Source organism: Clostridium sp. AF32-7AC (genome assembly GCF_003477925.1).
GTDB classification, from domain to species: domain Bacteria; phylum Bacillota; class Clostridia; order Lachnospirales; family Lachnospiraceae; genus Otoolea; species Otoolea fessa.
The window spans coordinates 136,247-193,917 of record NZ_QUEG01000005.1; the positions used below are offsets into that span (position 1 = coordinate 136,247).

At 50.0% G+C, this 57,671-nt stretch carries 41 protein-coding genes, 1 tRNA gene and 1 other RNA gene (1 of these 43 cut by a window edge); 6 read left to right on the forward strand and 37 right to left on the reverse strand.

What is annotated here, in order from left to right:
* Positions 1-179: 179 nt before the first annotated feature.
* From cmk to DWZ45_RS09205, 9 genes are all read right to left on the reverse strand, one after another.
* Positions 180-857 (reverse strand): (d)CMP kinase, encoded by a 678-nt coding sequence (cmk, locus tag DWZ45_RS09165; protein ID WP_118468709.1) that lies wholly within the window; start codon positions 855-857, stop codon positions 180-182.
* 23 nt (positions 858-880) lie between these two features.
* A complete protein-coding gene (locus DWZ45_RS09170) occupies positions 881-2,146 on the reverse strand; it encodes an NAD(P)/FAD-dependent oxidoreductase (protein ID WP_117795619.1) in 1,266 nt (421 codons plus the stop codon).
* A 37-nt stretch (positions 2,147-2,183) separates the two neighbouring features.
* Entirely contained in the window at positions 2,184-2,600 is a 417-nt protein-coding gene (locus DWZ45_RS09175; RefSeq protein WP_227589675.1) for a VOC family protein, read from the reverse strand.
* A gap of 177 nt (positions 2,601-2,777) precedes the next feature.
* Positions 2,778-4,286 carry a polyphosphate:AMP phosphotransferase gene (pap, locus tag DWZ45_RS09180; RefSeq protein ID WP_118468711.1) on the reverse strand — a complete coding sequence of 503 codons (1,509 nt, stop codon included), beginning with the start codon at positions 4,284-4,286 and terminating at the stop codon, positions 2,778-2,780.
* Positions 4,287-4,338: 52 nt separating this feature from the next.
* Positions 4,339-4,839 (reverse strand): DUF3783 domain-containing protein, encoded by a 501-nt coding sequence (locus tag DWZ45_RS09185; protein ID WP_118468713.1) that lies wholly within the window; start codon positions 4,837-4,839, stop codon positions 4,339-4,341.
* A 235-nt stretch (positions 4,840-5,074) separates the two neighbouring features.
* Positions 5,075-6,178, reverse strand: coding sequence for a hypothetical protein (locus tag DWZ45_RS09190; protein WP_118468715.1), 1,104 nt, complete (start codon positions 6,176-6,178; stop codon positions 5,075-5,077).
* A 378-nt stretch (positions 6,179-6,556) separates the two neighbouring features.
* Positions 6,557-10,321 carry a phosphoribosylformylglycinamidine synthase gene (locus DWZ45_RS09195; RefSeq protein ID WP_118468717.1) on the reverse strand — a complete coding sequence of 1,255 codons (3,765 nt, stop codon included), beginning with the start codon at positions 10,319-10,321 and terminating at the stop codon, positions 6,557-6,559.
* A 139-nt stretch (positions 10,322-10,460) separates the two neighbouring features.
* A complete protein-coding gene (locus DWZ45_RS09200) occupies positions 10,461-11,117 on the reverse strand; it encodes a histidine phosphatase family protein (RefSeq protein ID WP_118468719.1) in 657 nt (218 codons plus the stop codon).
* A 6-nt stretch (positions 11,118-11,123) separates the two neighbouring features.
* Positions 11,124-11,678, reverse strand: a complete 555-nt coding sequence (locus tag DWZ45_RS09205; RefSeq protein WP_107000006.1) for a sigma-70 domain-containing protein — start codon at positions 11,676-11,678, stop codon at positions 11,124-11,126.
* A gap of 139 nt (positions 11,679-11,817) precedes the next feature.
* On the opposite strand from DWZ45_RS09205, the gene DWZ45_RS09210 reads away from it, so the two are divergent.
* Positions 11,818-12,741, forward strand: a complete 924-nt coding sequence (locus DWZ45_RS09210; RefSeq protein WP_118468721.1) for a LysR family transcriptional regulator — start codon at positions 11,818-11,820, stop codon at positions 12,739-12,741.
* Here the strand turns inward: DWZ45_RS09210 and DWZ45_RS09215 are convergent.
* Both DWZ45_RS09215 and DWZ45_RS09220 read right to left on the reverse strand, forming a co-directional pair.
* Positions 12,677-15,115 (reverse strand): ATP-dependent DNA helicase, encoded by a 2,439-nt coding sequence (locus DWZ45_RS09215; protein ID WP_118468723.1) that lies wholly within the window; start codon positions 15,113-15,115, stop codon positions 12,677-12,679. The two genes, DWZ45_RS09210 and DWZ45_RS09215, sit on opposite strands and share 65 nt — an antisense overlap.
* A gap of 355 nt (positions 15,116-15,470) precedes the next feature.
* A complete protein-coding gene (locus DWZ45_RS09220; protein WP_107000009.1) occupies positions 15,471-15,713 on the reverse strand; it encodes an HPr family phosphocarrier protein in 243 nt (80 codons plus the stop codon).
* Positions 15,714-16,206: 493 nt separating this feature from the next.
* Here DWZ45_RS09220 and DWZ45_RS09225 point away from each other — a divergent pair.
* A tRNA-Trp gene (locus DWZ45_RS09225) sits at positions 16,207-16,277 on the forward strand.
* A 249-nt stretch (positions 16,278-16,526) separates the two neighbouring features.
* Here DWZ45_RS09225 and radA read toward each other — a convergent pair.
* From radA to thrS, 14 genes are all read right to left on the reverse strand, one after another.
* Positions 16,527-17,930, reverse strand: a complete 1,404-nt coding sequence (radA, locus tag DWZ45_RS09230) for a DNA repair protein RadA (protein ID WP_118468823.1) — start codon at positions 17,928-17,930, stop codon at positions 16,527-16,529.
* Between the two features lie 161 nt (positions 17,931-18,091).
* A complete protein-coding gene (locus tag DWZ45_RS09235) occupies positions 18,092-18,505 on the reverse strand; it encodes a hypothetical protein (protein ID WP_022359635.1) in 414 nt (137 codons plus the stop codon).
* Between the two features lie 124 nt (positions 18,506-18,629).
* Positions 18,630-21,077 carry an ATP-dependent Clp protease ATP-binding subunit gene (locus DWZ45_RS09240; protein ID WP_118468725.1) on the reverse strand — a complete coding sequence of 816 codons (2,448 nt, stop codon included), beginning with the start codon at positions 21,075-21,077 and terminating at the stop codon, positions 18,630-18,632.
* A gap of 28 nt (positions 21,078-21,105) precedes the next feature.
* Positions 21,106-22,140, reverse strand: coding sequence for an ATP--guanido phosphotransferase (locus DWZ45_RS09245; RefSeq protein WP_117795639.1), 1,035 nt, complete (start codon positions 22,138-22,140; stop codon positions 21,106-21,108).
* Positions 22,124-22,690 carry a UvrB/UvrC motif-containing protein gene (locus tag DWZ45_RS09250; RefSeq protein ID WP_107000012.1) on the reverse strand — a complete coding sequence of 189 codons (567 nt, stop codon included), beginning with the start codon at positions 22,688-22,690 and terminating at the stop codon, positions 22,124-22,126. The genes DWZ45_RS09245 and DWZ45_RS09250 overlap by 17 nt, the downstream gene beginning before the upstream one ends.
* Positions 22,691-22,763: 73 nt before the next feature.
* Positions 22,764-23,138 (reverse strand): GntR family transcriptional regulator, encoded by a 375-nt coding sequence (locus tag DWZ45_RS09255; protein ID WP_022359631.1) that lies wholly within the window; start codon positions 23,136-23,138, stop codon positions 22,764-22,766.
* A gap of 359 nt (positions 23,139-23,497) precedes the next feature.
* The gene (locus DWZ45_RS09260; protein WP_118468727.1) at positions 23,498-25,882 is read right to left on the reverse strand and encodes a cadherin-like beta sandwich domain-containing protein; all 2,385 of its coding nucleotides are present in this window, start codon (positions 25,880-25,882) and stop codon (positions 23,498-23,500) included.
* Positions 25,883-26,006: 124 nt separating this feature from the next.
* Positions 26,007-28,541 carry an SH3 domain-containing protein gene (locus DWZ45_RS09265; protein WP_118468728.1) on the reverse strand — a complete coding sequence of 845 codons (2,535 nt, stop codon included), beginning with the start codon at positions 28,539-28,541 and terminating at the stop codon, positions 26,007-26,009.
* 501 nt (positions 28,542-29,042) lie between these two features.
* Positions 29,043-30,536 carry an oxaloacetate decarboxylase subunit alpha gene (locus DWZ45_RS09275; protein ID WP_118468732.1) on the reverse strand — a complete coding sequence of 498 codons (1,494 nt, stop codon included), beginning with the start codon at positions 30,534-30,536 and terminating at the stop codon, positions 29,043-29,045.
* Positions 30,537-30,935: 399 nt separating this feature from the next.
* Positions 30,936-31,292 carry a 50S ribosomal protein L20 gene (gene rplT / locus DWZ45_RS09280; RefSeq protein WP_022358436.1) on the reverse strand — a complete coding sequence of 119 codons (357 nt, stop codon included), beginning with the start codon at positions 31,290-31,292 and terminating at the stop codon, positions 30,936-30,938.
* A 31-nt stretch (positions 31,293-31,323) separates the two neighbouring features.
* Entirely contained in the window at positions 31,324-31,521 is a 198-nt protein-coding gene (gene rpmI, locus DWZ45_RS09285; protein ID WP_022358435.1) for a 50S ribosomal protein L35, read from the reverse strand.
* Positions 31,522-31,558: 37 nt separating this feature from the next.
* Positions 31,559-32,053 carry a translation initiation factor IF-3 gene (gene infC, locus DWZ45_RS09290; RefSeq protein WP_107000016.1) on the reverse strand — a complete coding sequence of 165 codons (495 nt, stop codon included), beginning with the start codon at positions 32,051-32,053 and terminating at the stop codon, positions 31,559-31,561.
* Positions 32,054-32,544: 491 nt separating this feature from the next.
* On the reverse strand, positions 32,545-32,859 hold the full coding sequence (locus DWZ45_RS09295) for a DUF1540 domain-containing protein (RefSeq protein WP_107000017.1): 315 nt from the start codon (positions 32,857-32,859) through the stop codon (positions 32,545-32,547).
* A gap of 355 nt (positions 32,860-33,214) precedes the next feature.
* On the reverse strand, positions 33,215-35,152 hold the full coding sequence (thrS, locus tag DWZ45_RS09300; RefSeq protein WP_118468734.1) for a threonine--tRNA ligase: 1,938 nt from the start codon (positions 35,150-35,152) through the stop codon (positions 33,215-33,217).
* Between the two features lie 593 nt (positions 35,153-35,745).
* On the opposite strand from thrS, the gene ssrA reads away from it, so the two are divergent.
* Positions 35,746-36,086: a transfer-messenger RNA gene (gene ssrA / locus DWZ45_RS09305) on the forward strand.
* Positions 36,087-36,160: 74 nt separating this feature from the next.
* On the opposite strand, the gene DWZ45_RS09310 is transcribed toward ssrA, so the two are convergent.
* Genes DWZ45_RS09310 through DWZ45_RS09325 form a run of 4 tightly spaced genes read right to left on the reverse strand, consistent with a single transcriptional unit; the run spans position 36,161 to position 42,878 of the window.
* On the reverse strand, positions 36,161-38,791 hold the full coding sequence (locus tag DWZ45_RS09310; protein WP_118468736.1) for a hypothetical protein: 2,631 nt from the start codon (positions 38,789-38,791) through the stop codon (positions 36,161-36,163).
* Positions 38,775-41,216, reverse strand: a complete 2,442-nt coding sequence (locus DWZ45_RS09315) for an MMPL family transporter (RefSeq protein ID WP_107000020.1) — start codon at positions 41,214-41,216, stop codon at positions 38,775-38,777. Before DWZ45_RS09315 ends, DWZ45_RS09310 begins: the two co-directional genes overlap by 17 nt.
* A gap of 35 nt (positions 41,217-41,251) precedes the next feature.
* Complete coding sequence (locus DWZ45_RS09320) at positions 41,252-42,220, reverse strand: cell surface protein (protein ID WP_243023469.1); 969 nt, start codon at positions 42,218-42,220, stop codon at positions 41,252-41,254.
* Between the two features lie 25 nt (positions 42,221-42,245).
* The gene (locus tag DWZ45_RS09325; protein WP_118468738.1) at positions 42,246-42,878 is read right to left on the reverse strand and encodes a cytidylate kinase-like family protein; all 633 of its coding nucleotides are present in this window, start codon (positions 42,876-42,878) and stop codon (positions 42,246-42,248) included.
* Positions 42,879-43,288: 410 nt separating this feature from the next.
* On the opposite strand from DWZ45_RS09325, the gene DWZ45_RS09330 reads away from it, so the two are divergent.
* The 3 genes from DWZ45_RS09330 to mgtE all read left to right on the forward strand — a co-directional run bounded on the left by DWZ45_RS09330 (position 43,289) and on the right by mgtE (position 45,743).
* Complete coding sequence (locus DWZ45_RS09330) at positions 43,289-43,873, forward strand: TetR/AcrR family transcriptional regulator (RefSeq protein WP_107000022.1); 585 nt, start codon at positions 43,289-43,291, stop codon at positions 43,871-43,873.
* Positions 43,874-43,936: 63 nt separating this feature from the next.
* Positions 43,937-44,086, forward strand: coding sequence for a hypothetical protein (locus DWZ45_RS14510; protein ID WP_022358426.1), 150 nt, complete (start codon positions 43,937-43,939; stop codon positions 44,084-44,086).
* A gap of 205 nt (positions 44,087-44,291) precedes the next feature.
* Complete coding sequence (gene mgtE, locus DWZ45_RS09335; protein WP_233430158.1) at positions 44,292-45,743, forward strand: magnesium transporter; 1,452 nt, start codon at positions 44,292-44,294, stop codon at positions 45,741-45,743.
* 23 nt (positions 45,744-45,766) lie between these two features.
* Here the strand turns inward: mgtE and DWZ45_RS09340 are convergent, their stop codons facing one another.
* The 8 genes from DWZ45_RS09340 to DWZ45_RS09375 form a co-directional block, all read right to left on the reverse strand.
* Entirely contained in the window at positions 45,767-46,444 is a 678-nt protein-coding gene (locus DWZ45_RS09340) for a UDP-N-acetylglucosamine pyrophosphorylase (protein WP_118468827.1), read from the reverse strand.
* 48 nt (positions 46,445-46,492) lie between these two features.
* Positions 46,493-48,751: a DNA topoisomerase gene (locus DWZ45_RS09345; RefSeq protein ID WP_107000023.1), complete on the reverse strand. Its 2,259-nt coding sequence runs from the start codon at positions 48,749-48,751 to the stop codon at positions 46,493-46,495.
* 171 nt (positions 48,752-48,922) lie between these two features.
* Positions 48,923-49,813: a DMT family transporter gene (locus DWZ45_RS09350; protein ID WP_118468740.1), complete on the reverse strand. Its 891-nt coding sequence runs from the start codon at positions 49,811-49,813 to the stop codon at positions 48,923-48,925.
* 46 nt (positions 49,814-49,859) lie between these two features.
* Positions 49,860-50,909 (reverse strand): aldose epimerase family protein, encoded by a 1,050-nt coding sequence (locus tag DWZ45_RS09355; protein ID WP_118468742.1) that lies wholly within the window; start codon positions 50,907-50,909, stop codon positions 49,860-49,862.
* A gap of 699 nt (positions 50,910-51,608) precedes the next feature.
* A complete protein-coding gene (asd, locus tag DWZ45_RS09360; protein ID WP_118468829.1) occupies positions 51,609-52,694 on the reverse strand; it encodes an aspartate-semialdehyde dehydrogenase in 1,086 nt (361 codons plus the stop codon).
* Between the two features lie 254 nt (positions 52,695-52,948).
* Positions 52,949-54,520 (reverse strand): nitrite/sulfite reductase, encoded by a 1,572-nt coding sequence (locus tag DWZ45_RS09365; protein WP_118468744.1) that lies wholly within the window; start codon positions 54,518-54,520, stop codon positions 52,949-52,951.
* Between the two features lie 189 nt (positions 54,521-54,709).
* Positions 54,710-55,432 carry a purine-nucleoside phosphorylase gene (gene deoD / locus DWZ45_RS09370; RefSeq protein ID WP_118468746.1) on the reverse strand — a complete coding sequence of 241 codons (723 nt, stop codon included), beginning with the start codon at positions 55,430-55,432 and terminating at the stop codon, positions 54,710-54,712.
* A gap of 53 nt (positions 55,433-55,485) precedes the next feature.
* Positions 55,486-57,671: the 3' portion of a DNA topoisomerase (ATP-hydrolyzing) gene (locus tag DWZ45_RS09375; protein ID WP_118468748.1), read on the reverse strand. 58 nt of this gene lie beyond the right edge of the window; the window shows 2,186 of its 2,244 coding nt (coding positions 59-2,244); the start codon falls outside the window, past its right edge; it ends in the stop codon at positions 55,486-55,488.

Here is a 57,671-nt window from a genome sequence, read left to right on the forward strand (position 1 = left end):
GACCTACTGAACTGTTACACATTTTCGTAACTGTTCAGTACCTTCACAGTCACGCGCAAAAATCCCTCAAAAATTGCCTACGGCAATGGGATTTTTGCCTGCTGGCCCATGTTTTCGTACGGTCAGCGCAGTAAATGCGCAGACCTACTGAACTGTTACACATTTTCTAAATTAAAGTCTTACGCCTGCTTTTTCTTTGCCGCCTCAACCAGCTTCTCCATCTCCCGCATTACCTCTTCAAAATTCAACGCAGAAGTATCCAGTAAAATGGCGTCCTCAGCCTGCTTGAGAGGCGACAATTCCCGGTGCATATCGCGGTAATCGCGCTCGATGATATCCTGCTCGATCGCCTCCAGGGAACAGCTTTCCCCGCGTTCGGTCAGCTCTTTATAACGGCGTTCAGCTCTCACATGACTGCTCGCGGTCAGATATACTTTCAGGGTCGCATCCGGCAGAACCGCCGTTCCGATATCCCGGCCATCCATCACGACATCCCGGCGTCCGGCTAATTCACGCTGCAGCTCCACCAGTTTTTTGCGAACCGGCGCATAGACAGAGGTATTCGAAGCCATATTTCCAACCGCCTCCGTCCGAAGCTCGCTGCTGACATTCTCCCCATTTAAATAAACCTGCTGGATCCCATTTTCATATTCCAGTGAAATGGAAACCGTCTCACAGGCGCGTCCGATCGCCGCCTCATCATGGCTGTCGATGCCCTGGCGCAGAAAATACAATGCCATCGCCCGGTACATCGCCCCCGTATCTACATAAATATATCCATAATCTTCCGCCAGCTTCTTTGCCACTGTGCTCTTCCCAGCCCCGGCTGGTCCATCAATCGCTATATTAATCGGCATTTCGTTTCCCCTTTTTCATATCGTTATAATTCATGATTTTCCGCTGCGCTCCGTCCTGCCAGCACACCGGTCGACCACGCAATTTGTAAGTTGTAGCCGCCCGTGACTGCATCGAGATCCAGCACTTCCCCGGCAAAATAAAGCCCTGGAAGCTTCTTCGACTCCATCGTGGATGGATTAACTTCTTTTACCGTCACACCGCCCTGGGTAATGATCGCCTCATTGAAGCCTCGCAGCCCTGTCAGCGTCAGTGTAAAATGCTTTGTCACCTCCGCCAGCCGTCTCCGCTCTTCCTTCGTCACGGCGTTGACCTGCTTGTCCGGCTCAATGCCGCTGCGGCGAATTATGACCGGTATCAGTTTTGATGGGTACAGATGGTTCAGCGCATTTTTAAACTGTTTATTCTTCTCCACCTCAAAATCGCGCAGAATCCGCGCATCGAGCTGTTCCATGGAAAGCGCCGGTTTCAGATCGAGCATCAGAGTCAGCGGACCCTTTTTCAGTTTTTTCGCTGCATAACTGCTGGCACTCAAGAGTACCGGACCCGAAACGCCGTAATGGGTAAACAGCATCTCACCAAATTCACGGTAAACCTCTTTCTTTCCATTTAAAATAGCAGCTTCCACGTTCCGCAGGGAGAGTCCCTGCAGCTCCTTCACATCTTCCTTCGTCTCAAACGGAACAAGCGCCGGCGAAAGTTCCGTCACCTTGTGCCCTGCAGCCTCCGCAAACCGGTAACCATCGCCGGTTGAGCCGGTCGTCGGGTAGGACAAACCGCCCGTCGCCACGATCACTGCATCCGCAGCTATGTAGGAGCCCTTTTTCCCACGCTCATTACCGCCCTGCGCCAGAATCACACCTTTTAATACACCATCCTCCAGCCACAGTTCCCGGACTCCCTGATTCAATTCTACTTTCACGCGCAGTTCCCGCAGCCGTCTTGCAAACGCCGATGTCACATCCGATGCCCGGTCAGACACCGGAAAGACACGGTTGCCGCGCTCCACCTTAACATGACAGCCGTTCGCCTCCAGAAAATTCTTCATATCCTGGTTACTAAAACCGTAAAATGCACTGTATAAAAAGCGGCTGTTTGTCACAACACTGTCAAACAGGCCTTCCATATCACAGTCATTCGTCACATTGCAGCGCCCTTTTCCCGTGATATAGATCTTTTTTCCCAGTTTCTCATTCTTTTCATAGATCGTTGCCGCGCAGCCATTTTCCGCCGCCGCAATCGCAGCCGCCATGCCGGCTGCCCCGCCGCCGATCACGATTATTTTTTTCATATTGCTATCCTTTTCGTTTTTATATCGCCTGATGCTATCAATCCTGTACCAGGTGGATCGCAAATCCGCCGACTTCTTCTTTAAAATAGGCGAAAATACAGCGCCCCTGCTCATCAAAGCGCTTCGTCTCTTCCCGAAGCGTCATACCGCGGTTCACAAAGTATCGGATCGCCGCCTCGCAATCATTTACGCCAAAGCCAATATGGCCGTAGGTTCCGTGGCTCTCCACCTTCATATTTTCCGTCAGGTCACCGCTGAACACAGCTTTCTCCGTCTCGCGCGGCATCAGCCCCATCAGGCGCGCCAGTGTCTCAGCAACCTCCCAGGCCTCGTCTTCCGATTTTGTATTGATTCCCACGTGTTTTACGTGCATATGAAATAATTCCATCGGGGTTGGATCCCCCGCATGCTCTGCCATAAATGCTAGTGTGCGCTCTTTTGCTGTCTGCTCCATTTTGTCCGCTTCCTTTCTATCGCTACACTTAACACAAAGTTACACAAATGTTTGTGTTTTTCAAAATTGCCGTCTTTTTCTTTAAATATTGATTTTACTGTATCTTACGAAGAATTGCAACCGCGCTTCTTCATATTTCCACACATGATTACCAAATCGGCCGTCCGCTTCTTTCTATCACTTACGCAGCTTTTTTACCTCACGGATCTTCTCCTCCATCGCCTCCACAACCGTTTCCAGCACCTTGACGCGCGCGTAATATTTGGAATTTCCTTCTACGATCGTCCACGGGGCATAGGTGGTAGAGGTCCGCACCAGCATCTCATTGACTGCCTGCTCGTATGCGTCCCATTTTTCACGGTTGCGCCAGTCTTCGTCCGTGATTTTCCACTGTTTTGCCGGATCCTCCATGCGCTCCTTAAAGCGGCGTTCCTGCTCATCTTTATCAATATGAATCCAGAATTTCACGATCACCGCGCCAAAATTCGCCATGTGCTCTTCCATCTCGTTGATTTCCTGATATGCCCGTTTCCAGTCCGCCTCACTGCAGAAGCCCTCGATCCGCTCCACCATCACGCGCCCGTACCAGGTGCGGTCGAAGATCGCAATATGCCCCGCTTTCGGCATCTCCCGCCAGAAACGCCACAGATAATGGTGTACCTTCTCCACATCATTCGGTGCCGCCGTCGGATTGACCTTGTAGCCGCGTGGATCCAGGTGGCTTGTCAGGCGCCGGATCGCACCGCCTTTTCCCGCCGCATCCCAGCCTTCAAAGCCGATCACCACCGGAATCCGCATCCGGTACAGCTCGCCGTGCAGCACCTCCAGCTTTTTCTGCAGCTTATCCAGACGTTCCTTATATTCCTCGCGTGTCAGCGTTTTCGTCAGATCCACGCCGGAAAGCACGCCATTTTTAAACCGCTCATCTGGAAGTTTGACCGGCGGATGCACCGCCCCTTCCTCGCGTTCCATTCGGCGACGGTTCAGCTCATACTCCAGCCGGTCTGTGACGGTGGATAAAATCTTGACTGCCGCATAATTTTTATCAGTCGCTTCCACAATCGTCCACGGCGCGTACCCGGTATCCGTCCGCTGCAGCATTTCCTCATTCATCTCCAGAAATGTATCGTAATCCTTGTTGCGCTTCCAGTCCGCCTCCGTCACACGCCACGCAGTCTCTTTGCTTTCTTCCAGCCGTTTAAAGCGCTTTTTCTGCTCGTCCCTGGAAATATACAGAAACAATTTGATCAGAATCATGCCGGAATCTGCCAGCTGCTTTTCAAATGAAAGGATATCCCGGAACGCCCCGTTTAGCTCCTGCCGCTTCGTCTCTTTGTCAAACCGGTCAACGGTAACCTTATCGTACCAACTCTTGTCAAAGATCATCATTCGTCCATCTTCCGGTGTCTTCGTCCAATACCGCCATAGAAATGGACGCATCCGTTCCTCTTCCCCCGTCTCCCGGCTCGCATAAACATCAAAGCCGCGCGGATCCAGCGGCTGGATCAGGCGGTTGATCTGCGTTCCCTTACCGCCTGCCCCGAAGCCGTCAAATACGATGACAACCGGGATCTTTTCCGCCTTACAGGCGCGCTGCAATTCTCCCAGCTTCACATCCATCTCTTCCCGAAGCTTCTTGTAGTTTTCCTTATCCACTGATTTATTCAAATCTACTTTTTCCAGCATCTTTCCACCTCCACATCAAGCAGTAAAATGACCTTTCACCAATCCCATGGCATCACAATGCTTCGTCTTTACCTTTCCCCGTCATCATCTCATGCTCTTTTTTGATCTCTTCATATAATTGTACCGAATCCCACTTCATATTATACGGTGTCAGGACTGCTTTATAATCAATCCGTCCGACTCCCTTTTTTCGGAGTGCATGGATAAATGCATCGATCTGGGCGGAAGAAAAGCCTGCCATGATCGCCATCTCATCTGAGAAATCCATTTCCCTGGAAGAATCGTTCTCCGGCACTTCTCGCTGCAGCCTCCCGCCTGCCTGTTTCTGAGCGGACTCTTCTTTTTGCGTTTCCTCCCCAGCCTCTATTGCTTGTCTGGCTTCCTTGAGGACATCCTCATTCAGTCCTTTCACACCAGCCAGCACGCCCACCGGCAGCCCGTACTCCTCCTTTGTCACTGCCCTTAAGCGAAATCCCAGCGGCATAAGCGCCTGCTGCACCTTCATTTTTCTTTTGGAATCAGTAAAATTATACAATAATACAGTTGGTTTCATCGTAATTTATCGATTCTCCTCTCTGTTTCTTATTCCCGCCTCATCAATTCTCCGGCTTCTCAATATGATTCTCTATTATATCCTTTTTCTCCCCTTCTGTGCAAGAAAAACAAAAAAACAGCGGCATCAGCCACTTGCTTTCGCTCGTCCGCTGTCTGCCGCTGTCTGATTTTTGTTTCATTTATGTATGTTTCCGCATTTCAGATCCTCTTCCGGTCTGCTGCCAGATAGCTCCTTAGTGAAGAACACCATTTGCATCCGCTACCATACCGTTCGGAGTTACCATGTTCGTCCAGAGTGCTCCGCTATTCAGGTCAAACAGATACCATGCGCCATCGATGAACTGATAGCCTGTCTTTCTTGCACCACGGGTACCGTCGGATACCGGATTCAGATAATACTTGTACGGCCCTATCTGCTGCCAACCGGTCAGCATCTTGCCTCTCGTACCATCGGATACCGGGTTTAAATAGAACCAGTTATTATCAGTATAGATCCAGTCTGTATCCATGAAGCCGTTTGCATTCAGATGATACCACTCATTATCAACATATACCCAGTTATTCTTAACCGGTACACCATTGATGTAGTAAGACCAGCCGTAAATGCTGTTTACCCACTGACCATTCGCATTTGCCGGAGTGGAACCACCAGAAGAATTATCGGTCGGAGGTGTACCTGTATACACATCTGAAGAATTCATATAATATTCATCGGACTCGTCACTCCACTCACCCTTATCGCTTCCGTCAACCGCGCGCACCTTAAAGGTATAATCGCCGGATTTCGTCATGTATGGGTAGAAATTGTAGCTTGTGCCTGTAGTTGTAACAGTCGTTACGGTAGAGCTGTTGCGGTACAGCTTAACTTCATACTTGCCTGCATCCGATACACTGTCCCAGGTTGCGGTACGATTGCTCCAGCTAAGATCCTCGACCGTATCCAAATCGCCGTCAACAGCTGACATCGTAATCTTAACTTTCCACTCGCTCTTATCGCCAGATCGCTTCGTAACTTTGTAAGCCGACTTGGTTGCAGAAAGCTTTGTGCCGGATAACTGATAACCGTCCTTTGCCTCGATCGTCAGGTAGATGACCGGCTTATCACCTCTCTCCCACTCGCTGTCGTCATTGTCAAACTCCTGCTCGGTAATCTCAACATTACCCTTCGTAACTTGTACATCCGGATCCCCGATGCTGTCGCCCGCTTCCGGTTTCGCATTGACACGGAACTTAACTTCCGAGATCTTTTTGTCAGCCGCGTATGCCGGAATACTCATAGCCAGTGCCGCCATGATAGCAAGAGCGGAAACCGCCGCTGCCTTCAGATTATGTCTCATATCCCATCCTCCTTTTTTAATGTACTCTCGCGTACAAAATCTTGTTTTCATTATAACAAACATATCTGCCTGCGTCAAAATAAACTGTCGGTATTTTCAAAATTTTCCCCTTGTTTTTTTGAAGTAGATGTCTGCTTTCTGTTATTGACAGGATAGCACACTTTTATTACCTGAGAATAACTTTTTGTTTAAGGTTTTCTGACATTTTCGTCAATGGTAGAATTTATATCATAATTGATATTTCCTGTGACATAAAAAAGAATGTACCTTTTTGTGTGATGGGGAATTCCAAGGAATTTTCTATCACACAAAAAATAGACCGGGGCAGATTTCTGCGGTCCGGTCTATTTCTACCTTACTTAAAAGCAGGTGTTCATTTTATTTGAAATACTCCACACCTGAAGCAAACAGCTGCATATCCTGATTTCCATAGATATTCATGCCTGTATCGCTCCAGCAGCGCTCGTTGTGACCCATCTTACCAAGAATACGTCCATCCGGGCTTGTGATACCCTCGATGCACTGGTAGGAACCGTTCGGGTTCCACTCCTCGCTGACGGATAAGTTTCCGTTCGGATCGCTGTACTGGATCGCGATCTGACCATTTGCGCGAAGTTTTGCAAGCCACTCCTCGTTGGCTACGAAACGTCCTTCACCATGGGACATCGGGTTGCAGTATACGCCTCCCAGCTCTGCTTTTCTGAGCCACGGGGACAGGTTAGATACAACCTTTAAGTATGCCATGCGGGAAATGTGGCGTCCAATGTTGTTGGTTGTCAGAGTCGGGGAATCTGCTTTCTGAGGCTCAATCTTGCCTCCGGTTAAAAGTCCCAGTTTGATTAATGTCTGGAAGCCATTGCAGATACCCAGTACCAGGCCATCCCGGTCATGAAGCAGTTTGTCGATCTCCTCCATCATCGCCTCGTTGCGGAATACCGTAGCGAAGAATTTAGCCGAACCATCCGGCTCATCACCTGCGGAGAATCCACCCGGGAACATGATGATCTGGGATTTCTTGATATCCTCTTTGTACTGCTCGATGGAAGAACGGATATCGGATGCATTCTGGTTGCGGAATACACGCACAATCGTCTCCGCTCCGGCTGCCTCAAAGGCTTTCGCACTGTCTAACTCGCAGTTGGTACCCGGCATTGCCGGAATAAATACGGTTGGCTTTGCCACCTTATGTTTGCATACATATACCTTATCGGTATTGTAAAGTGTTTCTTCTGCTGCCTTCATCGGCGCGCCGGAAGCAGTCGGGAATACCTTCTCCAGGGTTTTGGTCCATGCTTTCAGAGCCTCTTCCATGGAGATCACGGTACTGCCATACTCGAAGGTTCCCTTGTCGGTTACCTCACCGATCACGGTGTACGGAATGGACAGCTCGCCTACCTTGCCGTCCGGAACCTCGCAGACAATATTGCCCCAGCCAGCGGCGAAGAAGTCTCTCGGATCTACATTGTGCTCAATCTTTACGCCCAGGCGGTTACCAAATGCCATCTTGCTGACAGCCTCTGCTACACCAGCACCCTCAACCGCATATGCGGAAATAATCTTTCCAGACTCCATATCGCGGTAGATTTTCTCGTAACCATCCATGATCTGGCTGTAAACCGGCAGGTCATGTGCATCTTTCTCGATGGTAAAGAGAACAATCTTGCTGCCCGCTTTCTTAAATTCCGGAGATACCACGTGTTTGGTATCGGAAATATCAACTGCAAAGGAAACCAGTGTCGGCGGTACGTCGATTTCGCCGTGCTCTTCATCATAGAAGCTGCCGGACATACTGTCCTTGCCGCCGATGGACGGAAGTCCAAATCCGAGCTGCGCACTGTAAGCACCGAGCAGAGCGGAGAACGGTGTGCCCCATCTCTTCGGATCTTCCGTCATACGTTTGAAGTACTCCTGGAAGGTAAAGCGGATCTTGTGGAAATCACCGCCGTTTGCCACGATCTTAGCAACAGAATCCAGCACTGCGTAAGTAGCGCCGTGGTACGGGCTCCAGCTGGACAGGTACGGATCATAGCCGTAGCTCATCATGGTAACGGTATCGCATTTGCCCTTGCTCATCGGCAGTTTTGCCACCATCGCCTGTGTCTCGGTCATCTGGTGGACACCGCCGTATGGCAGGAATACACTGCTTGCGCCCACGGTGCTGTCGAACATCTCAACCAGACCCTTCTGGGAGCATACATTTAAGGAAGAAAGCATGGACAGCCATTTTTCTTTGACATCCTTTACTTCCTGTTTATCAAATACATTGCCTTCCCTGGTCGGAACCTCAACGGTAACGGTTGTCTCCTGATGAGCACCGTTGGTATCCAGGAATGCACGGCTTAAATCTACGATCGTCTTGCCTCTCCAGTTCAGAACCAGGCGCGGGGACTCAGTAACAACGGCAACCGGAACTGCCTCCAGGTTCTCTTCTGCTGCATAAGCAAGCATCTTATCAACATCTTTCGGGTCTACCACCAGAGCCATACGCTCCTGTGACTCGGAAATCGCAATCTCCGTTCCGTCCAGACCTGCATATTTCTTCGGAACCTTGTCAAGGTCAATCTGAAGTCCGTCAGCTAACTCACCGATCGCTACCGACACGCCGCCGGCGCCAAAGTCGTTACACTTCTTGATCAGACGGCTGACCTCTGGGCGGCGGAACAGTCTCTGTAATTTACGCTCGGTCGGTGCATTGCCCTTCTGAACCTCTGCGCCGCAGACCTCGATGGACTCCTCGGTATGTACCTTGGAAGAACCGGTTGCGCCGCCGATACCATCACGGCCGGTACGTCCACCCATCAGGATGATTACATCGCCCGGATCGGAAGTCTCACGGATGACATTTTTGCGCGGAGCTGCTGCCATAACAGCACCGATCTCCATACGTTTTGCCACATAATTTGGATGATAAATCTCTTTTACATAGCCGGTAGCAAGACCGATCTGGTTACCGTAGGAGCTGTAGCCATGTGCTGCATCCTTTACGATGCGCTTCTGCGGAAGTTTGCCGTGCAGTGTCTCCGACATCGGACGGGTCGGATCAGCCGCACCGGTCACACGCATAGCCTGATATACATAGGTACGTCCGGAAAGCGGGTCACGGATAGCACCGCCTAAGCAGGTGGCAGCGCCGCCAAACGGCTCAATCTCGGTCGGATGGTTGTGGGTCTCATTCTTAAAGTTTCCCAGCCACTCTTCTTCCTTGCCGTCGATGGTAACCGGAACTACGATACTGCACGCATTAATCTCCTCAGACTCCTCCAGATCCTCCAGCTTGCCCTCACGGCGAAGCTTCTTCATAGCGAGAACAGCCAGATCCATCAGGCAGACAAACTTGTCATCGCGATCTTTGTAGAGAACCTCGCGATCTGCCAGATACTGTTTGTAGGAAGCTTCCATCGGCTCATTGTAATCGCCCTTTGTAAAGGTAACGTCCTTTAACTCAGTCTGGAAGGTCGTATGACGGCAGTGATCGGACCAATATGTATCCAGCACGCGGATCTCGGTCACAGACGGATCTCTCTTCTCTTCGTTCTTAAAGTAGTTGTGGATATGCTCGAAATCCTTGAACGTCATCGCAAGGTTCAGGGAATCGTAGAGTTCTTTTAACTCTGCCTCGCCATAACCGCAGAAACCATCGAAAATCTTGACATCCTCCGGCTGCTCAAATACCGTTACCAGCGTTTCCGGCTTTGCGTTGTTATTCTCACGGGAATCCACCGGGTTAATGCACAGGGACTTGATGCCCTCGATCTGCTCCGCGGTCAGTGTTCCGGAAATAACATAAGTTGTCGCGGAACGGATCACCGGATTTTCCTCTTCATTCAGAAGTTTCACACACTGTTCTGCGGAATCGGCTCTCTGATCGAACTGTCCCGGCAGGAACTCAACGGAAAAGATCGTATCGCCTTCCTTGGACGGGAATGCCTCCTCATAGACAAAATCAACCGGCGGCTCAGAGAAGATAGTAATCAGCGCTTTCTGATATGCATCCTCCGATACATCCTCAATATCATAGCGGATCAGTACGCGGACATCGGTGATCGTGTCGATCCCCAGATAGCTTGCGATCTCCTCTTTCAGATCGTGAGCCAATACGGCAAATTCCGGTTTTTTCTCAACGAAAATACGTCTTACGCTCATGTTTTCCTCCTGTTTTTTCGTATTTTAATGTTTCATGTTCTGTAAAATACATTCATTTTTTAGCATAAAAGGCAAATGCCTTCTTCTAGCATCTGCCTTTATCATACACAATTTTTATAGATTAGTAAAATTAATATATTTAATATTTTTTATTAACGCATCTTATTGGTTGCTGTTCCAACGTCCCTGTCTCATTCAGTGCAAGCAGCTTTCCCATCCCCGTCGAACGGTCATACGAAACAACCGACAGACTGGCATTCGCCACAATGATCTCCTGCGGCTCCCGATGGAAACGGAGCAGATAATTCATCAAAAAGACGAGGATCCCACCGTGCGCCACGATCACCGCATCCCCGGCTGTCTCCTCCAAAATCTGTCGGATCGCCCGTTCACTCCGCGCCTCGCAGGATTTTCTTGATTCTCCGCCGGACGGGATACCGACCATCGGCTGTTCCCTCCACAGATGAAATTCGTCCGGGTACTCTGCTTCCACCTGCTGCCAGCTTTTGCCTTCCCAGCATCCAAAATCGCGCTCCCGCAGCCCCGTCAGGCGGCGGAGCGGTAATTTTCCTTCCTTTGCCAGGATCTCCGCCGTCTGGAATGCCCGCGCAAGCGGGCTGGTATAAACCGCATCGATCCGCGTTCCCGCCGGATAGCCACTCCTCTCTTTTAGAACAGCGGCTAGCTGCTCCGCCTGCTGCCGTCCTGTCTCATTCAGCGGAATATCCGTCGTTCCCTGTATCTTTCCCGCCCGGTTCCAGTCAGTCTGACCGTGGCGCACCAAATAAAACAGCATTTTCTATTACTCCTGTTCATCTATCTCTTTCTGAGCCATCTCTGCCGCCTGACCGCTGACCTTCATCGCATCCATCGTCAGCTTCATGATGTCACGGATCTCATCCTCGCTCATCTTCATGCGCTCTGCCAATTCCGCAAGGGTCGCCTCGCGTCCCAGCTCCCGCGCCATGCTCGCAGAAATATCCTTGAGGACATTAACGCGCGCCGCCATCTCCTCCTCAATCTTCGTCTCGCGGTTCTGAATCTGCAGCGCATCCTCGATCGCCGCGCGCACCTTTTTCTCCATCTGCGCGTCGAAATCACCGTTTTCGTACTCGCTTGCGAACAGAAACAGCGCCATATTTGCCTCCTGCACCAGATCGCCCGCCGGAAGTCCCCGATCGTGATACTCCTCCGCGATCTGAACCGCCTTCGTCAGTTTTAACTCCGTCAGACGGGAAACCGCTGTCTTGTCCCCCTCCGTCAGTTTTTTCAGAAGCGCCGTTTCCTCCTCCGGCGTGCCCTGCGGGAGATTTTTCAGTTCCTCTAAGTAAATATCATAAAATGTATTAGATTCCATGTGGTATTCCCTCCTAAAAAATACATACTTCTAAGATGATTCCGTCATTTTATCACAAACAAGACACAGATACAATCATTATTGACTCCGCCCTCCAATCATGTTACACTGAATACAGTTCTATAAGGAGGACTAATAAATGGATATCAACTATGAATTATATAAAGTATTTTACCACGTAGCCTCGACGTTAAGTTTCTCCGAGGCATCTAAGCAGCTTTTCATCTCCCAGTCGGCGGTCAGCCAGTCGATCAAGGTACTGGAGAAGAAACTGAACCAGACTCTTTTCATCCGCAGCACAAAAAAAGTACAGCTTACCCCGGAAGGCGAGATCCTACTCAAGCACGTGGAACCGGCGATGAACCTGATCCGTCAGGGCGAAAACCAGCTGCTCGACTCTAACAGCTTAAACGGCGGTCAGCTCCGCATTGGCGCAAGCGATACGATCTGCCGCTATTATCTGGTGCCATTTTTAAGCGAATTTCACAAGCGCTACCCGAATATCCACATCAAGGTTACCAACCGTACCTCCATCGAATGTGCGCGGCTTCTGGACAACGGTCAGGTCGATTTTATTCTGACGAACTATCCAAACTCCGGGCTCGGTGGAACGCAGAATATCCATGTGCTGCGCGAATTCAACGATATATTCGTCGCCAATGAGACCTATTTTCCGATGAAAGACCACCCGGTTACACTGCACGAGCTGCAGGCGCTCCCAATCCTCATGCTGGATCGCAAGAGTACCACCAGCGAATTTCTGCACAACATGTTCCAGAAGCACCAGCTCGACCTCGTACCGGAGATTGAATTAAGCAGCAACGATCTGCTCATCGATCTGGCACGCATCGGTCTCGGCATCGCATTTGTCCCGGATTTCTGTCTCCCGGCTGGCGAAAAAGAACTTTATGCCCTGACCCTGACTGAAGCCCTGCCGCCGCGCCAGCTCGTCGTCGTCCACAATGAGACAATGCCGATCTCACAGGCATCGCGTGAATTTATTGAACTTCTGGAAAACGGCTCCAAAATGCCTGAAGCTCCTGCTCCAGAGACGAAAGACTGACCCGTTTGACATCGCTCCATTCCCTTGGAAATAATTCCCGATACTCCCGACGCCAGAACCGGTCATCCAGTAAAAGGATGACGCCCTGATCGGACGCGGTCCGGATGACCCGCCCTGCCGCCTGGAGTACCTTATTCATGCCCGGATACTGGTAGGCATATGCAAATCCATCTTTTCCCTCTTCTTCAAAATATCCCTGCAAAATTTTCTGCTCCGTGCATACCATCGGGAGCCCGGTTCCGACCACGATCACGCCGATCAGCCGATCGCCTGTCAAATCGATTCCCTCCGAAAACAGACCGCCCATCACGCAGAACGCCACCAGGGAGGTATCACGTTCAGCTGTTCGTTCGGGAGAAAATTTCTGTAAAAATGCTTCCCGTTCCTCCTCGGTCATGTGAGAATCCTGGACCAGGATTTCCATGCTTTTTCCGTTTTTCCCGGAATGATTTTTCATTTTTTCATTATCATCCAATTTAACATTCTGATACGCATATTCCCCTTCACACACCTCACGTACCCGGTTCATATACTGATACGACGGAAAAAACACAATATAATTGCCCTTTTTCACACTTGCCATCGTCTGGATGTACCGCAGCACCCGCCGGTATTCCGTCTCATTGCGCCGCGTATACCGGCTCGTCACATCCGTCGCCGCCAGCAGAAGACGCCGCTCCTGCGGAAACGGGGACGGCACATAGACCGTATAGTCCTCCTCCTGATCCGACAGAAGCATCCGGTAATACCGGAGCGGCAGAAGCGTTGCCGAGAAAAAGACCGCCGCTTTCCCCTGCGACAGGCACTGCGCCAGATTTTCAATCGGATTGACACAATAAAGCCGGATGACAAATTCGCCGGACGGCAGAAGTTCCGTGTAAATCCTGTAATGCTCATCGACCCGCTCATACATATTTAAAAAATGTCGCACCGAAAAATAAAAATCCAGAATCGTGTCCCGTCCGTCTTCCCCGCCCGGCTTTTCCAGATACTTTTCCATTTCTCCAAAAACACCGTTTAACACTGAAACCAGATGTCCGGCATCCTTGAGCAGCTGGTAGCCGCCGCACTCCCGCTTCATCTCCAGAAGCGCCTTATTTAACCTTGTAAGCTGCCGCCCCAGCGCCGGCGCACGATGTCCCAGTACCTTTTTCGTCAAAAGTACTTCTTCCTTTATAATAGAAGCACTGTACATTTCCCGCGCGCGCGATACCAGATTGTGGGCTTCATCCATCAGGAAGAAATAGTCCCCCTCCGCCCCATCCGCAAAATAACGTTTCAAGCGCACGTCCGGGTCAAAGACATAATTATAATCGCAGATGATCCCATCCACAAACGAAGAAATATCGAGGCAGAACTCAAACGGGCAGACCTGAAATTTTTCCGCATACTCTAAAATTACCGAACGCGTGATTCCAAATTCCTGATGCAAAATTTCATACACCGCATCGTTGACACGGTCAAAATGCCCTTTCGCACGCGGGCACATTTCCGGATTACACACCGGTTTTTCCAAAATACACAACTTTTCCTTTGCCGTGATCGTGACCGAACGAAAATACAGCCCGCGTTCCCGCAAAATCGCCAGCGCCTCTTCCGCCACCGTCCGCGTGATCGTCTTCGCCGTCAGGTAAAAGAGTTTCTGCCCATGCCCTTCCCCGATCGCTTTAAGTGCCGGAAATACCGTCGAAAGAGTCTTTCCAATCCCGGTCGGGGCCTGGACAAACAGCCTGCGCCCGCGCTCCAGCGTCCGGTAAACCGCCACCGCCAGATCCCGCTGTCCCGCCCGGTACGGATAGGGAAATTCGAGCGCTTTGATTGATTCATCACGTCGCAGCCCGTTGTGATAGAGGTAACGCGCCCATTTGACATATTCATGGATCAGACCAGCAAACCATTCAGAAAGTTCGTCCATCGTCTGGATCTCCTGAAAGCGGCGGATCTCCTCCGTCTCCAGATTACAGTAGGTGAGCTGCAGTGTCACTTCGTCCAGCGCTTCCTGTAATCCATAGATATAGCCATAACAGCACGCCTGCGCCATATGCACGCCAACCGCTTCTTCCAGACAGTTTACATCCTGGTAAACACACTTGATCTCATCGATCGTGACATCTTTTCCATCCCGGATGATTCCATCCGCACGCCCCTCGACCACGATCTGGAATCCGTCCTCCTCCACCGAATGGCGCAGCGACACCTCCGCCTGATACCCTGATCCCATCCGCCGCTGTATCTTCCGGTGCATCCGTCCTCCAGCTAACATCGCCTCTTTCTGTGCACCCGCCGTGCGCCGGTTATCAATATCCCCCGAACGCAGAACGAACTCAACCAGATTGCGGACGGAGATCCGTATCTGCCTGCCGGTCAGCTCCATGTGTGGTTCCTCCCTTCCCCATACATGTACTCTCGGAATCTTTCTGTGCTTGATTTTGTGAAATGATTTTTTGTCAGTTGTGCCCAAATTTCTTAGGCGTACGCGGTGCGTACGTTGATGAAATTCGGGTGCGGCTGGCGGAAAATCAGCCACAAAAGCACGTGCAGAAAGACTCCGAGAGTACATATATATGTCTATCAAAAAGACTGCAGACACCATCTTCTCTCCGGCACCCGCAGTCTTTCTTTATTTTCGTACTATCAACTTTTCTTTCATCATGCCGATTCGAGCCATACATATCCTTCCAAAATATCTATGATATCTATGTTCCACTTGAACCAGCCCTCCAGCCCTTTTATGCCGCTGTCACATTGTCCGCTTCCATCGTGTCAAGGAACGCCTCATACTCTGCATCCTCGCCCGTGTACTCAACGGTCAGAATCTGTGTCAGATCCAAACTCATAACTCCCAGAATCGACTTGGCGTCAATGACAACACGGTTATAAAAAACATCAATATCAAAATCGCATTTCATAGAAGCATTGACAAATTTCTTTGCATCTTCTATCGTTTTCAGCATAATTTTTCTCTGTTTCATAATAAACAACTCCTTTTTCCTGAATGTACCAACAGAATTTTTCCCTCCGTTTTTTAGGCACATTTAAAACCATAACGATTTATTCAGTGTTTATAGCATGATTTTTGTCGAATGTCAATTTGATTTCTTTTATACCGCATATTTTTAATACATGATTTTTACCAAAAAAGCAGAGTGTTTCTTAGTAAAATATTCCGACGTCTAGAACTATCGTCGTATTCATTTCATGATATATTGTCATTATTTATATACATCAAATGGTTTAACGGATTGTTTTTGGGCAGTTGAACTAAATATTCATTGTGATTTTCCACCCAGCATGAGCACACAAATTCTCTTTTACCAAATTATCCTGATCTCTAGTTTCCATATAAAATGATGAATGATACTTAATAAATGGAAAAAAATATATTAAATCAAAAAAAATGAAAAATTATAAAAAAATTGTTGACTTTTCGTTATGGCTATGATATCATAACTGAGTCAGCAGCGAAGGGGAATAGTTCAATGGCAGAGCAACGGTCTCCAAAACCGTTAATGGGGGTTCGAATCCCTCTTCCCCTGCTTCTAAAGGCGTCAGTGATTCAGAGATGAGTCATTGGCGTTTTTGTTTTTTAAACATTCAAGTCGAACGTTCGTGAGACTTGGCGCGTGATTCTGGTCAGAGAAGCTGACATATTCCTATCAGAATCACTGCGCATCCTCGCGGAGCGTTTATCTCAGTCGGAGACCTAACTCCCACTGAGACAAATTTGCTGTTACTCACATTACGCTAATATTATTTTTCTTAAATTTTCCCGAAATTCAAGCAACCTACAGCAGCCCAATCGCCTCCCGCACATTTGCCACCCCTTCCAGCCGGATATCCGACCTTGGTTTCAATTTACTGACATTGACCATCGGAAGAATGCATCTTGTAAATCCCATCTTGACTGCCTCATGGACTCTCTGCTCTGCCATCGAGACGGCGCGCACCTCTCCGGAGAGTCCGACCTCGCCAAATACGATCGTTTTCTCATCCAGCGGACGGTCTTTATAGCTGGAAATCAGCGCCATCACGATCGCAAGGTCAAGCGCCGGCTCGTTCATCTTCATGCCGCCTGCAATGTTGACATACGCATCGTACCCGGACAGGGCATAACGGCATCGTTTTTCCAACACTGCCATGAGCAGGTTCACACGGTTGTAATCGACGCCCGCTGCCGTCCGCCGCGGCAGTCCGAAATTCGTCTTTGACACCAGCGCCTGCACTTCCAGAAGAATCGGGCGGGTTCCCTCCATCGAGCAGGCAGTCACCGCACCGGATGCCTCCGCCGGGCGCCCTTCCAGCATAAATTCGGATGGATTCGGCACCTCCGCCAGTCCTTCCTCCCGCATCTCAAACACGCCGATCTCATTGGTCGAACCGAAACGGTTCTTCACTCCCCGCAGAATCCGGTAGGACGCATGGCGATCGCCCTCAAAATATAGCACTGTATCGACCATATGTTCCAGCATACGCGGTCCCGCCACAACGCCCTCTTTCGTCACATGACCGACGATAAAGACTGTCACGCCCAGTCCTTTTGCGAGCTGCATCAGGACGCCGGTGCACTCTCTTACCTGGCTGACACTGCCCGGTGCAGAACCTGCCGCCTCGATAAACATGGTCTGGATCGAATCGATCACGACCACATCCGGGCGTACCTCCCGGATCACCTCCGCGATCGTATCCAGGTTCGTCTCGCTCAAGAACGAAAGTGGTCCGCGCACCATCCCGATCCGGCTTGCCCGCAGTTTGATCTGTTTTAATGACTCCTCGCCGGAGACGTATAAAACCTTTTGTTCCTGTCCTGCCAGGTTCCGGCAGACCTGCAGAAGCAGGGTTGATTTTCCGATTCCCGGATCTCCGCCGACCAGCACCAGGGAGCCACGCACCACGCCGCTTCCAAGCACCCGGTCAAGTTCTGCAAATCCGGTTCTCGTCCGATCCGTATCGGAAAGCTCAATTTCATCTAAGCTGACCGGCTTTGCCTGCGCGCCAGCTCGTTTCCCCGGTGCCGCCGTCAGCGAAGCCGCTGCCGCATACCGCCCTGCTGCCGTACCGGATGATGCCGGTGCGGACGGCGCTTCCACCATCGTATTCCACGCCTTGCACGCCGGGCACTGCCCCATCCATTTGGAAGATTCATAACCGCATTCCCTGCAGAAAAATCCCGTTGATTTTGCCTTTGCCATGCTGATTCCTTTCCAAACACTTCTTCTCATATTTCTTATTACACAAAAAGCTGCTACATGGCGGAAACCGGCTTCCGGCGCACACGCCCGCCATTCCTGCCATGCAGCAGCTTTCATCTCACGCATTGTAACTTGTACGTAACGCTTTGTTTTTCTTTTCCTTATCTGGCTTCAATCCGGATTGCGGTTGCCTTGCCCGGGTTCAGCTCCACGCTCAGTACCAGTTTGCCGCTGACGTTGGTCTTCATGCCACCGACCGATACGCCGTCTACATATACCTCATACTCACGCTCATCCTCTAACTGAATGGTAATCTGAGCATCCTTCTCGCCCTCAACCGAAAACTGTACGGAAGTATCTCCCGCCTGGAAATGATTGACTGCCGTGCCCGGTACCGACTCATATACGAACATTCCGTTGCGCTCCAGCTTGGTAATCTCGCCGAATGTTTTTACCTTATAAAGATCGCCCTGAAATTCAAAATCCTGCAGCTTGGACTTTGCTGCTAACATATAATTGCCAAAACTGATGGTTCCGTCATCCTCGATGCGGATTAACTCGCTAACTACTGGCATAATGCTTTATCCTCCTAGTATCCTTTTAATCAATATCGCAACTGCTCCGCACTTACACAGTTACTCAGTAGTATCATTTTAACACACTTCGACCGGGTTTACCAGTCTTTTCGCTTCCAGCCCTTTAGACCGTCTCAAATTTCAGCTGATCGCCATCTTTTTCAATCCGAACCTCTGTTTTTTTCCGGATCGTGCCTTCCAGGATCTTCTCAGAAAGCTGATCCTCGATCTGCGTCTGGATCGTCCGGCGCAACGGTCTTGCACCATATTTGGAATCATATCCCTTGTCTGCCAGAAAATCGATCGCATCATCTGTGATCGTGAGCGTCATTCCAAGCTGATCCTCCGTCCTTTTCTTGATGCCGCGCAGCAGAATGCCCGCGATCGTCTTGATATTCTCCTTCGTCAGAGGATGGAATACTAAAATCTCATCGATTCGGTTTAAAAACTCTGGCTTAAACATCCGGCGCACTTCCTCCATCACGCGTTCTTTCATAAACGCATAATCCGCTTTCTCACCGCTCTCCGACGAGAATCCAAGCCGCTTCGGGGAAATAATATTTTCAGCGCCCGCATTGGAGGTCATAATCAGAATCGTGTTCTTGAAATCCACCTTCCGTCCCTGTGCGTCCGTAATGTGCCCGTCATCGAGGATCTGCAGCAGAATGTTAAATACATCCGGATGCGCTTTTTCAATCTCATCAAAGAGAATAACCGAATATGGATTGCGACGCACCTTCTCGCTGAGCTGTCCGCCCTCCTCGTAGCCAACATATCCTGGCGGCGAACCGATCATCTTGGAAACGCTGTGTTTCTCCATGTACTCCGACATATCAACGCGGATCATCGCATTTTCCGTGCCAAACATCGCCTCCGAGAGTGCCTTGGAAAGCTCTGTTTTTCCGACACCCGTCGGCCCCAGGAACAGAAACGAACCGATTGGCCGCTTCGGATCCTTGAGTCCCACACGACCACGGCGGATCGCACGCGCCACGGCGGATACAGCTTCCTCCTGTCCGACCACGCGCTCATGCAGAATGGACTCCAGTTTCAACAGCCGCTCTGACTCTTCTTCTGCCAGCTTGCGAACCGGGATCTTCGTCCAGTCAGAAACAATGTCCGCAATCTCATTTTCACCGACCACTAACTTGCGTGAATTTTTCTCTTTTTCCCATTTTTCACGAATCTTTTCAATCTTTTCCTGCTTTTTCTGCTGCTTCTTCTTGATCTCACCGGCTTTCTCATAGGCTTCAGCCTTGATCGCCTCTTCCTTCTGGCCTTCGAGTTTTTTGATCTCCGCTTCGAGCTTTTTGATCTCCTCCGGCTCCGTATATACAGTCAGACGCAGCTTCGAGGATGCTTCATCGATCAGATCGATCGCTTTGTCCGGCAGGAAACGGTCATTGATATATCGGGCAGACAGGCGCACCGCTGCCACCAGTGCCTCATCCTGGATCGTCACCTTGTGATGTTCCTCATAGCGGCTGCGAAGCCCCTTCAAAATCTCGATGGATTCCGCCTCCGTCGGCTCATCCACCATAACCGGCTGAAACCGGCGTTCCAAGGCCGCATCTTTTTCGATGTATTTGCGGTATTCTTCCAGCGTCGTCGCACCAATGAGCTGAATCTCGCCTCTCGCCAGCGACGGTTTCAGGATATTGGAGGCATCGATCGCGCCCTCCGCGCCGCCTGCGCCGATGATCGTGTGAATCTCGTCAATAAACAAGAGCACATTTCCACTCTCCCGCACCTCGGCAAGTACCTTCTTAATCCGCTCTTCGAACTCACCGCGGTACTTGGATCCTGCGACCATGCCGGACAAATCGAGGCTGACAACCCGCTTTTTCGCGATCGTCTCCGGTACATTGCCGGAAACAATGAACTGCGCCAGACCTTCCACAACCGCCGTTTTTCCGACGCCTGGTTCCCCGATCAGGCACGGATTATTCTTCGTCCGGCGGCTTAAAATCTGAATAACACGTTTCATTTCCCGTTCCCTGCCGATGACTGGATCGAGCTTTCCGTCCCGCGCCATCTGAGTCAGATCCCGGCTGAAATTGTCCAGATTCGGTGTATTGCCTTTCTCCGGGCGCACCCGTCCTGCTGCCGCATCTTCCGCCGCCTCGGACGGCGCATCATCGCCCATAGCCCCCATCAGATCCACATATAATTTCTGAATATTAACATTCATTGTATTGAGTAAACGGCACGCAGTTGATTTTCCATCCTTGATGATGGCAATCAGGATGTGCTCCGTTCCAATCAGAGGCGCTTTGAAAAAAACCGCCTCATCATAACTCGCCTGCAGCACGGCGCGCGCCCCCGGCGTATATTCAATCTGTCCCTCTACCTGAGTCGCCACTGCCGGGCTTATCAGACGCTCCATCAGTTCCATGACACGCTCTTCTGTCACATCATGTTCTGCCAGAACCGCTGCCGCCACGCCAGTTCCCTCTTTTATCAGTCCTAAAAGCAGATGCTCCGTCCCCACATAGCCGTGTTCCAGCTCCTGCGCTGTCTCGACTGCCAGACGGATCGCTTCTCTGGCTTTCTGAGTAAAACGATCGATCATTTTACTGTTCCTCCTGTTTCTTTTTACTTTACACCAGCTTCGGCAGTTCCTCACGCAGATACCGCGCCCGCTCTGCCTCCAATTCCTCACGTCCCAGCGGCTTGCTCGAACGTTTCTGTAAGTTTGCCGGCTGGATGCCGATCATCAGGCGGTAAATGCTCACAAATTCTGCCGGTTTTAACAGCCCGTCCGCGATGCCCGCCCAGACATGAGATAGAAATGTCATCGCTTCCTTGAGCGTCATCCGGCGCGCATATTTCAGAACGCCGTAGGACTTGTACGCCTCGTCCTCCCGCTCCAGGCGGTGCCTCGACAGAGAAACCTCGCGGAACTGATTTTCCTGCGCCGAGAGCTGCCCCGCCACGTTGGCTACCAGCTCCAGAATCTCTTGTTCGGTGATTCCGAGTGTCTTCTGATTGACTACCTCGTACAGATCGCCATAGTTTTCATTGCCTCTGCCATAAACGCCGCGCACGGTCGTGCCGAAACGTCCCATATCGCCCAGAAGTTCCTGAAATTTCTTATTCATTGTCAGAGACGGCAGATGCACGACCACGGACGCCTTCATTGCTGTTCCGACATTCGTCGGATAGGACGTCAGATACCCATATTTCTCATTAAATGCATACGGAATCTTCTCGTTGATATAATCATCCAGCTCATCCGCTTTTGCATAACATTCTTGCAGATCGAGTCCCGATGCCAGCACCTGTAAACGGATATGATCGTCCGCATTTAATACCATGCTGACCCGCTCATCCTCCGAACAGAGGATCCCACCCGGCGTCGTCTTCTCCGCCAGCGTGCGGTTTAAAAGCCGCCGTTCCCGCAATGCGGTGCGGTCAAGCTTCTCCATCAATTCCAGATCTTCATATTCATAAAACTGACCGTCCCGGTCACCCAGATCGCGGAAATTCTGTTTTAAACGGGCAATCATCGTCCGCGCCTCATCCGGCTCCAGACGGCTCGGAAATTTATATTCCTCCCAGTTCCGAGACAGACGCACCCGGCTGGAAACGATATTGGACGCATCATTCGCCACTTCCTCAAACCATTTCGTCATGTCTCATCTCTCCTTCCAGACTGTGTATCTTATCCCGGCAGGCAGCAGCCGTCTCATAGTCTTCTTCCTGCAACGCCGCTTCCAGCCTGCGTTTCAGCTGCTTAATCTGCTCTTCCGGGCTGAATTCCAGTTCTCCTTTCTTCGTCACCTCTGCAGCCGCCTGACTGCGCGGCTGGATCTTCGGATGTTTGCCGGTATGGCTCGAATTTTCCTGCAATTTCTTAATTTTCTCTCCAAGCAACGGATCAAACACATGATAACAGTCCGCGCATCCGAAACGGCTGTTCTTGATAAATTCTTCATACGTCGTGCCGCAGGTCGGGCATACCACATCCTCTTTCGGTGCCTGGCTGGCAGATGCATCCGTCAGTCCCAAAAGGCTCGAAAGCAGTTTTCCAAGCGGAAATTCTCCCTCAATCAGTGCCGAGTACGGTCCCAGATCCATCTCTTTCGCGCACTGGGCGCAGAGATTATGCTCTGTCTTGACGCCGTTAAACACTTCTGTATATTTAATATTCGCTTCGCGAATCCCACATTTCTCACACAGCATAATTTATCCTCCCAACATACACATCCCGCAACGGTTCCAATACACAAAAACCATCGCCCGCAGCCGGAACCTGCTATTCCGCTGTAAATGCGTCATAAATGGAATCCACCAGATTGTGAACCTCCTCGCGGCTCACATTTTTACAGACACCTCTTGCCAGAATCACACTGAGATCCCGGCGCATCTCCGAGATCGTCCGCATCTTATCCGTGTCAAGTGCAATCACTGCCCCGCGGCGGCGGTCCACACGCAGAAAGCCTTCCTGTTTCAGTACAGAATATGCCTTGTTGACCGTGTGCATGTTAATTCCGATGTTATCCGCTAACTGGCGCACGGATGGCAGCGTATCGCCCTCCCGGATCTGGTCGGTCGCAATCCCGATGATGATCTGGTTTATGAGCTGAATATAAAGCGCTTCCTCACTGTTAAAATCAATCTCTACAATCATACTCCACCATCTTTCATTCTGACGGCAGACCCCGTTTCTAAATACAGTCAGCCGCCTGTTTTATCATTTGTTATATAGATTGTATAACAAACAGGTGTTTTCGTCAACTGTAAAACTGTGTTAATTGTGTGAACTTGTTACTGATCACGGATAGGCACTTTTGGAACTGAAAGTGCCGTAAGAAAACGTGGTAGCAGCAGGAATTTGCCGTATTTAAATGCGAAGCCACGGCAAATTCCGTTACTGGGCACGTATGCGTGAACAGTAACGTGAACTTGTTACAAAAAAAGCGATATAAAAGAAAAGACAGATACCCGCCAGAAATCTCCTGGACAGATATCCATCTTTTCCTCTTTTATTTACTGCGGATCGTCGATATACTCAAATCCATCCTCATCACGCCGATCCCGCTCTAACCGGGCTTTTGCCTCGCGGGCGCGTCTGGATCGCTCTGATTCCGACTCATATCTCGTTGGGCGATCACCGTATTCCTCCCGTTCCAGCGTGTAGTAAAGCTCCGAGCGGGATGCCGGACGCACATGAATCGCCGGGCGCGCATTCCGGCGGTCTCCCGATGCTGCAGACTCTTTCGCCGCACGATGCGCCGATGCAGGCGTGTAATCGCGCTGCAGGCGGCTTTCTTTTGCTGAAACGGCACGTTCCCGTTCTGTGCGTCGGCTTTCTGCCACTGCCTGGCGTTCCCGCTCTGCACGGCTTCCGTCTGCCGAAGTTCTGCGAGGACGCTCAGTACGGCTTTCCTCTGCCGCATCTCTGCGGGTGCGCTGCAGACGTTCTTCTTCTGATGCCTCTCTGCGGACACAAGCCGGACTGCTTTCTTCTGGCATTTCTCTACGGACGCGTTCGGAACGATTTTCGCTTCCTGCTTCCCGGCGGCGTCTTTCCTCCGGCATCCGTTTTGCGCGGTCTGCCGATGCTGCTGCCTCCATACTCCGCTCCCGGCGAACCGGCTGGGACGCGTGCCCCTCATCCCTTGTCCGGCGGACCGGCGGCGTCTCGCGCTCCTCTTCCCGCTCCCGGCGGACCGGTCTTGTCTCCAGCGTCTCTTGGGTTCGGCGCGCACTCCGACGCCCTTCCTCCATCCGCTCTGCGGACGGGCGGCGTCTGTCATCCGCTGCCATGCGCTCCTTCTCACTCCGCGCTGCCGGTCTTGCCGGCGTCATTTCCCCATCTTCTCTCTTGTCGCGCCCAGTGCCTCGTTTCACCCGTGCGTCTGCCGCCGGTCGTGCATTCGGCGATGACGGACGGCGCTTGGACCTCTGTCTGCCTCCGGCTGCCTGCGCTTCCTCTCTCCACTCTTTCCGCTTGAGCAGAAGATTGATCACGATAAAGAACAAGATTACACACGCTACGCCCAGAACCGCAAGCATGACAAAGCGGATATTATAATCCCTGCAAAGTGCGTTGTACTTATCTACAATCTCTTCCACTTGTGCATCATCGTATTTAGTTGCCAGAGACGGGTCTTCAAAATACCGCTGGAAGGTCTTTTCTGCAATATCATACCGGTACAGCGACTTCTCGCCGCTCTCATTCATACCATATACGACACAATACTTCTGCTGTTCATCGCTCTTCCACACCCAGCCCTGCACTTTATACGTGCCGTTTAACTGAATGGTCGTCTCCATAAATCCATCCGGAATCTGAACCGACTCATCCGGTGGAAGCACCAGAATCGACTTTGCTGTCACATCGATCGTCACATACGGCGATAACACACCGGATTCCGGTATATAAATATAAAACGCACCATTTCCATCGGCACCCTGCAAATACAGAAGCGTCAGGTCATTGCCATTTCCACACTGGACCTCTGAACCGCCATAAGTACAGGTAGACTGCGTATATCCTTCCGGAAGCAGGGAGGCATCAAATTCCGTCGCCACCGTATAGGAAACGCCGTCTATTTCCACATCCAGCCCGTTTGTCACAACCGGCGTTGTCCCAACTGCCTCTGTTTCAGCCCCTGTCTCCGCCTCTGACGGCACATCGACCGTATCCAGCTTATTGACTGTGATCGTGTAGCTCTTAGTTGTCTGTCCATCCTCCGCCGTCACCTTGCAGACAACGGTATTAGCACCTACCTTTAAGCTGGAATCACCGCTGACAAGGACTTTCGCCTTGCTGTCCTTCGCACTCGCGCTGACCGCCAGCTTATCGACGCTGGCTCCTACCTGCGCTGTATAGGAAGTCACATTTGGCGAAAATGCAGGAGAAAGTGTTCCTGGAGAAATCTTCAAGGACGAAAGCGCCGCTTCCGCCGAGGAGGTTGCCGGTGCTTTTACTTTGACGCTCGCCGTCCCCGTTTTAGAAACTGTGACTGCCTGTGCATCTGAGTCATAGACTTCATAACTTCCCACAGAGATCGAAGTATTTCCCGCCTGCACTGCCTTGAATTTCAGCGTATAGGAAAATGCCTTCGTCGAATTGGAATCCATCGTTCCAACCAGGCGGACGGAACCTGCACCGCCGCTTGCGTTATTTCCGCTCACAAACTCAATGACCGACGGATCATAGGAAAGTACCACGTCGGATGCCCCTAGATTTCCATCCTGAGAGGAGATCTTCACATTGACGCTGAACTCCTGCCCCACCGTCGCACTCGGATCGGAAAATGAAATTTTTGCGCTGGATGCATAGGCGCTGATCCCGCCAACCGGCGCCGCCACCGTCAGCATACCTGCCGCAAGTATACCTAATATGATATTTTTAAACCTTTTCATTCAACTGCCCTGTCCTATATTCTTTATTGGTAACGGTCCCATATCTGCACCGTTCCCTTTCTTTACAAATTTTCACGTACCCGCTGCCATCTCTCAAGACCAGCCGCAGGTACGTGAAATATCCCTACAGTCCCAAAATCTTCTTCTGCATCAAAAGAACATCCAAAATATCTACTTTTCCATTTCCATTGAGGTCGGCGCGCGCGATTTCTTCCGCTCTTAACTTTCCAAGTCCCAGTATCGACCGCTGTGCCAGCAGGATATCCATGATGTTCAGCTTACCGTCGCCGTTGACATCCCCGCGCACCGACGATGCCGCATGCGTTCCCGATGTGGACTGGGATGGTGCCGTCGCGCTGGTCGGCGACTGACTCCCCTGCGGACTGCCGGCGCTCCCGACAGACTCCCCATTTGGCGCAATCAGGGTTCCGGAACTGCCGCTCCCAAATCCATTCACATTCGATCCCGGTGCGAACTGCCCGGAAGGAGAGCTTCCTGAACTGCTTCCCGAAGAGGTCGGACCGACAATCTGCACATCCGAACCGCCGGAGGAAGAATTTCCTGAACTGCTTCCTGAAGACATGCCCGGTCCCGTCGCCGGACCGCTAGAGCTGCTTCCAGAGGAAACGCCGCTTCCAATCGAGCTTGAGTAGGTCGGACCGCCCGACTGGCGCACTACGTGAAGGACGTAATTTCGCAGATTTCCATTTGCCGCTTTGACCGTCACGGTGATCTCATTGACACCGCTCTGCAAATCGACCGTTCCCGTTCCGGCAATCGTTGCCTTGGAATCAATCGCGCTCGCTGCTACCGTCACACTTGCCACCGATGGATCCACGATCAGATCGTAGGACTCTGTATCTCGGTTAAAGGTCGGTGTCAGTGCAAATCCATCGACACCCAGCGCCGACAGCTTGTTGTTCGGGCTGCCGTCCAGCGTCGGTTTGACGCAGGCGCCCGCCGGCATGTTTTTATACACCGGAATCGAGAACTCAAGTGTTGTATTTGCCAATGCCGTGATCTTCGAAAGCGTCAGTCCTTCGGCAGCTGCCGCCTGCACGTTCGTCATGTACTGGTGTTTATAAAGGTTGCTGCCCTGCACATTAAATTTCTTTAAGTACAGCGTATCCTGTCCTTTTTTTACATAATTCTCGCCGTAATAAACCGAACCGCCACGGATCGATTTCTCGATGCTGTTCCACGGGCGCAGATAGGTTCCCGACTGGGATGCCCACCAGAGTCCGCGTTCTACCGCACTCATCGAGCCGGACTGATATGCCTCTATATTAAAGAAGTTATAATATCCCTGATAGCCGGACACCGTTCCGGAAATACTGCGTCCGGTTCCCTGGCTGCCCTGTTCCTGCAGAATCATCGACGCCAGAATATATGGATTGACTCCCGATTCGGATGCCGCATTCATGATGATATCTACATAGGAAGTACCGATTTCAGACTGCTGCGCCACTCCCGTGGAAGTTCCCGAACTGCTGGAAGTGCCACTTCCCGGTGCACTTGTTCTTCCGCTGCTGGTTGAACCAGAAGTTGTTCCAGTTGTGCTGCTTTCCGGTGCGCTTGTACTGCCACTGGTGGTTCCAGCCGTGCTACTGGTTGTCCCCGATGACTTATTCGATGTGCCGCTGCTGACCGGCGCCGTCTCCCCGTCTGCATTGTTGGAAGAAAATCCATCTCCCGCCATGCCCGGTCCATTGGTCGCTGCCACCCGCTCCGTCTTATGATCGCTGATCGAAGCGATCGGAGACGACAGACCGGCGCTGCTTCCGCTCGAACCTGACGAACTTCCCGGTCCCGTCGCTGAACCGGAAGAAGAGCTTCCTGAACTACTTCCCGTACCGGCCGATACCGACGAGCCGCCCGACACCGTGCCGGAAAGGAAGGTTCCGCTCACCATGTTCTGCAGCCCCGTCTTCGTGTGAAGCGAACTGTCATACGACTGTTTCATGAACTGGTAAATATATTTATCATTTAAGAAATTCCGCGGATCCATATAATAGGCGATAATATCCGAAGACGCCTGTACCCAGGAGCTTCCGTCAAAACCCGGCCAGGTTCCGGTTCCCCAGTCATACGCACCTGTCTCGGTCGATTTCCAGGACGAAATGCTGCTGCTCGCAACCAGGTTCCGCCCGATCACGCTTTCATTTTTCAACGCTGTGTTCCAATCCAGATTCGTCTGGAACGCCGTGAACGTCCAATTCGGATATTGTGCATGCAATTCCCGGAGCCCCTGTTTATAGCTCTCCGGAAATCCCTGCTTTGTCAGATAGATTTCAAAATCCGAATCCGATTTGATCGCCGTCGGAAACTTTATGTATTTGCTCGAAACATACCCCGTCTGCTCACCGCTGCTTCCGCTATATCGTATCTGATACCATACGACGCCATCCGTTCCCGTCTGCTCACCAAGTACTGTAACCGGTGCGCCCTTGGACAGCTTCGCTAGTGCCTGATACGAAGTGCCCGGTCCACTCCGGACATTCAGGTTTGTCGCATTGACCGACGCGGTTCTCTCTTCCGCATAGCTGACGATCCCCAGCAAAGACTCTGCTGCAGTACCTGCCAGCCCTGGGTTGACCGCCATCACAGCGCCCAGCAGAAACGCCGCCGCCCGTTTCCCCAATAACTTCCATTTTTTCATCCGTCTATCTCCTCATTCTGCTGCGGTTTCTGCAATTCATCCCCCGCAGCGGAATTCTTATTCTGTCTGCCGCCGCATTTCCAGACAGCCGCTCGACTGTTTTCCATCTTTTTCACGTTTTTACAATCGTATCTATTATAATGAAAAAAGACCATATGTGTCAACCTTACCGAAAAAACTTCGCAAAATTTGGGGTCTTTGCGTGAAATTGTAAGATTTTCTTAATTTTTAGAAGCAGTATAGGTTGGCTTCGAAATGTTTTCCGGATACATGATTTTTGAATGCATGACCGCATGAAAAAGAATGTGCCTTGGCACATTCTCGCGCCGAGCGCGGTCGCTTGCGACATGTTTCTGCTTCGCGCGAGTGCGCATCCTCGCGGAGCGTTTTTTTGTTTCATAGGACATAATTTCCTATGAAATAAAAAAGGGAGTGCCAACCCGGTACACTCTACCGATTCTGGCACTCCTTTTGGCTCAAAATCCTTAAATTCTTTTTAGCTTAGATCTGGTAAGACTCGCTTTTTCTTCCAGCCCAGGTATTGATTCCGTTTCCATCCATCTCCTCAGTGGACACCGGTGCTTTCTTTACTTCCGGTGCAGCCGCTTTCAGGATTTCGCGTTTCTCAACCGGCGGTTTCTTTGCCGGACGGGACTCGAAGAACTCTTTTGCTACCTGTGGGAACAGTGCATAAGTCAGGACATCCTCATCCTGCTGCTTCCACTGCTTCATCTCCGCCTCAATCTTCTCAAGCTGCGGCTCGATCAGATCTGCCGGACGACAGGTGATCGGTTTTGCATCGCCGATTGCTTTCTTCTGAACTTCTTTGTCGAACGGCTTTACAGTCTGTCCGAACTCGCCCATCAGAAGTTTCTTGGATTCCTTTGTGAACATCTTGTAGCGCTCGCCCATCAGGACATTTAATACAGCCTGCGTACCAACGATCTGGGAAGACGGAGTAACTAACGGCGGCTCACCGAAGTCTTTGCGGACTCTCGGGATCTCTTTCAGAACATCGTAGTATTTATCCTCTGCGCGCGCTTCTTTCAGCTGGGAAACCAGGTTGGAAAGCATACCGCCCGGAACCTGATAACGCAGGGTATTGATGTCAACGCCCAGAACCTTGGTATTCATCAGACCACTCTTTAACGCTTCCTCACGCATCGGGCGGAAGTAATCTGCGATCTCCGCCAGTTTTTCCTGATCCAGTCCGGTATCATACGGAGTACCTTTGAAGGTCTCAACCATAACCTCGGTCGCCGGCTGGCTCGTTCCCATCGAGAATGGGGACATCGCGGTATCGATCATGTCAGCGCCCGCTTCCACTGCCTTTAAGTAAGTCATGGCTGCAACGCCGGAGGTGTAATGCGTATGGATATCAATCGGAAGATCAACTGCCTCTTTCAGTGCTTTTACAAGGATCTCTGCATTATACGGAGTCAGAAGACCTGCCATATCCTTGATACACAGGGAATCAGCGCCCATATCCTCGATTCTCTTTGCAATGTCTTTCCAATAATCCAGTGTATATGCATCACCCAGTGTATAGCTCAGCGCTATCTGTGCGTGTGCTTTTTCTTTGTTGGCTGCCTTTACCGCTGTCTCCAGGTTGCGGATATCATTTAAACAATCAAAAATACGGATAATATCAATACCATTGGCAACTGATTTCTGTACGAAATATTCTACCACATCATCTGCATAGTGGTTATAACCCAGAATATTCTGTCCACGGAACAGCATCTGAAGTTTTGTCTTCTTAAAACCATCTCTCAGCTTTCTAAGGCGCTCCCACGGATCCTCCTTCAGGAAACGAAGGCTGGCATCGAATGTCGCTCCGCCCCAGCATTCTACTGCATGGTATCCAACCTCATCCATCTTTCCGATGATCGGAAGCATCTGCTCCGTTGTCATTCTGGTTGCAATCAGAGACTGGTGCGCGTCACGAAGGACAGTTTCCACGATCTTAACCGGCTTTTTCTTTTCATTTGCCATTCTAAAGATACCTCCCAATACACTTTTATTATGAGTCAACTATCTGCGACCTGGCTGATTAAATAATTCACAGCCATATTTTTATCTATTATACCACAAGTTTTCCGATTTCTGGATAGTTTTTTTAATATAATTTCATAAGTAAATTCTATATCGTGGAAATGTGGGTTGTGATTTTTGCTGATGTCAGGGAGCTTTCCTCTGCGCCGCGTGGGGGCGGCTGGAGAAAAAAAATTTCTTGGTCACGTCTTTCTAGTCCGCAGTGCGGCAGCTCGAAAAAACTTCGTTTTTCCTCGCTGTCGGGCATTCGCCCTATGAAAAAAAGAAGCCACACACAGCTGCTTTTGTGTAAACACAACGCTTCTGTGTGTGGCCTCTTTTTTTCGCACTGCTCTTTGCTTACGCAAGTTTGGACTTAGCCAGCTCTGCCAGTTTTGCGAAACCTTCTGCATCGTTGATAGCCATGTCAGAAAGGATCTTGCGGTTCATCTCAACACCAGCCTGCTTTAAGCCGTACATGAACTTGCTGTAGGACAGACCATTGATACGTGCTGCTGCGTTGATACGAGCGATCCACAGCTGTCTGAACTGTCTCTTTCTCTCTTTACGACCAGCGTAGGAGCTTGTAAGAGCTCTCATTACGGACTGCTTAGCTACACGGTACTGTTTGGAACGTGCGCCTCTGTAACCCTTTGCCAGCTTTAATACTCTATTGTGTTTCTTTTTAGCGTTTAATCCGCCTTTTACTCTTGCCATCGGTTATTTCCTCCTTCTTAATCCTCGAATCTTATAAGTACGGTAAAATCTTCTTCATTACCTTGCTGTTTGTAGCATCAGTAACGATGTCTTTTCTAAGATTTCTTTTTCTCTTTGTAGATTTCTTAGTTAAGATGTGGGATTTGTAAGCTTTATTTCTTACTAACTTTCCGGTTCCGGTTGTTTTAAAACGTTTAGCAGCTGCTCTGCTTGTTTTCATTTTAGGCATGGTGTAGTCCTCCTTAATAATAGTTATGTCCTTATATCTAGCGTTTCGCAGAAAGGAACAGTACAATACTTCTTCCTTCTACTTTTGCCGGTTTATCAACGGCTGCGATATCGGCAAGCTTCTCTGCAAAATCGTCAAGGATATACTTTGTCTTTGACATATGTGCCATCTCACGACCTCTGAAACGAAGTGTAACCTTTACTTTATTGCCTTTTTCCAGGAATTTTCTCGCATTGTTCATCTTGGTATTCAGGTCATTTTCATCGATATTCGGGGAAAGACGAACTTCCTTGATCTCGATTACCTTCTGTTTCTTCTTAGCTTCTTTTTCTTTTCTTGCAAGCTCGTATCTGTATTTACCGTAATCGATAATCTTGCAGACCGGCGGCTTCGCAGTCGGAGCAATCTTTACTAAATCCAGTTCCGCTTCTTTCGCTAACTTGTAAGCATCCTTTGCGGACATGATTCCAAGCTGCTCTCCATTTTCGCCAATCAAACGAACCTCTCTGTCTCTAATCTGTTCGTTAATCATTAACTCGCTAATAGTCGTGCACCCCCATGATATGTGATGATTTTGGTTGATTCAGTGTCAAAAAAAATAAGTGAACAGTACAGACCATCCACTTACTCATAATAGGAAATCCAATATAGGAAATTTCTCAAATTTATGAACCCACAGTCACTTGCTCGTGCTGAGGTGAGGTAGATAACCTGCTTTCCTGTCTTCGTAAAGTTGTTTCCTCACAACTTTTGTTAGTATACTATGGTTTCTTTGGAATGTCAACCGGTTTTTTCGAGATTTTTGAGAAGATTTACAAATGATTTTTAAATATGGTTCACGTGTTGCGCAAATGACGGCAACGTACGCAAATACATTTACGGACATACTAAAAACTACCGCCGGATATCATTACCTCTGCCCAGTTTTGCTTCGTTTCTGACAGAATTTTCCATATCCGGCGGCATTTTTTATTTCGAATACTTATGCAGGCTTTCTTCTATTAAAAAAGAAAACCGCACCAGTCACCGTTTCTGGAAACTCGAACATTCCGTCTGCATAGAAACCGTCGCATTGCCTCCGGTGATTCCGATGTGTTCCGCGCTGCACCGGCGGTCTGTATTATAAACACAGTTCGTTGCCTCGCACTCTACTTCGAGACGGCTCTCCGGTGTTTTAAAAAGGTTGCGGAATGTGCCGCCTTTCTTCTCGTCGAAGCTGCCGCAGCAGGTATCGCATTTATCCTGCGCCGTCTTTCCTTCTACCAGAATGGTATTTTTACAGCAGCAGTTTTCCGCATTGTGCATACATCCGGTTACACTACAATCCAGTTTTGTCATGATTTTTCCTCCTGTTTTCTGACATGCATCACCGAAAGTCTCCTCCGGCATCCAGCCGTCAAACTTTTCAGCGATACACTTTTCAATGTGTCATGGTTTTCGTTGCTGTTCACACATGTATGACCAGTAACGGGATTTTACCGATACTTCGCATTCCAAATCGGCAAAATCGGCAACCAGAACTGTATCGTACGGAATTTTCAGTTCAGAAAATTCCTGCCTGTGAACAGTTACTGGTTTTTAGATTCAGGAGTAGTATCTGCTTCTTTTTTGGATTTATTCGTGTAAACTAAAACAAACGCATCCATGATTTTATCTCACAGATGCGTCTGCCGGATTTTTTAATTTTTCAAAATTATTTAGCTTCGTCTGCTTTCACAGTCTCACGCAGGTTTTTCTCTTCGATCTCCTTCTGGATGGACTCGATGAAGCTCTCTACACTGCTTGCGCCCTCGTCACCCGCAAAACGACTGCGGACGGAAACGGTCTTCTCTTCTTCCTCTTTCTGTCCAACAACCAGCATGTACGGGATCTTCTGGGTCTGTGCCTCGCGGATCTTGTAGCCGATCTTCTCGGAACGTGTATCCATCTCTGCACGGATGCCAGCCTCGGTCAGCTTGTCCAGAACTTCCTTGCTGTAATCTGCGTATTTGTCAGAGATTGGAAGAATCTTTACCTGTACCGGTGCCAGCCAGGTTGGGAATGCACCTGCGAAGTGCTCGATCAGGATACCGATGAAACGCTCGATGGAACCAAATACAACACGGTGAATCATGATCGGACGATGTTTCTCGCCGTCTGCTCCGGTGTACTCTAATTCAAATCGCTGTGGAAGCTGGAAGTCAAGCTGGATGGTACCACACTGCCAGGTTCTTCCGATAGAATCTTCCAGATGGAAGTCGATCTTCGGTCCATAGAATGCGCCATCGCCCTCGTTTACCACATACGGCAGTCCCAGCTCTTCCAGAGCGGAACGCAAGCCTTCGGTTGCCATCTCCCAATCTTCATCACTTCCCATGCTGTCTTCCGGACGGGTGGACAGCTCTACGTGATATTTGAACCCAAACAGGGAATATACCTGGTTGATCAGGTGTACAACGCCCTTGATCTCGTCCTTGATCTGCTCCGGTGTCATGAAGATATGTGCATCATCCTGTGTGAAACAGCGTACACGCATCAGACCATGAAGCTGACCAGATTTCTCATGACGATGAACGATACCAAGCTCACCCATACGCAACGGCAGATCACGGTAGGAACGTGGCTCAGAAGCGTATACTAAAACGCCGCCCGGACAGTTCATTGGTTTAATTGCGTAATCCTCTTCATCGATCACAGTTGTATACATGTTGTTTTTGTAATGATCCCAGTGTCCGGAAGTCTCCCAGAGCTTGCGATTCAGGATGATCGGAGTGGAAATCTCTACATAACCAGCTTTTTTATGGATTTCTCTCCAGTAATCAAGCAGGGTATTTTTCAGTACCATGCCCTTCGGCAGGAAGAACGGGAAACCCGGACCTGCATCGTGCATCATGAACAGGCCAAGTTCTTTGCCCAGTTTACGATGGTCACGTTTCTTTGCCTCTTCCATCATTGTGATGTATGCTTCCAGATCCTCTTTGGTTGCAAATGCGGTCGCATAGATACGGGTCAGCATTTTGTTCTTCTCGCTGCCTCTCCAGTATGCGCCTGCCAGATTCATCAGCTTAAATGCCTTACCAACACCCTTGGTGTTCATCATGTGAGGTCCTGCACATAAGTCAGTAAAATCACCCTGACGGTAGAAGCTAATCTCTGCATCCTCCGGCAGATCCTCGATTAATTCTACCTTGTACGGCTCCTCTTTCTCCTTCATGAACTCGATCGCTTCATTTCTCGGCAGAGTAAAGCGCTCCAGTGGAAGTGCTTCTTTGATGATTTTCTTCATCTCTGCCTCGATCTTTGGCAGATCCTCTGCAGTCAGAGGGGTAGCCGGATCGACATCATAGTAGAAACCGTCTGCGATGGACGGTCCAATCGCAAGTTTTGTCTCCGGGTAAAGGCGTTTTACAGCCTGTGCCATTACATGGCTGGCGGTATGGCGCAGAGCTGCCAGACCTTTCTCATCCTTTGCAGTCAGGATATTTAACTGACAGTCATGGTCGATCACGGTACGAAGATCTTCTTCCTCACCGTCAACCTCACCCAGACATGCCACTCTCGCCAGGCCTTCGCTGATGTCTTTTGCAATGTCGATGATGGACATCGGGCTCGCATATTCTTTGACAGAGCCATCTTTTAATGTGATCTTCATCTTTTTTCTCCTTTTCGTTCTGAAATAATAAAAGCTTCCTGACCAGAAGAACCAAAAAAGAATGTGTCTTGGCACATTCTCGCGCCGAGCACGGTCGCTTGCGACATGTTGCTTCTTCGCGCGAGTGCGCATCCCGCGGAGCGTTTTTTGTTTCATAGGACGCAATTTCCTATGAAACAAAAAATCCCTTAGCCAGATGTTTCTGACTAAGGGACGATAAATCGCGGTTCCACCCTTATTGAATCGATCGTTCGGATCGACTCCACTTCATTCTGATGATAACGGAATCACCGTTCCCGATTAAGGGACATTCAAAGCTGGTATTCAGATTTGTTTTCCTGTCCGGCGCTTCCACCCACAGCCACCTGCCTCTGTTATTTCAGGCTTTTCCTGCGACGCCGTTCTCTGTCCAGTTCCACAATCCTACTGGTCTTCTCAACACTTTCTTTATATAGATAAACCCGTTTCTGGTTCATCATTACAGTCTCGATTATATCAGCTGTTTCTATTTTGTCAAGATATTTTTCTCTTGAGTTTTCACTGCATTGACAGACCGCCTCTTTCATGGTATGATAATAAGGATCTAAATATAAGGGCCAGTACCGGTTTCGACAGGGATCATGAAGCTGGTGAAGCTATCCGCATGCGATGCGTTAAATGGCAAACTTAAAATTAAACGCTAACAACAAATTAGCATACGCTGCCTAATTTGGCAGTTGTCAGCCTTAGAGCACTCACACTTTAAGAATCTGGCATCGAATATGTGAGAAACGATGACAGGCGGGTTCCGGACTGTCAGGCGTATCAGGAACTACTGAAGTTCTGAGGATGTTCGTTTCCGCAGGATAGAGGGAATGTCAAAGAACGGACTATGATAGTAGAAGAACAGGGAATTGGTTTTTGGACACGGGTTCAACTCCCGTCTGGTCCACTAAAAAGAACTGCCGCCCAGCAAATCATTTGCTGATGCGGCAGTTCTTTTTCTTATCTATTTTTATTCTGCATCTTTTACCGATTCTGGAATATCTCAATAATCGCCTTCACGATCGCCACCAGCACATTCCACATCCGTTTTAACGGACCTTCTTCACTGCTGCCGTCTGCCTCCTGATCGGAGATATCGGTTGATTCATCATCATCGCTGATCTCATCGGTCCGCAGGACGATCTGCACGCTGTTCGGGGACGGATTTTTCGAGGAGGTAAAGGAAATCTTCTCCGCCTCCGGATCTATGTTCAGGAAGTTGTTCTCATCCTCAAACTTATCGATCTGCTCATCGAGCGTACTCTTCATGTTTTCCCCCGCTTCCCGAACCGCCGCAAGCTGATCGATCATGGTCAGGTTCTTATCAAGAATCTTCTCCATGCCCTGCAGCGTTGCCTTGGTTCCGGCATCCAGCGAATCACCTGCCGAAATCAGCGTGTCATTCAAAAGACTGAGCATATCATGTGTGGTATAAAGCGCCCTGGTCAGCCGGTTCATCAGTTCTTCAGCATCAGACAGGGAATCCAGCATCGTCGGCACATATTTATCCGTTGTGTCAATCAGGACCCGCATATCATCCAGCAAATTAATCAGTTCATCGGTCGAACTTCTGAGCGCCGATAAAGTCGAACCCGTCTTGCCAGTAATATCTCCCGCCGTCTTGAACGCACCATTCACTTTATTCACAATCGTTTTCGCAGTTTTCTGCGCCTGCTCCACTTTCTGGAAAATGCCCTTCGTCTCTTCCACCAGACTTGCAGCATCCGCAGAATAAGTAGTCGCTGACAGAGACTCCAGCGCCTCCTCTACATCATCTTCTGCATTGCCAATCTCATCTTCCCAGCTCGCATCATTGACACCGCCGCTTCCCGGCTCGCCGGACGGTCCGGCTGTCAGGGCTCCCGCAGAAACCTCGGTTCCAAATGCATTCACCTCTGCATCCTGACCCGAGGAGTTGTCTTCCGAAGCGGAACCCGAATTCTTAGCAGAATCCGTCTCTGCCTTGTCTGCCGTCGAAGCAGGATTCTTCTCTTCCGTCTTTGTCGCTGATTCAGCCGCTTTTTCCGCCTGGTTACCAGCTGCACCAGACGCTATGCCTGCGCCCGCTGCTTCCTGTTCAGCCGAATCTTTACTTTCTGTTCCTGCTGAGCCAGAGGCCGAAGTGCCTGCTGCCATTTCCGCGTCATCCGTGGTATTTGCAGAACCCGTAGTTTTTGCATGATCGGCGGCACCTGCAGAATCCGTGATATCTGCGCTGCCAGCCGCCCCCGCTGTCTGACCATTTCCGTTTCCAGATGCCGCCTCCGACGATACAGATGTCTCTTCCTTCTCCGCACTCTTCATCTTGCGGATCCGTTTCAGCTTCATGCCGTCTAACGTGGCTAAACTCTGATTCAGGCTTCCAATCCCCTGTTCTGTCACCGCCAGGGAGGTATTTCCCTGTCCCAGAAGTTTATCGAGTTCTTCCAAAATTTTCTGGACTTCCGCCGTCTTCTGAGCAAGCTCTTTCTCGATCTCCTCCTGCGACTGCTGGCTGAGCAGTCCCTTGTTCAGCTCATCGGCTGCCGAACGCAGCGATTTACTCAAACCTCCCAGACGATCATACAGGCGATCTAGTTCATCCTGCATATCTTCCATCGTATTGGAAAGCGCCTGTGTGTTGCTGTTAATATCCGTCACCGCATCGCGCGCCGTCTGTAAATACGGAATCATGACCGTCGTCTGATCCGTGACCGCCTGCAGATCGGCAAGCGCCTGTGTCGAGAGCGCCTCGATCTGTTTCCGGTTAGCACTGACGGTTCCACGCGCCTGATCGAGATTTGCCAGACCGCCCTTCACGCCGGAAACATCCGACTTCATGGATTCCATCGTCTTTAACAGCGCATTCATGCTGTCATACATCTTGTTTCCATCCTCGCGCCAGGTATCTTTCGCCTCTTTCAGATCCTTGATGCGGTTCAGCTCATCCAGGGTCCCCGGAACCATCATCATAATGACTCCGATATTCTCATACTTATCCGTGCCGACCCGGACTGTAAAATCGCCGTCCTCGCCCGGAAGCGCCGCAAACATTGCCGCCTGATAGCTTCCAACCGACTGCACCTGCGCGCCCGGCGCATCGACACTATAGCATTTCTCCATATCCACCGGCACAAGCACGGTCAACACCATATTATTTTTGTAATACGCCTTCGCCTCCTCATTCGGGGTCGCCTTTACATTGACCTCAACCAGACCAGACGCCCCCGCCAGTTTGGATGCATCCGCTTCCACTCCATTAAGTTTATAGGAAACGTCAAACGTCCAGGGCAGATCGACGCTGTTTTTCGGCATCGTACATTGATAATAAAAACGCGAATTCTTCTCCGGCAGTTTCCATGTGACGGTTCCATCGCCAATTTCCGGCGCCGTGTCGTCCGTCATGTTGACCACCTTGTCATAGGTACCATAATCGGTATATTCGGTCAGTCCATTCGTGGTACAGCCTTTGACCACATTGATCTGCGTTGCCGTTCCATAATAGTCCAGATTGACATACATCGTTTCATCTACCTGAACTCTTGGTGCAGCCGCCCGGACAGGAACTGCCGCACTCGTTACCAGCGTAACCGCTGCCAGCGTCGCCGCCGCTCCTCTTCTAATGATCTTCTTCATGGCTTCCAGCCTCCCTTTTTTCTGTCATCTTCCGTTTCCGGTCTTTTCTTCGTTCTCTCACTTTTCCGAGTAGCCGGAGCTTTCTTCTGTGTTTCTCCCGCGCCTCCGCATCGGAATCTGTTTTCTCTTGAGAACCGCCCATCTCTGTCATTTCTGTATCTTCCAGCGCTTTCGTTTCAGCTTCGAATTGTTTTCTTTTCGACGTAACTGAATCTACCAGCGGCTTTTTCCCTTTCCACACGGCACCAGCCACGCGTCTTGCCGCCCGTTTCATACGGGCATGGCGGCGTTCGCGCCGTTTTTTGAAAAACAGATGAATCCTCTCAAATTCGTTCTGCATCAGGATATGATCAAACAATACCAGAAATGCCGGCATCAGGGAGCAGACAAAAAGCATACTAATCAGAGCCCCCCGTCCAATCAAATGTCCCAGATCGCCGATCGCCGCGACACTCGATACCTTGTATACAATATATCCGGCACAGGTCAGGATCGAACCGGATGTCAGAATCGCCGGAATACCAAGATTCAGCGCCCCGATCGCCGCTTCCTTCTTATCCATCGTCTTGCGGCATTCCAGATAATTGTTCGTCGTCAGAATCGCATAATCGACGGTCGCGCCCAGCTGGATACAGCTTACGATAATGTAACCAATGAAAATCATCGTGTCTCCGACGATGTACGGTACCGCCATATTGACGAAAATCGCGACCTCAATCGGAATCATGATAAGGAGCGGAATAATCAGTGATTTAAAACTCCACATGACAACCACAAATACGCCGATCAGCGACATCACATTGACACGGCTGTAATCCTTCGTGATCGTCGTCTGGATGTCCTGTGTGGACGGTGTTGTGCCGACCAGATACGAATTTTCCGGATAATATTTCTTCATGATCGCCTGGATCTCATCCGAGCACTGGTACGCCAGCTTGCTCTCGCCCTTACTCTTAACGTAAATAAGGATTCTCGCATAATCTTTTTTATGTAACTGGCTTGTGATGCTGTACGGAAGGAAATCTTCCGGTACGCCCTCCGGGAGCTGCCCGGACAAGGACGTTACACTCTTCATGTACGGCAGGTCTTCCAGCTCATCCGTGAACTGTTTTTCCTTGATAAAAGAAGTATCCGGCACGATTGCCATCATCATATTGCTTCGTCCGAATTTCGCTGTGATCAGCTCATCATCCTCATATACCGTCGTTCCCTCGCTGGCGCCGACCGCGTCATTTCCGTAGAGGAAATCGTTCATGCTCTGCGCCGTGTATGCCGGGATCGCCAGCACCGCAATCAGAATCAGCACGATGCGGCGGCTGTTGTAGATACCGTGGCTGAGCTTATCAAACGACGGCAGGAACGAACGATGGGATGTTTTCTCAATCATCGGCGTCATACGCAGAATCATCGCCGGCATAAAAAACACCACTGTCAGAAGACTCAGGACAATACCTTTTGCCAGCACAAGTCCCATATCAAATCCGATATTAAACTTCATAAAACACAGAACGATAAATCCGACGATCGTCGTCAGGCTGCTGGCGAAAATGGAGTTTAATGCCTCATTGATCGCGTTGCTTAACGCGGTCATCTGATCCAGTCCCTTTGCCTTTTCCCTCGCAAACGCGTGGCTTAAGAAAATCGAATAATCCATCGAGCAGGCGAGCTGCAGGACCGCCGACACACTGTTCGTCAAAAAGGATATCCGCCCGATAAACAGGTTCGTTCCTTTGTTCAGGACGATCGCCACGCCCATGACCGTCAGATACAGCACCGGTTCAAACCAGGAGTTCGTCGTCACGGTCAGAATCAGGAAAATAACCACGACCGCCAGCGTCATAATCAGCTTCATCTCGCTCGAAACATTTTCCTGCAGCGATTTGTTCTGAACCGCCATGCCGACGTAATGTCCCTTGTCTCCGAGAATGTCCTTGATCTCATCGATCGTCTGGGACGTCCTCTTATCCGTGTCGCCGTTTACAAAAACAATATCCATAACCGCCGTATTATCCTTGTAATACTCATCAACACTATTAAAGTTGATAAATGCGTCCGCCGCGTATACGCTGGTCGATGTATCGAGCCACATGACCTGATCGACTCCGTCCAACGCCTCTATTTTATCCTTGTAGGCTTTCGCCTCATAAAGCGAAACATCATCAATCATGATGCGCCCCGTGCCGGGGTAGCCGAATTTCTCTTCCATCAGGTCCAGTCCCTGTTTGGACTGGACGGTCGACGGCAGGTATTCCGTCAGATCATAGTTGATCTCGACAAACGGCGCCATGAGCGCTGATATCAGCACCAGAACCAGAAAGACAATCTCGATCGCCCTGCTCCGCTCAATGATGAATTTCGGCAGGGAGAAGGCTTCTTTTTCCGTCTGTTTTTCTTCTTTGCGTTTATGTAAAAATTTCAGTTTCATGCCTGCTTGCTCCTGTCATACAATGATTGCGATCCTTACCGCATCAAAATAATCATATAATAATGCTTATCGCCGACCTGCTGATGTGCAACACCCATTTCCTTATAATAAATCACCCGGTCCACGCGCTTTTTCTCGTCGCTGTCGTGATTACGCAGAAGCTTTTCTTCTGCCTGCGTCACATCATCACAGTTGATGAGGTAAATCTCCGTATGACGTCTCGCAGTGCTTTCCCCGATGGATTTGAGGTAATTATCAAGTGTGCCTTCATCCGGGATCCGGCTGCTTCCATAGCCCTTACTGCGTGCCATCGCCAGACGGTGTTCGGCGATCTGCTGTAATTTTCCATTTAAAATAAAGCTGGCATCTTTATCGTAATCTTTTTTGTCATCGTCATAGTAATCTTCTTCCTCATCCCCGTCAAACGCGTCCGCCTTCAGCTCATTTAAGCTGTCCGCCATCGCCCGGGTATCTGCATCCAGAAATGCCAGCGTGTACGCGCCGCCGCCCGTGTTTTTCTTCTTTTTGGCGTTCGCCAGGCTGCCGTCCGCGTTGATCGTATACTGCGTCTCATCCTTTGTGAAGGTCGTTCCCTCCATCGCGCCGCTGTCTTTCAGGAAATAGTATTTTCCGTCGATATTCTGCCAGCCGGTCGCCATCGCGCCGTCCCCTTGCAGATAATACCAGGTTCCATTTTCCTGCTCCCAGCCCGTTTTCATCAAACTGTCTGCTCCGAGCAGGTACCATTTTCCGCCCATCTGCTGCCAACCCGTCAGGTAAGAACCGTCCATTCCCACCAGATAATAACCATTCTCCACCGGCTGCCAGACACCCGCATCATCCGCAAGCACTGTCTGGGCGGCAGACGCTGAGAAAAGGAGACTTACTCCTGCAATTCCTGCCAGCCGTACTATCTTATGTCCCAGAACCGCTTTCAGCGCCCTTTTTAACCCCGGCGCCGTCCGTTTTTCTTCCTTCTTCATCCACAAACTTCTGTCCTTCATACGCTGTCCTCACTCTTCTTTATGCTTATTGATCGGATCCATCTGTTTCCAGTTCCACTCCCCGTGCCGTTAAAAGTGCCCGGAGCATCGCCGCCAGTTCCTTTTCCGAGATCCGGCTGCTGTCAATCAGCATATTATAACTTGCTTTATCCGCCCATGTCTTTTTTGCATAAAAATTATAATAATTTTTCCGTATTTTATCCGCTTGTTTGATCAGGTATTCAGCTTCTTTTTCATCTGTCTCGTAACGCCGCATAATCTCCTTCACGCGCGCCTCCATCGGGGCATATATAAATAGAGAAATAAGCCCTTCTGTCTCCTCCAGGATCTTGTCAGCGCAGCGTCCCACGATAATGCATGGACCTTTCTTCGCATACTCCCGGATCAACTGGGACTGCACGACAAACAAGGTATCATTCATCGGCTTTCCATAACCGGTAAACGGATTGCACTTGGCCGGAACCTTAAAAAGAAAACGGTTCGCCTTCATCTCGTCCGCCTCTTCCAGTTCCTCCATCTTAAATCCGCCGCACACCGCTGCTTCCTCTATCAGATGGCGGTCATAACAGGGAATTCCCAGTTCCTTTGCCAGAGACTTCCCCAGATTATGGCCGCCGCTTCCAAACTCTCTTCCGATTGTAATGACAAAATTTTTCATACCAGATTCCACCTTCGTATCTATTTCCTTTTGCTTTCGCATATGCTGCAGGTTCTCATAGCCGTTCCTTTCACGATTGTCAGCCACTCCTGCCGTCTGTGAAACGTTCCATACAAAAGACTTCTTCGCAGTGAACAGTTACATCTAAAATAGAGCATATACAACTCATGTCTGTTTAATTGACATTTGTTCATTTTTGAACTATAATGCATTATACTAAGTTGTTCGAATGAATACAATAATCATTTTTACGTCAGTTGTATTTTAATCAACATTTCATCACATTATGTTTGTTTTTTGTATCTGGTGTGCCCATTTTTACTTATTTTTAACACTCCCTTCATCCACAGCCTCCGATACACAGTCATACGGCGTTTCCCCGTCTGGAAACGTTCAGAAAGGAAGTCACTATGAAAGAAGAAATACTCGACCGGCGTGTACGAAAGACGAGACGCCAGTTAAAAGAATGCTTAACCCGCCTCCTCAAAGAAAAAAAAATTCAGGATATCACGGTGCGCGAACTCGCCGAGATGGCTGACATCAACCGCGGCACCTTTTATCTTCATTATAAAGATGTCTTTGACCTGATGGATCAGATCAAAAATGAACTGATCGAGGAGGTTGAGTCTGTCCTGACGCACCATCCCGTTCCCGAACTGGTAGCGCGCCCTTCCCTCGCACTCTCAGAACTATTTCCTCTTGTACAGGAAAATGCAGAGATTGTTTCTATTTTAATAGGAGAAAACGGTGATCTGAATTTTGTCAACCGCCTGAAACGCATTGTCAGCGATAAATGTTTAAAAGGCTGGCTGGATCTCAAATGTTCCAGCGATCCGGATACGCTCGCGGCATTTTCCGCCTTTATCGTTTCCGGCTGTGTCGGTACCGTTCAGTACTGGATCGAAAGCGGCATGAAGGAATCCACAGAACAGATGGCAATCTTGACAGAGGACTTTATCTTAAAAGGCATCCGGGTGCTGGAAAATCCGGCTTGACTTTCACGAAATTCCGTGCTTTAATAAAACTGCAATTTTTAAAAATTCAGAAAGGAGAACCACATGGACAGTTGTGACAGCAACGGGCGAAGTCGTCGCGATGGGCAAAATCAAACTATGAATTCCAACCATGCGTACCAGACTGTTGGTCTGCCGCAGGGTCTTTTTGAGTGTGAATCGGGCTGTCTGGCAGCACATTTCCGTCTGCTTTAACAGGCTGGTGATTCAGTGCTGAACGTTTCCCGGCACGATTGGTTTTCATATATATTTGTCCATCGCCCTGGCGCGGGTTTGAAACTGCTATCTGCGGCATTTCATCCTGTTCCCGACTGGCGGTGGATTTTTTTATCCCCGCACTGCTCGCCCTGTACGTCCCAAACGGCATTAAATAGAACGACAGAAAGCGAGGGAACCAAATATGAATCAGACTCCAGAAATGGACGAAAAGAAAACAAGCTCCCCGGAAACGGCTCCGATCGCCGCAACCGCAGAGCACAATGCTAATTTTGAAGAAAATATCCGCTCGATCATCCGCAGCGGAAAACCGGCAAGCGTGATCCGGGATGACCTCGACAATTACCATGCAAACGATATTGCCGAGGTTCTGGAAACACTGGACACTGCGACCCGGAAACGCCTCTACAATATTCTCTCTCTGGAAATGACGGCAGAGATTTTCACCTATCTCGATGAACCGGCGCCTTATCTGCATGAACTGGGGCTTGACCGGGCGGCAGCCGTTCTGGCAGAGATGGATGCCGATGAGGCGGTCGATATCCTCGAAAATTTAGATCCGGAGGAAAAAGAAGCCCTGATCGCGCGCATGGATCAGGAATCCAAGGATGATATCCACCTGATCTTTTCCTACGATGAGGAACAGATCGGTAGCCGGATGACAACCAACTACATCGTCATTCCCAATAACTGTACGATCAAGCAGGCGATGCGCCATCTGATCTCCCAAGCGGAGGACAACGACAACATCGACACCATCTACGTCGAAGACGAAAATGGGCGCTATTTCGGTGCGATCGAGCTGAAAGATTTAATCACTGCCCGTGAGTACATGAAGCTGGAGGACATCATCAGTACCTCCTATCCGTATGTGTACGCGGATGAGAAATCTTCGGACTGTATGGAAGAGCTGATCGATTACAGCGAGGATTCTATCCCGGTACTCGATCGGAACCATAAGATCATCGGCGCCATCACTTACGAGGATATCGCCGAGGCGATCGATGACGAGATGGGTGATGACTACGCAAAGCTGGCAGGTCTTACTTCAGAAGAAGATCTGCACGAACCACTGTTACAGAGTTTGAAAAAGCGCCTCCCGTGGCTGGTGCTGCTGCTCTTCCTCGGCATGGGTGTTTCCTCGGTGGTCGGTATTTTCGAGCCGATCGTTGACCGTATCGCCCTTCTTATCTGCTTCCAGTCGATGATCCTCGACATGGCAGGCAATGTCGGCACCCAGTCGCTGGCTGTCACCATCCGTGTCCTGATGGATGAGGATATCTCCGCGATGCAGAAGCTGGGATTTGTATTCAAGGAAATGCGAATCGGATTTTTAAATGGACTGCTGCTGGGCTCGGCTTCGTTCGTCGTAATCGGCATTTTCATCCATATTATGAAACAGAAGAGTCTTTTCTTCTCGTTTGCACTTTCCGGCTGTGTCGGCATCTCTCTTCTGACCGCAATGGTAATCTCCAGCCTGGTCGGCGTACTGGTGCCGATGCTGTTTCACAAGCTGAAGGTTGACCCGGCAGTTGCGTCTGGTCCGCTTATCACGACGGTGAATGATCTGGTAGCGGTTGTGACTTATTATGGACTGGCAGAGATTTTGCTGGTGGATGTGTTTCATTTAGTATAGAAACCGTTTAATACAGAGATTTGTCAGCGATCTTCTTTTTTAGCGACTTCTCCCTGCTTCTTATAAATAGAGTTTGCATCTACCCCGCCGCGCACGCTGGAAAGCGGATAGATATTGGTGCCGCGTCCGATGATGCTGCCTGGATTTAGGATGGAGCCGCAGCCTACTTCTACGTTATCACCGAGCATGGCGCCGATTTTTTTGCGTCCGGTTTCGACCTTGCCGTCTTCGGCGTGGATTTCTACCAGAAGTTTATCGGATTTTACGTTGGAGGTGATGGAACCGGCGCCCATGTGGGATTTGTAGCCTAAGATGGAGTCTCCGACGTAGTTGTAGTGCGGTACCTGTACTTTGTCGAACAGGATGACGTTTTTAAGCTCAGTGGAGTTTCCGACTACTGCACTTTCTCCGATCAGGGCGCTGCCGCGGACGAATGCACAGTGGCGCACCTCGGCGTCTTTGCCGACGATGGCCGGTCCGTGCAGATAGGCGCTGTCAAATACCTTCGCGGTCTTGTGAACCCAGATGCTTTCACCGCGTTTCTCATATTCTGCCGGATCCAGGCTATTTCCCAATTCGATGATAAAATCACTGAGACCTGCCAGCGCCTCCCACGGGTAGGTAAACTGTTTCAGATAATCTGAAGCCAGCGTATGGGTTAAATCATATAATTCTGTGATTTTCATTTCTTCTTTTTTCATGATCATTGCCTTTCCTAAAATTCAATTGATTCTATTATTATAAATAAGCTATTTGGTTCCAGCTTTTGTCGCTCTTGCAGCTTTCATATTTCCCGCGCTCTTCGCACTTCTCGAACTCTTCTTCTCTTTCTCTGCATTCTGGTAGAACACAGCAACCGCATCAAACGCCGGCCGCAGCCCATACGCATTTCCCATATGAACCGCATTGTAAGTGCGTCCGATAACGAAGCGCTCTAATTTCTGCATATATTCATCCGGTGTGATGCTGCCCTCTGCCACATAGGTCAGACCTTTTTCCCAGCTTGCCGTCAGCTCCGGGTTGAGAAGCTGCTTCATGGATGTGTGTACGACCTCATAAATCAGTTCTCCCAGATAGGTCGGCGTGATGACCTGCGTTTTTTCGTTGAGCGCCATGTATTTGATGTTGAACAACTTTTTCAGGATCTCCGCGCGGGTTGCACTCGTTCCGATGCCGCTGCCCTTGATCTGGGCGCGCAGCTCTTCGTCTTCGATAAGCTGACCGGCATTTTCCATCGCCAGAATCATCGAACCGGAGGAATAACGCTTCGGCGGAGATGTCTCGCCCTCTTTGATCTGCAAATCATCCAGTGACACTTTCATCCCCTTTTTGAGCTGTTCCAGCATCTGGATAAACTCTGGGTGGGACGCGTCAATTACCTTTGGCTGGCTGCTGTCTGTTCCATCTGCTTCTCTTGCCGGATTTTCCGCATCATTTCCATCTATACCTGGTTCAAGGCGGTTCGTTCTGCCGACACTTTCCCCGGCGGTGTCCTTTTTCTTTTTCGGAATTTCCGCCACCTTGAGATATCCCGCTTCTTTCAATACCTTGAAACCGGCAAAGAAATGTTCACTTTTTACCTCAATCTCAACCGCATATTTCTGGTAAACCGCCGCCGGATAAAAGATGCTTAAGAAACGGCGCACAATCACCTGGTAAATCTTGCGGTTCAACTCCGGGAGACTTCTCAGCGCGCCGAGTCCCTGTCCGGTCGGTATGATTGCGTAGTGATCGGTAATCTGCTTATCATTGACATAACGCGTTTTTGCTATGTTCTTCCACAGCCCTGCCTGCATCGCCTCCGATGCAAATGCCGCCAGCGGCTCATAATGCGTCAGACCGCCGATATTTTTGCTGATCTCCTTCGCCACCGCCGTTGAAAGCACACGCGCGTCCGTTCGCGGATAGGTAACCAGCTTTCGCTCGTACAGCTCCTGCACCACTTTCAGGGTCTGATCCGGGCTGATTTTAAACATTTTAGAACAATCATTCTGGAGCTCCGCCAGGTTATAGAGAAGAGGTGGATTTTTGGTTTCCTTTTTCTTTTCCACTTTTAAAATGGTTCCCTGCGAAGTATTATATACGCCCATTAAACCCGCGTCCGCTTTTTCTGCGTCGCTGATCTCTGACTGCATGACTCCCGAATTTTCGCTTCCATTCTCGCGTTCCCACAGCCATGCAATCAGCGCCTCCGCGTCCTTTCGCTCCTTAAAACCATTTTCCTTATACAGACACGGCGTTCCATAGTAACGGCTTCCTTCCACCGCCCGCCATTCGCCGTCAATCGAGATGCCTGCCGGTCCAAATGTACCGATCACGCGGTAAAATGGCGTTTTGACAAATTCCCGGATCTCCCTCTCCCGGCGGACTACCATACCGAGGACACAGGTCATGACGCGTCCGACTGAGATCACGGTCCGGTCAGAACTTCGCATATAGTTAGAAACAGATGGTCCATATTTCAACGTCAGTGCGCGGGAAAAGTTAATTCCCATCAGATAATCTTCTTTTGCCCGCAGATATGCCGAATCCGCCAGATGATCGTATTCGGACAGATCCTTCGCTTCGCGGATGCCGCGCAGAATCTCTTCCTCCGTCTGTGAATCGATCCAGACGCGCTTCTGTCTCTTGCCCTGCACGCCAGCCATCTGCGCGACGAGGCGGTAGATATATTCTCCCTCCCGTCCCGAGTCGGTACAGACGTAGATTGTATCTACATCCGCCCGGTTTAAGAGACCGCTCACGATTCCAAACTGTTTCTTCACGCTGTCGATAACCTGATATTTCCATTCTTTCGGGAGAAATGGAAGTGTCTCCAGACTCCAGCGCTTATATTTCATATCATATACTTCTGGATAGCTCATCGTGACCAGATGTCCAACACACCAGGTCACAACCGCATTTTCCGACTCAATATAGCCATCCACCGATCGTCCATTTACCTTGAGTGCATTTGCGAACTCACGCGCCACGCTCGGTTTCTCGGCTATAAATAACGATTTTGCCACGTTGTTCTGCTCCTATCTTACTAATTTCGTAACTGTTCAGTACCTTCACAGTCACGCGCAAAAATCCATTAAAAATTGCCTACGGCAATGGGATTTTTGTCTGCTGGCCCATGTTTTCGTACGGTCAGCGCAGTAAATGCGCAGACCTGCTGAACAGTTACCTAATTTCCTCTAATTACTTTTCCGCTTCGGCGTCCACTCCGCCAGAATCGCCGCCGCAAACATCAGCGCACAGCCAATTAGCATCCGCAACGTCAGCTCCTCATGCAGCAGCCAGACAGAGAACAGGAGCCCAAACACCGATTCAAACGACAGTAGAATCGAGGATGTGCTGGCGCTCAGATATTTCTGCCCCACTGTCTGAAGCAGAAAACAGAGCATACTGGATGCGAGTCCCAGATATAGCATCGAAACTGCTACTCCCGGCAGTGTAAATACTTCCGGATGGAATGCTCCTTCCGTGAGAAGCCCCAGCACCCACGAACACGCCGCCGCTGTTCCCATCTGCATGACCGTCAGGCGGATCGGAGTGCAGTATGCCGTGAAGCGATCCAGAAAAATCATATGAACCGCAAAGCAGATGCCGCACACCAGCGTCAGGAAATCACCAAAATTGACCGACAGCTCGCCTTTCAGCGATAAAAGCGCCAATCCCACAACAGCAAATCCCGCTGCGATCAGGTTATTTGCCTTCGGGCGCACATGATTAACCGCCCATGCCAGAAACGGCACGATCACCACATACAACGTCGTAATAAACGCATTTTTACTCGCGGTCGTGTATTTCAGCCCATACGTCTGAAAATAATAACTGATAAATAGAAACAATCCCGCCAGTGCGCCGCATTTAAACTCCTGCATCGACATTCCCCGGATCTGTTTCCAGAAAAGAGCCGCCATCCCAAGCGCCGCGATCGTAAACCGGTACGCCAAAAGGTATGTAGGTGTAATCGCGTCCATCGAATTTTTCATCACAACGAACGCGCTGCCCCAGATAATTGTTACAAATAAAAGGCTGGCAGATGCCAGCACTTTTACTCCCTTGTTGTTTGTCTCACTCATGTCAATCTCTATCCTATGTCAAAATGATCACAAATCAAATACAAATTTAAACCGTCATAAATTTATAACTGGTCGTTGTATCGTATTTCTCGCCCTTTTTCACGACCGGGGATGCAAATCCCGGCATGTTGACTGCGTTCGGGTAATACTGCGTCTCAAAGCAGTATCCCTGGCGTCTCGCATACTTCACACCGCCCTTACCCGGAACCTGTCCGTCCAGGAAATTGCCCGTGTAGAACTGAACTCCCGGCAGATCGGTGTATACCTCCATCTTGCGCCCGCTCTCCTCGTCGATCGCAGCCGCCGCCAGACTGAATACGCCTGACTCATGGTTGAGAATCCAGTTATGATCGTAGCCGCCGCCCAGTTTTAACTGATCGTAATCCGCTTCAATATCACGTCCGATCGGCTTGAAATCTGAGAAATCCATCGGAGTCCCCATTACCTTGCGGATCTCACCGGTCGGGATCAGCACCTTGTCTACCGCCGTGATCGCATCACTGTCAATGTAAACCATCTGCGAAAGCACCGGACCACTCTCATGGCCTGCCAGATTGAAATACGCGTGGTTTGTCATATTAAAAATGGTATCCTGATCGCAGGTTCCCTCGTAATGAATCTTTACTTCATTTTCATCTGTCAGCGTGTAGGTCACACGGATCGAGGCATTTCCCGGATATCCCTGATCGCCATCCGGGCTTTCCAGTGTAAACGAAACCTGATTAACGCCCGTCTCATATTCTGCCGCCCAGATACGGTTCCGGTAAAAATCCATGCCGCTGTGCAGGTTGTTCGGACCATCATTCGCCGTCAATTCGTATTTTTTATCATTTAACGTAAACGCCGCGCCGCCAATCCGGTTTGCATTTCGTCCAACAGCCTCGCCCAGATGTCCATCGCTTACCAGGCAGTCTGCTACTGTTTCATGTCCCAGCAGGACATCCGCCATCTCTCCGTTCCGATCCGGCACCAGCATCGTGGACCAGATTGCACCCAGATCTAAAAAGGATGCAGAAACTCCATTCTGATTCGTCAATGTATAACGGCTGACCTCTCTGCCATCTTCCATTGTTCCAAAGATTGTCTTCTCAATCATGCCAAATCCCCCTTCATTTTTAGAATCCGAAAAATATTTTTCGCATTTTTTATGCTTACTTATGTCAGAATAAATCTATTTAACTTTTCAAGTCGAACGTCCGTGAGACTTGGCGCGTCATTCTGGTCGGCGAAGCTGACATATTCCTATCAGAATCACTGTGCATCCTCGCGGAGCGTTTATCTCAGTCGGAGACAAGGCTTCCACTGAGACAAATTTGCTATTACTCACCACCTGAAGAGGTAGGAGTCTTCTCGACTGAGATAAATAGCTGATTTATTAAGTATACAATACTTTTCCCCTCATGCACACCCATTTTTTCCAAATCCCATTATAAAAATTTAAAGATTCGTTACTGTTCACACATGTGTGCCCAGTAACAGGCTTTTGCCGATGCTTCACATTCCAAATCGGCAAAAGCTGTAGCCAGAACTGTATCTTACGGAATTTTCAGTTCAGAAAATTCCCACCTGTGAACAATTACCAAGATTCCATTTCAGATAAAAAAGAATGTTCCTTGACGCATCACGCGGAGCATTTTTTGTGTCTTAGGACGAAGTTTCCTATGGCACAAACAAAAACTGCCGTTCCGGACAGAGTCAGCCATCGTTTTTTAAACAGCCTCTCCGCCACTGGGCGGCAGTTCTTACTTTTATCAGTTTTAATTTTCTATTTCACGGATTCTCTGAACAGATTTCTTTATTTCGCCTGGATATATCCCTGTGCGGTCAGAAGCTCTGCACACAGTACCGCACCGCCGGCTGCGCCGCGCAGTGTGTTGTGGGAGAGACCTACAAACTTCCAATCGTAAACTTTGTCTTCTCTCAGACGGCCAACAGATACGCCCATGCCCTTCTCATAGTTGACATCCAGCTGTACCTGCGGACGATTATCTTCTTCCAGATACTGGATGAACTGCTTCGGCGCGCTCGGAAGCTCCAGTTCCTGCGGAAGTCCCTTGAAATTAACCAGCTTCTCGATCAGCTGCTCTTTGGTTGGTTTCTTTCTGAACTTTACAAATACGGCTGCTGTATGTCCGTCCAGAACCGGTACACGGATGCACTGGCAGGTGATCACCGGCTCGGATGCTTTCACGATCTCGCCGTCCTTGATCTCGCCCCAGAGACGAAGCGGCTCCTGCTCGCTCTTCTCCTCCTCACCGCCGATGTATGGGATGATGTTGCCTTCCATCTCCGGCCAGTCTTTGAACGTCTTGCCAGCTCCGGAAATTGCCTGATACGTCGTAGCTACTACCTCATATGGCTCAAATTCCTTCCATGCAGTCAGAACCGGTGCATAGCTCTGGATGGAGCAGTTCGGTTTTACCGCTACGAAGCCTCTCTTGGTTCCCAGACGTTTTTTCTGAAACTCAATTACCTTAAAGTGCTCCGGATTGATCTCCGGTACTACCATCGGAACATCCGGTGTCCAGCGGTGTGCGCTGTTGTTGGAAACAACCGGTGTTTCTGTCTTTGCATACGCATCTTCAATCGCACGGATCTCTTCTTTTGTCATATCTACGGCGCTGAACACGAAATCAACTTCGGATGCTACCTTCTCGATCTCGTTTACGTTCATAACGGCCATCTTCTTCACACACTCCGGCATCGGGGTCTGCATTTTCCAGCGTCCGCCGACTGCCTCCTCATATGTTTTTCCTGCAGAACGCGGGCTTGCTGCCAGCGCAGTAATCTCATACCACGGATGATTTGCCAGAAGCGTGATGAAACGCTGACCTACCATACCAGTTGCTCCCAGAATGCCTACACGTAATTTCTTTTCCATGTTCATCGTTTTTCTCCTCTTCTGACAGCGGCTTTTTCAGCTTCTCATGGCAGGATGGAGTTTGGATAGGAAGCTCCTGCTCTGCAACACGTTTTCACTCTGCCGCTGTAATTCTTGTCTATCCTATAACAAAACAAACAAAAAATCAACATTTTTCCGCAAGAAAAATACATTTGTACGTCACTCACGGACATTTGATAAATTTATAACGTCTGTCACGGATTTAACGATGTTTTAACTCAAAATAGGTTCTTCTAAGCTAAGTATTCCGCTGCAGCCTTCTCAATCCCATCCGGGTACTGCGTCCGGTAGCTCTCAAAATCAAGCCCCCTTGCCGCAATCTCTTTTCCAAGTTTGACTAAGAACGACGGAATCTCGCTCTCAAACATCGTGCCAAGCTCACGTCCCATCGTCTCTTTTCCCTGTACCTCATTTCCGCCCAGATAAAATACAAATGCCGGCTGTGCCTTGCCATCTGCCATCCGCACGCCGCCGCGGAATCCCATCGGTCCGGTCTGGTGGGTACCGCAGGAAGACGGACATCCGGAAATATGAATCTGCGGAAGTGCGCCGTCCGGGATCTGTGCCTCCCCGACCGCCTTTACACACGCCTGTAACAGAGCCTGCGAATCGCGTGCACCAACCTGACAGATCGACGCACCGATACAGCTTACCGATGTCTCAAACTTTGTCTGAGCCGTCTCCTTCGTCGCCTCCAGAATCTTCTCTGCTTCTGCTCCGGTCAAATTGATGATATACGCAGTTTCATCCGGTGCCAGGCGAAGCTCTGTGCCGTCAATCGTCTGCATCAGTTCTCCCAGGGCTGCCAGCGTCTCCGGGCGCGGCTGTCCGCCAATCGGATGCCAGATAACCGTATAAAGTCCCGGCTGTTTCTGCTCCAGCACACGTTCTCCCGACGCGCTGCTTCCATCGCCTGTTTTGCTCTGCTTTTCTTTTATTCCTGCCGCTGCCATCACTTCCTCGCGGGAAAGATCCAGCTGCTCCCCGGATGCCAGTACCTCCTGAAGCTTCTCCTGATACGCCTTCCGGTAATTTTCCGCTCCGCCGAGCGCTTCCTGCATATACCGGGTACGCGCTTTTCCGCGGTTTTCGTAATTGCCATATGCCCGGAATGTCAGCCACATCGCCTTAATGTAATAAAGAATCTTCTCCGGCGCAACGCCCTCAGCAACTTTAACGCCAAACTGCGGATTGTTTCCCAGGCCGCCTGCACTGTACACATCAAATGTTCCGTCCGGACAAGCCGCAAATCCCAGATCGCGGTAGGTCGCGTGCGTCACATTCGCCGGTGAATTAGAGAAACAGACCTTGAGCTTGCGCGGCATCTTTTCCGCATTGATAAAGGTCATCAGATATTCGCCCGCCGCCTTCGCCCACGGCATAACGTCGAAATATTCGCCCTCTTCCACGCCGGAAAGCGGAGAACACATCACATTTCGCGGAAAATCCCCGCCGCCGCCCATCGTCACGATCCCGGCATCGAGTGCCTGCTCCATCAATTCACAGACTGATTTCTCATCCAGATTGTGAAACTGCACGCTCTCACAAGTCGTAAAATGTACCATATTTACCTGATATGCACGGATTGCCTTTGCGATAAATGCAAGCTTCTCCTTCGACACACATCCTGCCGTCATACGCAGACGCAGCATGCTCGCCGCGCCGCCTTTCTGTGCATAACTGCCGTAACGTCCTGAAAAGCCCTTATATGAGCCCTTATCCATCTTTCCTGCATAAAAATCCCTCGTTTTTTCACAAAACTCCGGAAGATCTGTTTTCCACTCCTTTGAAGCAATTCCTATCATTTTTCTCTCCTGTTTTCTCTTCAAATGTTACTGGACACGCATACGTGTCCAGTAACGGAATTTGCCGTGGCTTCGCATTTAAATACGGTAAATTCCTGCTGCCACCACGTTTTCTTACGGCACTTTCGGTTCCAAAAGTGCCTAACCATAAACAGTAACCTTCAAATTCTACTTTTACCAGCTTAGCTCTTACACCAGATCCAGCGCCACTTCCATCATATTGGTAAACGTCTTCTCGCGTTCTTCAGCCGTCGTCGCCTCTCCGGTCACTGCCGAATCCGATACGGTCAGGATACAGATCGCATTTGCGCCCGCATAGGCAGCGTTGCTGTAAAGTGCCGCCGACTCCATCTCCACTGCCAGCACGCCCATCTGCGCCCAGGTAGTTCCGGTCGGCTCAAGCGGTGGGTTGTAGAACATATCGGAACACAAAATATTACCGACATGATATTTTAAATTTCTCTTTTTCGCAGACTCAACCGCCTTTTCCAGCAGCTCATAGCTACACACGCAGGAATAATCCCCCGGCAGGCGGAACTGTTTTACATAGTTGGATGTCGTACAGGAGCCCATCGCAAAAATAAGCTCGCGCACCTTTACCTCCGGACGCAGCGCACCGGCAGTTCCGATCCGGATCAGATTCCTGCATCCATAAAAATGAATCAGCTCATACGAATAAATTCCCATCGACGGACAGCCCATGCCGGTTCCCATGACAGACACGCGTTTGCCCTGATAATAGCCGGTATAACCGTACATATTTCTCGTTGTATTGAACTGTTTTGCATCCGTCAGAAAATGTTCTGCGATATACTTTGCCCGCAGCGGATCGCCCGGAAGCAGAATCGTCTCCGCAATCTCGCCCTGCTTTGCCCCGATATGAGGGGTCGGTGTGTTCTGAAGTTCAGCCATATGAAATACCTCCTTTTTTCGTAAATGTACTCTCGGAATCTTTCTGTTTGATTCTAGCTTCTCGCCCGGCTTCCCTTGCCATCGCGGTGCCCTATTTTCAAACGGCTCAAATGAACCGGTTTTTCTTTATACATAACGATCGGATCGTCCTCAGTGCCGTCCAGCAGATGGATTGTCTCCAGCGACTCGGTACGCCCCAGCTTGATGCCGCGCACACCTTTCGCATTCTTCTTCATCTCCGATATCTCCTCGATCGGGAATCGCAGGAAGATACCGCTGGTCGTCTGGATGACCGCCTCTTTCATGCCGTCCGCCGGCTGTACCGAGAGAAGCATATCATTCTCCTGCAGCTTGGTCGCCGCCACTGTTCGGTTATTTGTCTCAAATTCCCCGCCGGGCACGATCTTAATCATCGCATCCTTCGTTGCAAATAATAGCTTCTGTCCCTTTAACTGCGCCGCATTCACCACACAGACCGGACGTTCTTTGGTGGCATCAAATTTACTCAGGTTATCGATCGGCACCCCCTTATCGCGCAGCTTTCCAAAGGGAATCTCAGTCACCTTCACCTGATGGAATGCACCCAGATCTGTAAACAATCCTATCTTATCCGTCGTATGGCACGGCAGTACATACACATTCTCCGTGTCCACTGTCTCCCGGTTCCGCTCGTAGATCGACGGTTCCAGAATCTTGCAATAACCAAACTTGTCCAGCACGAACACGCCCGGTCTGGCGCTCTCCGCCGCCTCGTCATACACTGCCTCGCGTCCATCCTCGATTTTCGTCCGGCGTTCCACTGCAAACTCTTCCTTGATTGACTGCAGATCTTCTTTAATCACCTCGTCCATCGCCTCACGGCTGCCGAGAATCTTCTGGTATTCTTTGATCTTGCGAAGTGTCTCTTTGTACTCCTTCTGCAATGCCAAGATCTCCAGGCCGATCAGTTTATAGAGACGCATTTCCAGAATCGCAGATGCCTGTTTCTCCGTAAAATGAAGCTTCTTGGCATCTTCCTCAAATCCCGGTGTGCGGAACTGGATTTTGGAAATATCGCCCTCCATCAGGCAGGCTTTCGCATCTTTCAGATTCTTCGAACCACGCAGGATCGCGATAATCAGATCGATGCAGTCGCAGGCTGTGATCAGACCTTCCTTGATCTCCTTCTTCTCCTGCTCCTTTTCCAGAAGCACCTGATACTTGCGGGTATTATTTTCATACTGGAAATCCAGATAATTCTTTAAGATTCCCTTTAAATTCAGCGTCTCCGGACGTCCATTCGCGATCGCCAGCATATTGACACCGAACGTATCCTCCAGTTTTGTCTTTTTATACAAAATATTCTGGATTTTCTCAATATCCGCGTCTTTCTTGAGTTCCAGAACAATCCGGATTCCTTCTTTATTCGATTGGTTGGAAATATCCACCACATCGGCAAGTTTCTTGGACTCAACCAGATCTGCGATATCCGACAGACATTTATTGATGCCAGCGCCGATCATCGTGTACGGAATCTCCGTGATCACCAGCTTGTCCCGGTCAGAACGGCGTTTTCCAAGCTCCACCTCCATCCGGGCACGCAGTTTGATGCGCCCCGTTCCTGTCTCATAGATCGCCGGAAGTTCACTCTTATTCGCAATGATGCCGCCGGTCGGGAAATCCGGTCCCTTTAAGACGCTCAGAAGCGCTTCCGTCTCCATCTCCGGCTGATCGATATACGCCATCACCGTATCGATGACCTCGCCCAGATTGTGCGGCGGAATGCTGGTGCTCATGCCGACCGCAATTCCTTCGGCACCGTTGATCAGCAGATTCGGCACGCGGACCGGCAGAACCTCCGGCTCTTTCTCCGTCTCATCGTAGTTCGGCACAAACCGGACGGTCTTGTCCAGATCCTTTAAATACACTTCCTCCGCAAACTTCTGGAGACGCGCCTCCGTGTAACGCATCGCCGCCGCCCCGTCGCCCTCGATGGAACCAAAGTTTCCATGTCCGTCTACCAGCGGCATTCCCTTCTTAAAGCTCTGGGAAAGCACGACCAGCGTCTCATAGATCGAACTGTCGCCGTGCGGGTGGTATTTACCCATCGTATCACCGACGATACGCGCCGATTTCCGGTGCGGCTTGTCGTGCCCCAGATGCAGCTCCCCCATATCGTAAAGGACGCGGCGCTGTACCGGTTTCAAACCATCCCTCGCATCCGGGATGGCGCGGGCCGTGATGACACTCATCGAGTAGT

Coding starts and splice junctions, on each gene's coding strand:
- DWZ45_RS09245 (WP_117795639.1), bottom strand. CDS start 22,140: ATGACGAAATGGTTTGAGGAAGTGGCGAATGATGCGTCCAATATCGTT.
- DWZ45_RS09175 (WP_227589675.1), bottom strand. CDS start 2,600: ATGGAGCAGACAGCAAAAGAGCGCACACTAGCATTTATGGCAGAGCAT.
- DWZ45_RS09365 (WP_118468744.1), bottom strand. CDS start 54,520: ATGATAGGAATTGCTTCAAAGGAGTGGAAAACAGATCTTCCGGAGTTT.
- DWZ45_RS09185 (WP_118468713.1), bottom strand. CDS start 4,839: ATGAAACCAACTGTATTATTGTATAATTTTACTGATTCCAAAAGAAAA.
- DWZ45_RS09240 (WP_118468725.1), bottom strand. CDS start 21,077: ATGATCGATCGTTTTACTCAGAAAGCCAGAGAAGCGATCCGTCTGGCA.
- DWZ45_RS09265 (WP_118468728.1), bottom strand. CDS start 28,541: ATGAAAAAATGGAAGTTATTGGGGAAACGGGCGGCGGCGTTTCTGCTG.
- DWZ45_RS09235 (WP_022359635.1), bottom strand. CDS start 18,505: ATGCCAGTAGTTAGCGAGTTAATCCGCATCGAGGATGACGGAACCATC.
- DWZ45_RS09315 (WP_107000020.1), bottom strand. CDS start 41,216: ATGAAACTGAAATTTTTACATAAACGCAAAGAAGAAAAACAGACGGAA.
- infC (WP_107000016.1), bottom strand. CDS start 32,053: ATGATTAACGAACAGATTAGAGACAGAGAGGTTCGTTTGATTGGCGAA.
- DWZ45_RS09250 (WP_107000012.1), bottom strand. CDS start 22,690: ATGCTGTGTGAGAAATGTGGGATTCGCGAAGCGAATATTAAATATACA.
- DWZ45_RS09320 (WP_243023469.1), bottom strand. CDS start 42,220: ATGAAGGACAGAAGTTTGTGGATGAAGAAGGAAGAAAAACGGACGGCG.
- DWZ45_RS14510 (WP_022358426.1), top strand. CDS start 43,937: ATGGACAGTTGTGACAGCAACGGGCGAAGTCGTCGCGATGGGCAAAAT.
- DWZ45_RS09200 (WP_118468719.1), bottom strand. CDS start 11,117: ATGCTGTTTTATTTGGTGCGCCACGGTCAGACTGACTGGAACCGGGCG.
- DWZ45_RS09260 (WP_118468727.1), bottom strand. CDS start 25,882: ATGAAAAGGTTTAAAAATATCATATTAGGTATACTTGCGGCAGGTATG.
- DWZ45_RS09355 (WP_118468742.1), bottom strand. CDS start 50,909: ATGATTGAGAAGACAATCTTTGGAACAATGGAAGATGGCAGAGAGGTC.
- DWZ45_RS09210 (WP_118468721.1), top strand. CDS start 11,818: ATGGATATCAACTATGAATTATATAAAGTATTTTACCACGTAGCCTCG.
- rpmI (WP_022358435.1), bottom strand. CDS start 31,521: ATGCCTAAAATGAAAACAAGCAGAGCAGCTGCTAAACGTTTTAAAACA.
- DWZ45_RS09195 (WP_118468717.1), bottom strand. CDS start 10,321: ATGAGCGTAAGACGTATTTTCGTTGAGAAAAAACCGGAATTTGCCGTA.
- thrS (WP_118468734.1), bottom strand. CDS start 35,152: ATGAAGATCACATTAAAAGATGGCTCTGTCAAAGAATATGCGAGCCCG.
- DWZ45_RS09295 (WP_107000017.1), bottom strand. CDS start 32,859: ATGACAAAACTGGATTGTAGTGTAACCGGATGTATGCACAATGCGGAA.
- DWZ45_RS09215 (WP_118468723.1), bottom strand. CDS start 15,115: ATGGAGCTGACCGGCAGGCAGATACGGATCTCCGTCCGCAATCTGGTT.
- deoD (WP_118468746.1), bottom strand. CDS start 55,432: ATGGCTGAACTTCAGAACACACCGACCCCTCATATCGGGGCAAAGCAG.
- cmk (WP_118468709.1), bottom strand. CDS start 857: ATGCCGATTAATATAGCGATTGATGGACCAGCCGGGGCTGGGAAGAGC.
- DWZ45_RS09340 (WP_118468827.1), bottom strand. CDS start 46,444: ATGAAAAAAGAAGAAATGAAAATCACAGAATTATATGATTTAACCCAT.
- DWZ45_RS09190 (WP_118468715.1), bottom strand. CDS start 6,178: ATGAGACATAATCTGAAGGCAGCGGCGGTTTCCGCTCTTGCTATCATG.
- DWZ45_RS09310 (WP_118468736.1), bottom strand. CDS start 38,791: ATGAAGAAGATCATTAGAAGAGGAGCGGCGGCGACGCTGGCAGCGGTT.
- radA (WP_118468823.1), bottom strand. CDS start 17,930: ATGGCAAAGGCAAAATCAACGGGATTTTTCTGCAGGGAATGCGGTTAT.
- DWZ45_RS09205 (WP_107000006.1), bottom strand. CDS start 11,678: ATGGAATCTAATACATTTTATGATATTTACTTAGAGGAACTGAAAAAT.
- DWZ45_RS09350 (WP_118468740.1), bottom strand. CDS start 49,813: ATGAGTGAGACAAACAACAAGGGAGTAAAAGTGCTGGCATCTGCCAGC.
- DWZ45_RS09220 (WP_107000009.1), bottom strand. CDS start 15,713: ATGAAACAGAGAAAAATTATGCTGAAAACGATAGAAGATGCAAAGAAA.
- DWZ45_RS09275 (WP_118468732.1), bottom strand. CDS start 30,536: ATGGCAAATGAAAAGAAAAAGCCGGTTAAGATCGTGGAAACTGTCCTT.
- DWZ45_RS09325 (WP_118468738.1), bottom strand. CDS start 42,878: ATGAAAAATTTTGTCATTACAATCGGAAGAGAGTTTGGAAGCGGCGGC.
- pap (WP_118468711.1), bottom strand. CDS start 4,286: ATGCTGGAAAAAGTAGATTTGAATAAATCAGTGGATAAGGAAAACTAC.
- DWZ45_RS09170 (WP_117795619.1), bottom strand. CDS start 2,146: ATGAAAAAAATAATCGTGATCGGCGGCGGGGCAGCCGGCATGGCGGCT.
- DWZ45_RS09330 (WP_107000022.1), top strand. CDS start 43,289: ATGAAAGAAGAAATACTCGACCGGCGTGTACGAAAGACGAGACGCCAG.
- mgtE (WP_233430158.1), top strand. CDS start 44,292: ATGAATCAGACTCCAGAAATGGACGAAAAGAAAACAAGCTCCCCGGAA.
- DWZ45_RS09255 (WP_022359631.1), bottom strand. CDS start 23,138: ATGATTGTAGAGATTGATTTTAACAGTGAGGAAGCGCTTTATATTCAG.
- rplT (WP_022358436.1), bottom strand. CDS start 31,292: ATGGCAAGAGTAAAAGGCGGATTAAACGCTAAAAAGAAACACAATAGA.
- asd (WP_118468829.1), bottom strand. CDS start 52,694: ATGGAAAAGAAATTACGTGTAGGCATTCTGGGAGCAACTGGTATGGTA.